The 55,363-nt window shown below is 61.8% G+C and carries 60 protein-coding genes (2 of these 60 running past the window's edge); 27 read left to right on the forward strand and 33 right to left on the reverse strand.

Annotated elements, in window-relative coordinates:
- The 3 genes from rph to hemW all read left to right on the forward strand — a co-directional run.
- Positions 1–172, forward strand: the 3' portion of a protein-coding gene (rph, locus tag ACPJXG_RS06115; protein WP_035821321.1) for a ribonuclease PH. 557 nt of this gene lie to the left of the window's left edge; 172 of the gene's 729 nt are visible here — the last part of the coding sequence; the start codon falls outside the window, past its left edge; its stop codon occupies positions 170–172.
- Positions 173–310: 138 nt separating this feature from the next.
- Positions 311–895, forward strand: a complete 585-nt coding sequence (gene rdgB, locus ACPJXG_RS06120) for an RdgB/HAM1 family non-canonical purine NTP pyrophosphatase (protein ID WP_425253697.1) — start codon at positions 311–313, stop codon at positions 893–895.
- Positions 892–2,166: a radical SAM family heme chaperone HemW gene (gene hemW, locus ACPJXG_RS06125; protein WP_425253698.1), complete on the forward strand. Its 1,275-nt coding sequence runs from the start codon at positions 892–894 to the stop codon at positions 2,164–2,166. Before rdgB ends, hemW begins: the two co-directional genes overlap by 4 nt.
- 14 nt (positions 2,167–2,180) lie before the next feature.
- Here hemW and ACPJXG_RS06130 read toward each other — a convergent pair whose 3' ends face one another.
- From ACPJXG_RS06130 to ACPJXG_RS06140, 3 genes are all read right to left on the reverse strand, one after another.
- Positions 2,181–3,368, reverse strand: coding sequence for a tetratricopeptide repeat protein (locus ACPJXG_RS06130; RefSeq protein ID WP_425253699.1), 1,188 nt, complete (start codon positions 3,366–3,368; stop codon positions 2,181–2,183).
- A 129-nt stretch (positions 3,369–3,497) separates the two neighbouring features.
- Positions 3,498–5,216, reverse strand: coding sequence for a methyl-accepting chemotaxis protein (locus ACPJXG_RS06135; protein ID WP_425253700.1), 1,719 nt, complete (start codon positions 5,214–5,216; stop codon positions 3,498–3,500).
- A 121-nt stretch (positions 5,217–5,337) separates the two neighbouring features.
- Positions 5,338–6,411, reverse strand: a complete 1,074-nt coding sequence (locus tag ACPJXG_RS06140) for a patatin-like phospholipase family protein (RefSeq protein ID WP_425253701.1) — start codon at positions 6,409–6,411, stop codon at positions 5,338–5,340.
- 203 nt (positions 6,412–6,614) lie between these two features.
- Here ACPJXG_RS06140 and ACPJXG_RS06145 point away from each other — a divergent pair, with 203 nt between their 5' ends.
- On the forward strand, positions 6,615–7,475 hold the full coding sequence (locus ACPJXG_RS06145; protein ID WP_225242317.1) for a hypothetical protein: 861 nt from the start codon (positions 6,615–6,617) through the stop codon (positions 7,473–7,475).
- A 72-nt stretch (positions 7,476–7,547) separates the two neighbouring features.
- Here ACPJXG_RS06145 and tal read toward each other — a convergent pair whose 3' ends face one another.
- Complete coding sequence (gene tal / locus ACPJXG_RS06150; RefSeq protein ID WP_035821310.1) at positions 7,548–8,483, reverse strand: transaldolase; 936 nt, start codon at positions 8,481–8,483, stop codon at positions 7,548–7,550.
- 207 nt (positions 8,484–8,690) lie between these two features.
- Here tal and ACPJXG_RS06155 point away from each other — a divergent pair, with 207 nt between their 5' ends.
- The 8 genes from ACPJXG_RS06155 to ACPJXG_RS06190 all read left to right on the forward strand — a co-directional run bounded on the left by ACPJXG_RS06155 (position 8,691) and on the right by ACPJXG_RS06190 (position 17,455).
- Complete coding sequence (locus ACPJXG_RS06155; RefSeq protein WP_425253702.1) at positions 8,691–11,555, forward strand: type VI secretion system Vgr family protein; 2,865 nt, start codon at positions 8,691–8,693, stop codon at positions 11,553–11,555.
- A 10-nt stretch (positions 11,556–11,565) separates the two neighbouring features.
- Positions 11,566–12,498: a DUF4123 domain-containing protein gene (locus ACPJXG_RS06160; RefSeq protein ID WP_425253703.1), complete on the forward strand. Its 933-nt coding sequence runs from the start codon at positions 11,566–11,568 to the stop codon at positions 12,496–12,498.
- A gap of 40 nt (positions 12,499–12,538) precedes the next feature.
- A complete protein-coding gene (locus tag ACPJXG_RS06165) occupies positions 12,539–12,991 on the forward strand; it encodes a DUF3304 domain-containing protein (protein ID WP_158300203.1) in 453 nt (150 codons plus the stop codon).
- Positions 12,992–13,291: 300 nt separating this feature from the next.
- Positions 13,292–13,591, forward strand: coding sequence for a DUF3304 domain-containing protein (locus ACPJXG_RS06170; RefSeq protein WP_425253704.1), 300 nt, complete (start codon positions 13,292–13,294; stop codon positions 13,589–13,591).
- A 6-nt stretch (positions 13,592–13,597) separates the two neighbouring features.
- Positions 13,598–15,763: a phospholipase effector Tle1 domain-containing protein gene (locus tag ACPJXG_RS06175; RefSeq protein ID WP_425253705.1), complete on the forward strand. Its 2,166-nt coding sequence runs from the start codon at positions 13,598–13,600 to the stop codon at positions 15,761–15,763.
- A 67-nt stretch (positions 15,764–15,830) separates the two neighbouring features.
- Positions 15,831–16,454 (forward strand): DUF3304 domain-containing protein, encoded by a 624-nt coding sequence (locus ACPJXG_RS06180; RefSeq protein ID WP_425253706.1) that lies wholly within the window; start codon positions 15,831–15,833, stop codon positions 16,452–16,454.
- Positions 16,451–16,651, forward strand: a complete 201-nt coding sequence (locus ACPJXG_RS06185; protein WP_425253707.1) for a hypothetical protein — start codon at positions 16,451–16,453, stop codon at positions 16,649–16,651. Before ACPJXG_RS06180 ends, ACPJXG_RS06185 begins: the two co-directional genes overlap by 4 nt.
- 180 nt (positions 16,652–16,831) lie before the next feature.
- Positions 16,832–17,455, forward strand: a complete 624-nt coding sequence (locus ACPJXG_RS06190) for a DUF3304 domain-containing protein (protein ID WP_425253708.1) — start codon at positions 16,832–16,834, stop codon at positions 17,453–17,455.
- Between the two features lie 51 nt (positions 17,456–17,506).
- Here the strand turns inward: ACPJXG_RS06190 and ACPJXG_RS06195 are convergent, their stop codons facing one another.
- Positions 17,507–17,707: a hypothetical protein gene (locus ACPJXG_RS06195; RefSeq protein WP_425253709.1), complete on the reverse strand. Its 201-nt coding sequence runs from the start codon at positions 17,705–17,707 to the stop codon at positions 17,507–17,509.
- A 125-nt stretch (positions 17,708–17,832) separates the two neighbouring features.
- Between ACPJXG_RS06195 and ACPJXG_RS06200 the strand changes: the two genes are divergently transcribed.
- From ACPJXG_RS06200 to ACPJXG_RS06250, 11 genes are all read left to right on the forward strand, one after another.
- The gene (locus tag ACPJXG_RS06200) at positions 17,833–18,453 is read left to right on the forward strand and encodes a DUF3304 domain-containing protein (RefSeq protein ID WP_425253710.1); all 621 of its coding nucleotides are present in this window, start codon (positions 17,833–17,835) and stop codon (positions 18,451–18,453) included.
- Positions 18,450–18,821 carry a hypothetical protein gene (locus ACPJXG_RS06205; RefSeq protein WP_035821294.1) on the forward strand — a complete coding sequence of 124 codons (372 nt, stop codon included), beginning with the start codon at positions 18,450–18,452 and terminating at the stop codon, positions 18,819–18,821. The genes ACPJXG_RS06200 and ACPJXG_RS06205 overlap by 4 nt, the downstream gene beginning before the upstream one ends.
- 9 nt (positions 18,822–18,830) lie before the next feature.
- Positions 18,831–19,451 (forward strand): DUF3304 domain-containing protein, encoded by a 621-nt coding sequence (locus ACPJXG_RS06210; protein WP_425253711.1) that lies wholly within the window; start codon positions 18,831–18,833, stop codon positions 19,449–19,451.
- Positions 19,448–19,819, forward strand: coding sequence for a hypothetical protein (locus tag ACPJXG_RS06215; RefSeq protein ID WP_176391085.1), 372 nt, complete (start codon positions 19,448–19,450; stop codon positions 19,817–19,819). The genes ACPJXG_RS06210 and ACPJXG_RS06215 overlap by 4 nt, the downstream gene beginning before the upstream one ends.
- A gap of 9 nt (positions 19,820–19,828) precedes the next feature.
- Complete coding sequence (locus ACPJXG_RS06220; RefSeq protein ID WP_176391087.1) at positions 19,829–20,452, forward strand: DUF3304 domain-containing protein; 624 nt, start codon at positions 19,829–19,831, stop codon at positions 20,450–20,452.
- Positions 20,449–22,551 carry a T6SS phospholipase effector Tle1-like catalytic domain-containing protein gene (locus ACPJXG_RS06225; protein WP_425253712.1) on the forward strand — a complete coding sequence of 701 codons (2,103 nt, stop codon included), beginning with the start codon at positions 20,449–20,451 and terminating at the stop codon, positions 22,549–22,551. Before ACPJXG_RS06220 ends, ACPJXG_RS06225 begins: the two co-directional genes overlap by 4 nt.
- Positions 22,552–22,749: 198 nt before the next feature.
- A complete protein-coding gene (locus ACPJXG_RS06230; protein WP_425253713.1) occupies positions 22,750–22,881 on the forward strand; it encodes a hypothetical protein in 132 nt (43 codons plus the stop codon).
- A gap of 103 nt (positions 22,882–22,984) precedes the next feature.
- Positions 22,985–23,437 carry a DUF3304 domain-containing protein gene (locus ACPJXG_RS06235; RefSeq protein WP_425253714.1) on the forward strand — a complete coding sequence of 151 codons (453 nt, stop codon included), beginning with the start codon at positions 22,985–22,987 and terminating at the stop codon, positions 23,435–23,437.
- 51 nt (positions 23,438–23,488) lie between these two features.
- Positions 23,489–24,037 carry a DUF3304 domain-containing protein gene (locus tag ACPJXG_RS06240; RefSeq protein WP_425253715.1) on the forward strand — a complete coding sequence of 183 codons (549 nt, stop codon included), beginning with the start codon at positions 23,489–23,491 and terminating at the stop codon, positions 24,035–24,037.
- A 51-nt stretch (positions 24,038–24,088) separates the two neighbouring features.
- The gene (locus ACPJXG_RS06245; protein ID WP_152598757.1) at positions 24,089–24,637 is read left to right on the forward strand and encodes a DUF3304 domain-containing protein; all 549 of its coding nucleotides are present in this window, start codon (positions 24,089–24,091) and stop codon (positions 24,635–24,637) included.
- Between the two features lie 146 nt (positions 24,638–24,783).
- A complete protein-coding gene (locus ACPJXG_RS06250; RefSeq protein WP_425253716.1) occupies positions 24,784–25,239 on the forward strand; it encodes a DUF3304 domain-containing protein in 456 nt (151 codons plus the stop codon).
- Between the two features lie 140 nt (positions 25,240–25,379).
- On the opposite strand, the gene ACPJXG_RS06255 is transcribed toward ACPJXG_RS06250, so the two are convergent.
- The 3 genes from ACPJXG_RS06255 to ACPJXG_RS06265 form a co-directional block, all read right to left on the reverse strand.
- On the reverse strand, positions 25,380–26,234 hold the full coding sequence (locus ACPJXG_RS06255; RefSeq protein WP_034750862.1) for an SIS domain-containing protein: 855 nt from the start codon (positions 26,232–26,234) through the stop codon (positions 25,380–25,382).
- An 86-nt stretch (positions 26,235–26,320) separates the two neighbouring features.
- A complete protein-coding gene (zwf, locus tag ACPJXG_RS06260) occupies positions 26,321–27,793 on the reverse strand; it encodes a glucose-6-phosphate dehydrogenase (RefSeq protein WP_034750861.1) in 1,473 nt (490 codons plus the stop codon).
- Between the two features lie 193 nt (positions 27,794–27,986).
- Positions 27,987–28,184 (reverse strand): hypothetical protein, encoded by a 198-nt coding sequence (locus ACPJXG_RS06265; RefSeq protein ID WP_158300248.1) that lies wholly within the window; start codon positions 28,182–28,184, stop codon positions 27,987–27,989.
- A 172-nt stretch (positions 28,185–28,356) separates the two neighbouring features.
- On the opposite strand from ACPJXG_RS06265, the gene ACPJXG_RS06270 reads away from it, so the two are divergent.
- On the forward strand, positions 28,357–29,310 hold the full coding sequence (locus ACPJXG_RS06270; protein WP_035821285.1) for a chemotaxis protein: 954 nt from the start codon (positions 28,357–28,359) through the stop codon (positions 29,308–29,310).
- Positions 29,311–29,490: 180 nt separating this feature from the next.
- On the opposite strand, the gene ACPJXG_RS06275 is transcribed toward ACPJXG_RS06270, so the two are convergent.
- Positions 29,491–30,387, reverse strand: a complete 897-nt coding sequence (locus tag ACPJXG_RS06275) for an SMP-30/gluconolactonase/LRE family protein (RefSeq protein WP_425253717.1) — start codon at positions 30,385–30,387, stop codon at positions 29,491–29,493.
- 10 nt (positions 30,388–30,397) lie between these two features.
- On the reverse strand, positions 30,398–32,062 hold the full coding sequence (pgi, locus tag ACPJXG_RS06280; RefSeq protein ID WP_425253718.1) for a glucose-6-phosphate isomerase: 1,665 nt from the start codon (positions 32,060–32,062) through the stop codon (positions 30,398–30,400).
- A 336-nt stretch (positions 32,063–32,398) separates the two neighbouring features.
- Here pgi and edd point away from each other — a divergent pair, with 336 nt between their 5' ends.
- From edd to ACPJXG_RS06295, 3 genes are all read left to right on the forward strand, one after another.
- Complete coding sequence (edd, locus tag ACPJXG_RS06285; RefSeq protein WP_425253719.1) at positions 32,399–34,312, forward strand: phosphogluconate dehydratase; 1,914 nt, start codon at positions 32,399–32,401, stop codon at positions 34,310–34,312.
- Positions 34,313–34,315: 3 nt separating this feature from the next.
- Positions 34,316–34,945, forward strand: coding sequence for a bifunctional 4-hydroxy-2-oxoglutarate aldolase/2-dehydro-3-deoxy-phosphogluconate aldolase (gene eda, locus ACPJXG_RS06290; RefSeq protein WP_035821279.1), 630 nt, complete (start codon positions 34,316–34,318; stop codon positions 34,943–34,945).
- A gap of 62 nt (positions 34,946–35,007) precedes the next feature.
- On the forward strand, positions 35,008–35,520 hold the full coding sequence (locus ACPJXG_RS06295; RefSeq protein ID WP_278316753.1) for a Rhs element Vgr protein: 513 nt from the start codon (positions 35,008–35,010) through the stop codon (positions 35,518–35,520).
- Between the two features lie 8 nt (positions 35,521–35,528).
- Here ACPJXG_RS06295 and ACPJXG_RS06300 read toward each other — a convergent pair whose 3' ends face one another.
- From ACPJXG_RS06300 to ACPJXG_RS06410, 23 genes are all read right to left on the reverse strand, one after another.
- On the reverse strand, positions 35,529–36,539 hold the full coding sequence (locus tag ACPJXG_RS06300) for a LytR C-terminal domain-containing protein (RefSeq protein ID WP_425253720.1): 1,011 nt from the start codon (positions 36,537–36,539) through the stop codon (positions 35,529–35,531).
- Between the two features lie 13 nt (positions 36,540–36,552).
- Positions 36,553–37,500, reverse strand: coding sequence for a type II secretion system F family protein (locus tag ACPJXG_RS06305; RefSeq protein ID WP_425253721.1), 948 nt, complete (start codon positions 37,498–37,500; stop codon positions 36,553–36,555).
- A 19-nt stretch (positions 37,501–37,519) separates the two neighbouring features.
- A complete protein-coding gene (locus tag ACPJXG_RS06310) occupies positions 37,520–38,494 on the reverse strand; it encodes a type II secretion system F family protein (protein ID WP_035821267.1) in 975 nt (324 codons plus the stop codon).
- Positions 38,495–38,504: 10 nt separating this feature from the next.
- Positions 38,505–39,872, reverse strand: coding sequence for a CpaF family protein (locus tag ACPJXG_RS06315; RefSeq protein WP_425253722.1), 1,368 nt, complete (start codon positions 39,870–39,872; stop codon positions 38,505–38,507).
- A gap of 46 nt (positions 39,873–39,918) precedes the next feature.
- Positions 39,919–41,070 (reverse strand): AAA family ATPase, encoded by a 1,152-nt coding sequence (locus ACPJXG_RS06320; protein ID WP_425253723.1) that lies wholly within the window; start codon positions 41,068–41,070, stop codon positions 39,919–39,921.
- A 36-nt stretch (positions 41,071–41,106) separates the two neighbouring features.
- Entirely contained in the window at positions 41,107–41,625 is a 519-nt protein-coding gene (locus tag ACPJXG_RS06325) for a TadE/TadG family type IV pilus assembly protein (RefSeq protein WP_099403579.1), read from the reverse strand.
- 10 nt (positions 41,626–41,635) lie between these two features.
- Positions 41,636–42,103, reverse strand: a complete 468-nt coding sequence (locus tag ACPJXG_RS06330; protein ID WP_425253724.1) for a TadE/TadG family type IV pilus assembly protein — start codon at positions 42,101–42,103, stop codon at positions 41,636–41,638.
- A gap of 7 nt (positions 42,104–42,110) precedes the next feature.
- On the reverse strand, positions 42,111–43,661 hold the full coding sequence (locus ACPJXG_RS06335) for a pilus assembly protein TadG-related protein (protein WP_425253725.1): 1,551 nt from the start codon (positions 43,659–43,661) through the stop codon (positions 42,111–42,113).
- A 46-nt stretch (positions 43,662–43,707) separates the two neighbouring features.
- Complete coding sequence (locus ACPJXG_RS06340) at positions 43,708–43,995, reverse strand: hypothetical protein (protein WP_035821256.1); 288 nt, start codon at positions 43,993–43,995, stop codon at positions 43,708–43,710.
- A gap of 9 nt (positions 43,996–44,004) precedes the next feature.
- The gene (locus ACPJXG_RS06345) at positions 44,005–45,615 is read right to left on the reverse strand and encodes a type II and III secretion system protein family protein (protein WP_425253726.1); all 1,611 of its coding nucleotides are present in this window, start codon (positions 45,613–45,615) and stop codon (positions 44,005–44,007) included.
- Positions 45,616–45,637: 22 nt separating this feature from the next.
- Positions 45,638–46,486 carry a Flp pilus assembly protein CpaB gene (gene cpaB, locus ACPJXG_RS06350; RefSeq protein WP_176390116.1) on the reverse strand — a complete coding sequence of 283 codons (849 nt, stop codon included), beginning with the start codon at positions 46,484–46,486 and terminating at the stop codon, positions 45,638–45,640.
- Entirely contained in the window at positions 46,483–47,829 is a 1,347-nt protein-coding gene (locus tag ACPJXG_RS06355) for an ATP-binding protein (protein ID WP_425253727.1), read from the reverse strand. Before ACPJXG_RS06355 ends, cpaB begins: the two co-directional genes overlap by 4 nt.
- Positions 47,830–47,860: 31 nt before the next feature.
- Positions 47,861–48,481 carry a methyltransferase family protein gene (locus ACPJXG_RS06360; protein ID WP_425253728.1) on the reverse strand — a complete coding sequence of 207 codons (621 nt, stop codon included), beginning with the start codon at positions 48,479–48,481 and terminating at the stop codon, positions 47,861–47,863.
- Positions 48,482–48,521: 40 nt separating this feature from the next.
- The gene (locus tag ACPJXG_RS06365; protein WP_402719172.1) at positions 48,522–49,109 is read right to left on the reverse strand and encodes a prepilin peptidase; all 588 of its coding nucleotides are present in this window, start codon (positions 49,107–49,109) and stop codon (positions 48,522–48,524) included.
- Entirely contained in the window at positions 49,106–50,176 is a 1,071-nt protein-coding gene (locus tag ACPJXG_RS06370) for a phosphatase PAP2 family protein (protein ID WP_402719171.1), read from the reverse strand. Before ACPJXG_RS06370 ends, ACPJXG_RS06365 begins: the two co-directional genes overlap by 4 nt.
- Positions 50,173–50,346 (reverse strand): Flp family type IVb pilin, encoded by a 174-nt coding sequence (locus ACPJXG_RS06375; protein ID WP_081922552.1) that lies wholly within the window; start codon positions 50,344–50,346, stop codon positions 50,173–50,175. Before ACPJXG_RS06375 ends, ACPJXG_RS06370 begins: the two co-directional genes overlap by 4 nt.
- Positions 50,347–50,439: 93 nt before the next feature.
- Complete coding sequence (locus tag ACPJXG_RS06380) at positions 50,440–50,622, reverse strand: Flp family type IVb pilin (RefSeq protein ID WP_035821247.1); 183 nt, start codon at positions 50,620–50,622, stop codon at positions 50,440–50,442.
- 73 nt (positions 50,623–50,695) lie between these two features.
- Entirely contained in the window at positions 50,696–50,842 is a 147-nt protein-coding gene (locus ACPJXG_RS06385) for a hypothetical protein (RefSeq protein ID WP_158300249.1), read from the reverse strand.
- Between the two features lie 248 nt (positions 50,843–51,090).
- A complete protein-coding gene (locus ACPJXG_RS06390) occupies positions 51,091–51,792 on the reverse strand; it encodes a response regulator (RefSeq protein WP_278316745.1) in 702 nt (233 codons plus the stop codon).
- Complete coding sequence (locus tag ACPJXG_RS06395; RefSeq protein WP_035821245.1) at positions 51,789–53,456, reverse strand: sensor histidine kinase; 1,668 nt, start codon at positions 53,454–53,456, stop codon at positions 51,789–51,791. Before ACPJXG_RS06395 ends, ACPJXG_RS06390 begins: the two co-directional genes overlap by 4 nt.
- Positions 53,457–53,606: 150 nt before the next feature.
- Positions 53,607–54,578, reverse strand: a complete 972-nt coding sequence (locus ACPJXG_RS06400; RefSeq protein WP_425254719.1) for a diguanylate cyclase — start codon at positions 54,576–54,578, stop codon at positions 53,607–53,609.
- Positions 54,579–54,583: 5 nt separating this feature from the next.
- Positions 54,584–55,210: a chemotaxis protein CheC gene (locus ACPJXG_RS06405; protein ID WP_034786994.1), complete on the reverse strand. Its 627-nt coding sequence runs from the start codon at positions 55,208–55,210 to the stop codon at positions 54,584–54,586.
- A gap of 2 nt (positions 55,211–55,212) precedes the next feature.
- Positions 55,213–55,363, reverse strand: partial view of a response regulator gene (locus ACPJXG_RS06410; protein ID WP_219307462.1) — the final stretch only. It continues 218 nt past the right edge of the window; the window shows 151 of its 369 coding nt (coding positions 219–369); its start codon lies beyond the right edge, outside the window — the gene reads right to left on this strand; it ends in the stop codon at positions 55,213–55,215.

Here is a 55,363-nt window from a genome sequence, read left to right on the forward strand (position 1 = left end):
CTGCGACACGGACATGAACGTGGTGATGACGGAAGCGGGCCACTTCATCGAAGTGCAGGGCACGGCCGAAGGCGCCGCTTTCGACCGCGCCGGCATGAACCGTTTGCTGGATCTGGCACAGGGCGGCATCGCCGACTTGATCGCCCTGCAGAAGCAGGCTTTGGGGATCTGATCTTTACATAGATTTACACATCGCTGCCCGCCGCGCCGGGCAAAAAGCCCACACTTGCCGCCGTTGAGCGCGGCGGCGGGCCAAGGTGAGGGGAGCGCAAAAGGTTTACAATGTCGGCACTTCAACCGGACTACTGACATGACCCAACGCCTCATCCTCGCCTCCAACAACGCCGGCAAGCTCAAGGAATTCAACGAGCTGCTCTCGACCATCGGTTTTTCCGTCCACGCCCAGGGCGAGTACGCCGTGCCGGAAAGCGACGAACCATTTCACACCTTCGTTGAAAACGCGTTGCAAAAGGCGCGCCACGCGTCGCGCCTGACCGGCTTGCCGGCGCTGGCCGACGATTCCGGCGTGTGCGTCAATGCGCTAGGCGGCGCGCCAGGCGTGTACTCGGCCCGCTATGCGGGCGAGCCGAAATCGGATGCCGCCAACAGCGCCAGGCTGATCGCCGACCTGGAAGCGCATGCCGACAAGTCCGCCTATTACTACTGCGTGCTGGTGTACGTGCGCCATGCGGATGACCCGCAGCCCGTGATCGCCGATGGCCGCTGGAATGGCGAGATGATCGCCACGCCGCGTGGCAACGGCGGCTTCGGCTACGATCCGCATTTCTTCATTCCCGCGCTGGGCAAATGCGCGGCCGAACTGACGTCCGATGAAAAGAACGCGCTGTCGCACCGTGGCCAGGCCCTGCGCGCGCTGGTGGAAAAGCTGCGATGATCCCGATCAAACTGGTGGGCGCCGTTGCCAGGTCGGCAGCCAAGCCGAATACCGCTCCCGCGCCGCAGGAAGGCATTTCCGGCGCGGCCGGAGCGGCCCTGAAATACCTGCAGCCGGGCGCGCTGAACCTGACGGCCCTGCCGCCGCTGTCGCTGTACATCCATTTCCCGTGGTGCGTTAAAAAATGCCCGTATTGCGACTTCAATTCGCACGAGGTGCGCGGCGACTTGCCGGAAGCCGAATACCTGGCGGCCCTGCGCCTGGACCTGGAAATGGCGCTGCCGCTGATCTGGGGCCGCAAGATCCACACGATTTTCATCGGCGGCGGCACGCCCAGCCTGATGTCGGCGGCGGGCCTGGACCGGTTGATGTCGGACGTGCGCACTCTGCTGCCACTGGAGCCCGATTGCGAAATCACCATGGAAGCCAATCCGGGCACCTTTGAAGCGGAAAAATTCAAGTCTTACCGTGCCAGCGGCATCAACCGGCTGTCGATCGGCATCCAGAGTTTCAATGGCCGCCATCTGCAGGCGCTGGGACGCATCCACGACGACAACGAGGCGCGCCGCGCGGTGGAGATGGCGCACGCCAACTTTGATAATTTCAATCTCGACCTGATGTACGCGCTGCCCACGCAAACGCTGGCCGAGGCGCGGCAGGACCTGGACACGGCGCTGTCGTTCGCGCCGCCGCATTTGTCGCTGTACCACCTGACGCTCGAACCGAACACCTTGTTCGCCAAGTATCCGCCGGTGCTGCCGGATGACGACGAGAGCGCCGACATCGCCGACATGGTGGCCGCGCGCGCGGCGCAGGCCGGTTATGGCCGTTATGAAGTGTCGGCCTATGCGCAGCCGGGCCGCCAGGCCAAGCACAACCGCAATTACTGGGAATTCGGCGACTACCTGGGCATCGGCGCGGGCGCCCATTCGAAGATTTCGTTCCCGCACCGCGTGCTGCGCCAGGCCCGCTACAAGCAGCCGCGCGCCTACATGGACGCGGTACTGGCTGGTAACCCGGTGCAGGAAGAGCGCGAACTGGCGCGCGAGGAAATGGGTTTTGAATTCATGCTCAATACCCTGCGCCTGACGCAGGGCTTTGCGCCGAACCTGTTCGCTGAGCGCACGGGCCTGGCCCTCAACGCCATCGAGCAGCCGCTGAATGCGGCCGAAGCGAAAGGCTTGCTGTACCGCGACCACCAGGTCATCCGCCCGACGGCGCTGGGATTGTCCTTCCTGAACGACCTGCAGCAGATGTTCCTGGAAGACTGACGCTGCCTGATGCGCTAATGCGCGCTGGCGGCGCGCAGGCGCTGCAGCTTGGCCGCGTATAGTCCGTGCTCGCCGCGCGTGGTGCTGTTGTCCATCGCCAGTTCCAGCTGGCGTCCGGCCTGCGCCAGCTGTCCCATGCGCGCATACGCCTGCGCCAGCCAGAAGTGGAATTCATGGTAGTAGGGGGCGCGCGCGATCTCGCGCTTGAACAGGCGCGCCGCTTCCTGGTAGTCGGCCGTTTCCATGGCGCGCTGGCCCTGGTTGAAAAAGTGGAACGGCGGCTCTGGCTGCAGGGCCAGCAATTTGCGCCGCAGCAGCTGGGCTTCGCCCGCGCGTCCCAGGCCGTCGAGCGCCTGCGCCAGGTTGGACAGCAGCACGGTGTTCGATGGCGAGCGTTCCAGTGCGTAAGCGAGCGTGCGCCGCGCCGGTTCGGTATCGCCGTGGCGCAGCTGGATGATACCCAGGGTATTGAAGGAACCCGCAAACGTGGGGTCTTGCAGGATGGCGGCGCGGGCATACCAGTAGGCTTGATCGAGTTCGCCGCTGGCCATGGCTTCGGCGGCGCGATTGTTGAGGTACATGGCCACGATGGTTGCCTCGCGCACTTCCTGCGTGCGCTGGCCGACGAGGTCTTCGCCGGGCAGGAAGTCGATGAGCAGGATGGCATCGGAATCGTAGCCGACCGCATTGCTGAGGGGGCGGCGTTCCAGCGCGAGATTGACGTGGCCGGCGACGAAATACATGTCACCGCTGCGGCTCCAGCTCTCTTCGCCCAGGACCACCTGGTAACGTACTTCCAGCCCCATCTCCTTGGCCAGTGCCGCCGTCATCAGCACCAGCGACAGGCAATTTCCGCTGCGCGCATCGAACGCCTGCGCCGCCGTGCGCGTCATGGCGGCATCATATTCCAGCTGCAGCCCGGCCCGGTTGCGCAGGGCATCGGCCAGCGCGCGGCGGGGATTCTTGCTGCGCGCCTCGCGCGCGATATCGACACGCACGTAAAGCCGCATGGCGTCGCTCATGGCAAACGCCTGCTGCGGGTCGACCGGCACGGCCGGCGCGGCAAAGCTGGCATCGTTGAACAGGTCGGGTGGAGGTGGCGTGGCGGGCGCCGTGGCGCAGCCGACAAGGGCTGCGCACAGCAGCAAGGGGGACAGGAAGCCCAGGCGCAGCTGTTCGCTGACGCGGCGGATACTTTTCATGTTCGTGCTCCCGCAGAACGATGTCAGGCGCAACACGTATCGCTGCCGGTGGAGCGCCCTGCCACCTGAAGCCAGTATCCTCGCGCGCCACGGCGCTGTCAAACCCTTTTGACGGGTCCTGTTGCCAGCCTAAAACTCTTCCCAATCCTGCTCGCCAGCCACCTGCGCCTGGGGCTTGCGCGCGGCAGGCGCGCTCCTGGTCGCGATGCCGGGCTGCCTGGCGGTGGCGCTCCTGGCCGCCGGCTTGGCCAGCCGGGTGGGCGCCGGCCGCGCGGTGCGCACCGGCGCCGCCGCGGCCGTGTGTTCGAGCTGGAAGCCGGCCGCCACTTGCGCCAGGCGCGCGGCCTGGTCCTGCATGCTTTCGGCCGCTGCCGCCGCTTCTTCCACCAGGGCCGCATTTTGCTGCGTCACCTGGTCCATCTGCGCGATGGCTTGGTTGACCTGGTCGATGCCCATGCTTTGCTCGGCGCTGGCGGCAGTGATTTCGGCCATGATGTCGGTGACCCGGCGCACGCTGTCGACCACTTCGCCCATGGTGTTGCCGGCCTGCTGCACCAGCCGCGTGCCGTTGTTGACCTGCTCCACCGAGTCGCCGATCAGGGTCTTGATTTCGCGCGCCGCCGCGGCCGAGCGCTGCGCCAGGCTGCGCACTTCCGTGGCGACGACGGCAAAGCCGCGCCCCTGCTCACCGGCGCGCGCCGCTTCGACGGCCGCGTTCAATGCCAGGATATTCGTCTGGAAGGCGATGCCGTCGATGACGCCGATGATGTCGACGATTTTCGTCGATGCCGTATCGATGGCGCCCATGGTGTCGACCACCTGGCTGACGATGCTGCCGCCCCGTTCGGCCACGCCGGAGGCGGCCACCGCCATCTGGTTGGCCTGGCGCGCATTGTCCGCATTCTGCTTGACGGTGCTGGTCAGTTCTTCCATCGACGACGCCGTCTCTTCCAGCGAACTGGCTTGCTGCTCCGTGCGCGCCGACAGATCCTGGTTGCCGGCGGCGATTTCGCCCGACGCCGTGGCGATCGCATTGGTGCCCGTCTGCACTTCCGACACCACCTTGCGCAGTGCCTCGTTCATGCCGTGCAGCGCGCGCATCAGGTCGCCGATTTCATCGCTGGCGGGCGCGCCGAAATGCGTGCGCAAGTCGCCATCGGCCACCGTTTCGGCGACCTTCACGGCGGCCTTCAACGGTTGCGTGATCGAGCGCGTGATCAGCCAGGCGCAGACGCTGCCCAGCGCCACCACCAGCACGCACAAGGTCAGCAGCAAGGTGAAGCTGCGCCCGTTGGCCGCCTCGATCGCGTGTGCCGTCGCGTCGATGGCCTGGCGCTGCTGCGACAGCAGGGCCTTGACGTTGTTCTGGTATTTGGCGGCGGCTGGCGCGAAGCTGTCGCGGTAGGTGCTTTCCGCCTGCGCCGCGTCGCCGGCCTTGCGCGCATTCATCACCAGGGTCTTGGCGTCCTGGTATTTGACGCGCTCGGCGATGGACGATTTGAAGATGGCTTTTTCCTCGTCGCTGTCGAGCAGCGCCTCGATTTTCTTCAGCAGTTCGCTGCCCTGTTTCGTGCTGTCGGCGATGGTGTCGGCAAACACGCTGGACAGGGTTTCATCCGTGCTTTTGGCGATCATCGAGGTGCGCGCGATGGCCGAATAAATCAGCACGTACCAGTCCGATACGAGGCGTTCCTTGGCCAGCGGTTTTTCCATCATTTGCCGCGTCGCTTCGGCATTCACGTGGGCGCTGTACAGCGCATACGAGGTGGAGATCACGGACAGCAGCAGCACCAGCGCGAAGCCTGCAGCCAGGCGCGTGCCGATACGAAGGTGGGAGAGGGCGTGCATGGTTGGAGCTCCTGTCGCAGAGGGGATTTAATTGCCTGTGCGACATAGTATGCACTGATAAGTGACCAATAGGCGAGGGAAAAGCGCGCTTGTTTTGGCGCCTGTTGCAGTCTCGCCCGTGCTACAGGTCGAGCGCCTGGCGCAGGTCGGGCTGCTCGGCCCAGCGGGCGAAGGCGGCCGCCATGCGTTCGCTTTCCGCGATGGCGCGGCGCCAGTCGCGCATGCGCGCCGCGTGGTCTTGCCCGTAATGGGGGAAGTCGCGCCGGTCCGGCAGTTTGCCGTTCGGCAGGCTGGCCACGAAGGCGGGCGAGGGCGAGACGAGGATCATGTTGTCGAGTGCGCTATCGCCGCTGCGCGCGCGGCGCCAGGGCATGGCCTTGTCCAGCCAGCCTGGCACGATATGGTCGGCAAAATGCGGGTACAGCACCAGATCCGGTTCGCGCTGGTAGGGCAGGTGCAAATGGTAGTCGACCAGGCCGCCGTCCCAGTAGCGCCCGGGCGGCGCACCGGCGATGTCCGTCACGGCATCGAGTACCAGCGGGATGGAACCGGAGGCCAGCAGCGCGTCGCGCAGGTTCTCTTGCGCCAGCGGCACGAAGTGGGAATGAAAGGCGTCGAAGCGCGAGCGCAGCCAGCTGGCGCCATCCGGCCCGGCATGGAACACGGCGCGTTCCAGCGAGGCGGCCAGGCGCGCGCGCGCCACGGCGTTGCCGGCGGCCGCCAGCAGAAAGCCGCGCCGGTCGCGCCATTTTCCCGGCTGCGCCAGCGCGCCGACGCCGCGCACGGCCAGCACCGACAGGCTGTGTTGCGCATGCCGCAGCAGCTGCGCATCCTGGCCATCGAGGACGGCGTCGAGCAGGGCGCGGCAGGTGCGGCTGACGTGCGCCGCCTCGGGCTTGTCGGGATAGCGCTGGCCCACGTATGCGCGCACCAGGCGGCGCTGCGCGGCCACCGGGTCGGGGAACACGGCGGCGGCCATGCGCCAGGCGCCGATCGAGGCGCCGACGAAGTGGCGCGGGCGCGGCGCCTGCGCCAGAAAATCACCGAACAGCCAGCAATCGAGCTGATGCAGGATCAAGCCTTTCGGCCCACCTGCGGCGGCAGGCACGATGGCGATGTCGCTGGCGCGCAAGCCGTTTTCGGCAATGCGGGCGCGGGCGCGGCGGCCCAGGCGGATGGTGATTGGTGATTGCATGAGTAGTCGTTGGCGGCCGGTAGCCTGGTATTTTACCGCCAGCGTGGCGCCACGACGCAGTCGCGCTCGTTATAGTCACATTGTTAGTATTAATAAATTTCTTTCAGGCAACCATTCTTTTGAGAAATGTTGCATAATATTGGACGTTGAATTTTTGGCATGAGCCAAGGATTCCTTATGTCTTGCTTTTTTATTGGAATCGTATGCAATTGAATCACGCTTTTGTTCTGACCCTGATCGCCGCTTCGCTCGCCGCTTGCGGTGGCGGCGGTTCGTCTTCCCCATCCGACACGTCGGTTGCCGTGAATACGGCCAAGCCTGCCGATCCGGTAGCGCCCGTCGTTCCAGTCGTTCCCGCCGTGCCGGCGGCCACTGGCGAAAACACGGGCACCGTCAGCGCACGTTTCGTCAATGGCGACAACAGCCGCTACGTCTTTACGTCGATCGGCTTGCAGGGTAATGGCAAGGCCGGTCTGCTGGTACAGGATGCCTCCGGCGCCTTGAGCACTATCGGCGGCATCGTCCTGACGGGCAATCCGGCCGTGACGCGTGAAATCAGCGGCGACGCCAGCTTTGCGCAGGGACGCTGGTTCAAGGGCTCATTCAGCAATAGCTCTGGCGCCACGACGTTGAGCGGCAACAATGCCAGTGCGCATTACGTCGCTTATAACGTGCTCGCCGCACTGCCAGCGACCGGCACGTTCTCCTGCGATGCAGGCACGTTCACGGCGCCAAGCTATACGGGTGGCAGCAGCGTCTCGTCGACAGCTCACTTTGGTACAGTCAGCGGTAATGCCAGCATGTCCTTCGATGCCTCCGGCGCCAAAATAGCGCTGACCATCGACGCCAGCGCAGGCGGCAGCACGGGCAAAGTAACGGCTTCGACGACCATGGCTTCGGCCGCGTCGAGCAGTTTCACCGGCGGCTACCTGTCGAATGGTTTGGGCGCGCAGCTGATGCTGGGCGACGGCGGCGCTGGCAGCTACCTGCTGATCGCCGCTTACAAGGCACAACTGGCAAATGGCGCCAATTACCAGGGCGTAGCTACCTTCCGCTGCTCCTGATCACGCGGGCATGAAAAAAGCGGCGCCGTGCATTGCACGGACGCCGCTTTTTTTTGCGGTGAGGATCAGCGATTAACGCAGTGCCGCGACCATCTGTTTCAGCTTGCCGGAATCGACGCAGAAGGCGCGGATGCCTTCGGCCAGTTTTTCCGTCGCCATCGCGTCTTCATTCATCATGAAGCGGAAGGCTTCTTCGTTCAGCGACATTTGCACGATGTTGGTCGACGGCGCCGCTTCGGCGCTCAGCTTGCGTTCCACCGGCGCATCGCTGTCGGCCAGCTTTTGCAGCAGGTCGGGGCTGATGGTGAGCAGGTCGCAGCCGGCCAGTTCGAGGATTTGCGACGTGTTGCGGAAGCTCGCGCCCATCACCTCGGTCTTGTAGCCGAACTTGCGGTAGTAATTGTAGATGCGGCGGACCGATTGCACGCCCGGATCTTCCGCGCCCATGTAGTCGATGCCCGTCGATTTCTTGTACCAGTCGTAGATGCGGCCGACGAACGGCGAAATCAGCTGCGCGCCCGCTTCGGCGCAGGCGATGGCCTGGGCCAGCGAGAACAGCAGGGTCATGTTGCAGCGGATGCCTTCCTTTTCCAGGATGGCGGCGGCGCGGATGCCTTCCCAGGTGGAGGCGATCTTGATCAGCACGCGCTCGCGGGCAATGCCCGCGTTCGAATACAGGGCGATCAGGTCGCGGCCCTTGGCGACAGTACCTTCCGTGTCGAACGACAGGCGCGCATCGACTTCGGTGGAGACGCGGCCGGGGATGGTTTGCAGGATTTCCACGCCAAAGGCGATCAGCAGGCGGTCGATGATTTCGGCGGTCGAGGCGTTCGGATGGTCGCGCACGGCCTTTTCCAGCAGCGGCTTGTATTCATCCTTTTGCACGGCCTTCAGGATCAGCGACGGATTCGTCGTCGCATCGCGCGGCGTGTAAGCCTGGATCGATTGGAAGTCGCCGGTGTCGGCCACCACGGTAGTAAATTGCTTCAGTTGTTCGAGTTGGTTCATGGCTGCACGGGAAAGAGTGAATGGGCTTGCCGGAGTATTGTACCGAATCCATTGCCCGAAGCACCGACTATTGTCTCCCCCGCGCACTACTTGTTCAATTGAATCTTGCTTTTTTGAGAACTCGCGCATAATTGCCTGGACTTGTTTATTTTGCACATTGTTTTGATAAGCAATGTGTGATGCCACTTTCCAGATGAAGAGCATCCTTTGACACAAGATATCGTTAGCGCGGTAGCCGCCTTCAATGGTGCGACGCGTCTGTATGCATTGTCCATCGGCGATGATGGACAGGACGGCGGCTTGCTGGTCGAAGCCTTCGCCGCCGATGAACGGCTGCAGGCGGTTGGCGCGCGCGAGATTATCGCCTTGTCCACGAATGCCCATGTTGCGCTGGCCTCCCTGCTGGGCCAGCCTGCCAGCCTGCATATCAGCCTGGCCGACGGCACGCGCACGCAGTTTCCCGGCTATATCAGCGCAGCGGCCATGCTGGGCAGCAATGGCGGCCTGGCGCGCTACCGCTTGCGCATCACGCCCTGGCTGTGGCTGCTGACGCAAGTGCGTAACAGCCGCGTATGGCAAGACCGTAGCGTGACGGCCATCGTCGACGAGGTATTGCAAGCCTATGCGCCGCATGCCCTGTGGCAATGGAGCGACGAGGTGGCGCAGTGCATGCGGCAGGCGGGCGAGCGCAGCTATTGTTGCCAGTACCGTGAATCGGACTACGATTTCGTGCGCCGGCTGCTGACGGAAGAGGGCATCGCCTGGCGCTTTGAGGCGCACACGCTGATTTTGTTCGCCGACAGCAGCCAGCCCTGCGCCACGCCCGAGGACGCCAGCAGCGCGCAAGATGGCGGCTTGCGCTTTCATGGCGCCAGGGCCGGCGAAGCGAGCGACAGCGTGCAAGCGCTGTGCGCGCGGCGCAGCCTGCACGTCGGGCTGAGTAGCGTACTGAGCTACGATTACAAGGCCAAGAAGGCGGTCGCCGCCAGCGTGCCGACGAATATGGCCATCGGCGGCAAGCATGCCCCCGTGCTGGAAAGTTACGATACGCCGGGCCAGTACTGGTATGCGAATGGTGCGCAGGCGCAGCACTATGCCGCGTTGCAGATGCAGTCGCGCGAAGCGCGCGCCCAGTTGTGGCAGGCGCGCTCGACGGTACGCACCCTGCGCGCCGGCACGCGGTTCACCCTGACGCAGGGGCCGTTGCCGCAGGCCGATGGTGCCGCGTCCGACTATGTCGTGCTCCGCGTGGCCAGCATCGGCATCAACAACCTGCCGGCGCCCGCGTCGCAGGCGCTGGCAGAACTGTTCGGCCCAGTGCCCGAACTGCTGCAAGAAGCCATGCCTGGCCTGGGCGACGGCTTTGCCGACTTTGCCGCCGCGATTGCCCAGGCGAAAGCCAGCGGTTACGCCAACTGCATCGAGATGCTTGCCGCGGCAACGCCATGGCGCCCCGTGCATGACGGCGGCGACGCGCGCCACCATCCGAAGCCGACGGCCTGCGGTAGCCAGAGCGCCATCGTCGTCGGCGCCGACGGCGGCACCAGCGCCAGCGGCGGCAGCGAAATCCATTGCGACAAGCTGGGCCGGGTGCGCATCCGTTTCCACTGGCAACTTGACGGCAGCGCCACCTGCTGGGTGCGCGTGGCGCAGCGCTCGGCCGGCGGCGGCATGGGCAGCCAGTTCCTGCCGCGCATCGGCCAGGAAGTGCTGGTGCAATTTCTGGAAAACGATATCGACCGGCCCATCATCGTCGGCGCCCTGTACAACGGGCAAGGCGAGGGCGGCGTCGCGCCCACGCCGGGCGGCATCACGGACAAGCCTGCGGACGCCAGCGTCTTCGAGCCAGCGCGCGACCATGCGCCATCGGCGCAGGGCAACGTGGCCGGCGGTAACAGCCCGCTCTGGCATGGCGCGGCTGGCGGCAGCGCGGGCCACCGCAACGGCGCGGCGCAATGGGGCATCCGCAGCAAGGAATTCGGCGTCGCCGGCTCCGGCTCTGGCTACAACCAGTTGCTGTTCGACGATACCGACCAGCAAGGGCGCATCCAGCTCAAGAGCAGCCATGCGGCAAGCGAACTCAATCTTGGCCACCTGATCCATGCGGCCGACAATTACCGGGGCAGCCTGCGCGGCACGGGCGCCGAGCTGCGCACGGACGCTTACGGCGCCGTGCGGGCCGGCGCCGGCCTGCTCATTTCCAGCTACCTCGTCAACCACGACGCACAGGCGCGCGATCCGGCCGGCGACAATGCACCGGGCATGGTCTTGCTCAAGCAGGCAGCCAAGCTGGGTGCAACCTTCAGCGCCGCCGCCGTCACGCACAAGACGGTCGCGTATGCCAGCCACCTGGGCCCGGCCAAGGCGAATGCCAGCGTGCTCGACGAAAAGGCGGCGCCCTTGCCGGCGTTCCTGACCAGCGTCTCCGGCATGCTGAGCCAGGAAAATACGGCCGCCGCCAGGCGCGACGCGGCGGGCAAGCCGACCAGCCCCGGCGACGACAAGCTGCCGCACAGCAGCGACGCCATCATCGCCATCGCCGCCCGCGCCGGCCTGGGCGTGCTGGCGGGCCAGGATATCCAGCTGGTCAATGGCGAAACCACCTCCCTGATGAGCGGCCAAGACACCCAGTTCGTCGGCGGCGGCCAGTTGCGCGTGCACAGCGGCCAGGCCATCGGCGCGCTGGCCGGCGTCGTCAAGGCGGGCGAGAACAATATCGGCCTGCAACTGATCGCCGCCAAACAAGCCATCGACCTGCAGGCGCAGGCCGACGTGCTCAACGTGCAGGCGCGCGAGGAAGTCAATATCGTCAGCGCCGCCGCGCACATCGACTGGGCGGCGGCGAAAAGCATCCGCCTGTCGACGGCGGGCGGCGCCAACATCAACATCGAGGGCGGCAACATCACCGTGCAGTGCCCGGGCAAGATCACGGTGCATGCCGGCAAGAAGAGTTTTATCGGGCCGGAGCGGCTCGCTTATCCATTGCCGGCGCTGCCTGCCAGCGTCTGCAAAGCGTGCCTGCTGGCGGCCTTGCGTAGCGGCAGCCCGTTTGTCGCGCCCACGGCAGCCTAGAAAAGGAGCCATGATGTACTTTGCCATCGATCTTCCTGACCCTGCAGTTCCAGCGCAGATCGCACAGCAACTGCAGGCCTTGTGCGCGGAAGCGGCGGTGGCGAATGGCGGCCAGCCCTTGCATTTGCTGGCGCTGCTCGACGGCGCCTGCGATGAGGAGTTTTTCACCAAGCGTTACCCGAGCCGTTTGCGGCGCCAGTCGCTGTATGCGTATACCTCGCTGCAAAACTTCAAGAGCGCCGCACCGCATTTAATGGCTGCGCCATCGGCAAGCCGCGAGCAGGCCGAGTGGCTGCAGCGCCTGTTTTCGCTGTGTGCAGGCAAGCCCATGCTCAGCATCATCGCCAGCACGCTCGATATCGACCAGCTGGAGCAGCATCTGCGCCCCTATTTGATTGCCATCACGCCAGATACCGTCGAATGGCCCGTGCGCTGGGCCGATAGCCGCACATTGCCGGCCTTGCTGGCAGCCTTGACTGAAACGCAGTCCGCGCATTTGCTGAGCCCCATCTACCACTGGTGGTCGCTGCAGCGCGATGGTTCGTTGATCAGTTGGCAGGGCGAGGCGCAGCCCAGTCCCGTCCCTGCGGAGTTTGATAAATTCCCCCTCGGCGACGCCGCCTTCGCCGCCCTGGTGGATAGCGCCGAAGCCGACGCCATCCTTGCCAATCTGCATGATGTGCAGCCGGACCTGTTTCACTCCGGCACTCCGGCCCAGTGCCACGCGCGCGTGGCGCGTCATTTACTTGTAGCAAACGCCAGCGGCATCGAGGCGGCGGGCCAGCGTCAGCATTTCAGCGCCCTGGCCTTGATGCTGGCCGATGATTTCACCTTGCATCCTGCGATGGCCAGCCTGTTGCGGCGCACGCGCCAGGGGGCGAATTACCTGTCCGAGCTCGACACGCTGCCCGACGATTTCTGGCAGGCGCGCTCGGCTGCCTAGCCTTGTTCATTCAACTGCTTACTTTGATAAAAGGAAAATCATGAAATGGATTATGTATCTTGGCACTGCCTTGCTGTTGAGCGGCTGCGCCCTCAAGGCCAGGCAGGTTGAGCAAGCTGGCCCAAGTCCTACCGCGACAGCGCAGGTGGGTATTGTGAATCATACCGGGAATTTCATTTACTCCGCGTCGGTGGATGGGGCTGGAGGTGCGGATATGGCCAGATGGGGGGCGGGGGGAGCAGAAATCTGTTGCGCCTCTATCCCGAGAGTGTGGTATCCGGGAATGATGGTTCGGGTGCGGTGGGATATGCCGGATGGACTAAAACATATTATTAAAGAAAAAATGGTGGAAGTGGAAAAATACGATGAGCCTGGCGATATCTATATGCATTTCTTCCCCAATGATAAGGTGAGGGTTGTCGTGTCAAATGCTGGAGGGGGGGCAAAAACTCATCCTATTCTTCACTCCGGAAAACCTGCCAATATTCCTTGATAGGATGATCGATAAAATTTCTATTTCTGGACCGCTTCCGAGCACTTTTTCTTGAAGCATCCACGTGTGGACAGTCCCCTATTTTCTATTGCCGTATATGGCAGTAAAGTAGAAAAACAACGTAGCATTTTTGCAAGGTGAAAACCATGAAATGGATTATGTATCTTGGCACTGTCTTGCTGCTGAGCGGTTGTGCCTTCAAGGCCAGGCAGGTTGAGCAAGCCGGCCCAAGCCCTACCGCGACGGCGCAGGTGGGTATTGTGAACCATACGGGGAATTTTATTTACTCCGCATCGGTGGATGGGGCAGGAGGGGGGGAATATGGATAAATGGGGGGCGGGAGGTGCGAATATTTGCTGTACATCAATCCCGAGAGTATGGCATCCAGGAATGAACGTCATGGTACGATGGGATATGCCTGAAGGGCATACGCATATTGTTAAAGAAAAAGTAGTGGGAGTTGAAAAATATGATAGACCCGGAGATATTTATATGCACTTTTTTGAGAATGATGAGGTGAGGGTTGTTGTATCGAATGATGCAGGGTATGGAAAAGATCACCCGATTCAACACACGGGTAAACCATCACTTAAAAAATGATTTATTATGATTAATGTTCCGCCTTTCAAAGCTCCCGTTCCTGTCGATATATTCTTAAAGCCAGGCACGAGTGAACAGTCAAAAATCGCTCAAGTTGTATGCAGCGCGGCATCAGACGCACCATGCAGCATAGCTGTACATGTGGGACTATTTTTTGACGGCACGAACAATAATTTGGAACGGGATCGCAACGGCTTGCGTACCGGTGTAATTGATGAAAAAACGAAAGTCCCCATTGCCATTGCGAAAATTCCACTCAAACCGGAAGATGCCAGTCACAGTAATGTGGCGCGCCTTTTTTTAACATATCCAAATGACAAGCAACAGAGTGGATATTTTTCAAACTATATTCCAGGCGTAGGGACTCCGTTCAAAGAAATCGGAGAGCTAACCGAATCGGATGAAGGCAAGGCATTTGCCAAAGGCGGGCAACCCCGGATTATATGGGGCTTGCTGCAAGTCGTGAATGCAGTTCATCGGACTATTAGCGGAAAGTTATTGTACGAATCAGATGAAGCTGGCCGACTTGCCCGCATCTATGATAATGCCGTAGGCCACAAAAAGGTGCCGCATCCCTCAACCGGCAGGGAGCGCTTCATGACTCACTCGGACTGGTTCGCTGAGCATATTGAAAAACTAAGGGAGGCGATGGCGGCACGGCCCAAGCCGCATATCCCATCGCTGACCCTGTCCGTGTTCGGTTTTTCGCGGGGCGCCGCCGAGGCGGTAGCGTTTTGCCAGCTGTTTGCCGATTTGCTCACGCCACGCGAAGGTGAGGTGCAGAAGTTTGCCGGGATCCCTGCCAGCATCGATTTTCTTGGCGTCTTTGATACGGTGGCAACCGTGGGCAGTTCGGGGTCGGTGGCGAAAACCACGATCGCGCCTGGTGCGATGTTCGATGGCCATTGGGCCTGGGCCAATGAATTGCTCAAGCCGCTACCTCGCTGCGTCCATGCAGGTCTGCATTACATTGCCACGCATGAGCAGCGCATGAATTTTCCCGTTACGCGCCTGGAAGGGAATATCAAGGAAATATATTTTCCTGGCGTGCACTCCGACGTGGGAGGTGGTTATGGTCCGGGGGAGCAGGGAAAGGGGCGCGGCGGACAAGCAGCCTTGTTGTCGCAGATTCCGCTGGCGCACATGTTCAAGGAGGCGCGCCTCAAAGGCGTGCCTTTGAAACCTTTCAGTGAATTGGATGTAACGGTACAAGATGACTTCCAGGTCAGTCAAGAGCTTGCCAGCGCCTGGGAAGCATACACCACCGAGCTGGCCAAGCAAGGTGATTTGCTGAGCAAGCACATGGAGCTGTATTACCGCTGGCGCGCCGTGCGCGTCAAGACCCTGGAGGCCACAGCCAGCTTCAAGGCGGCCAATGCGCAAGAGCGGGAGGATCTGGGTTCCTACAACCGCTTGCTGGCAGGCGATCTGGAAGCGCTGCGCGCGCGCAAAGCTTTCCTTCATGGCGATGAGGGGCAACCGTTCAGCGCCCGGGACATTGCGCGCATCAATCACTGGCAATACTATCGCGCCCAAAATCACATCTCCTTGGATGATTGGGAAGCATGGGCGCTCGACATATTCGATCACCCCAAACCGCTGCCGCCTGAAGTGATGCGTTTTTTTGACGACTATGTACACGATTCCCTGGCCGGCTTTTATATGGCAGGCGAAGTGACGGAATACGACAAGCGGGCCAGGATCGCCTCGTTCGCCGATAAACCGCCTAAAGACGGCTTTTATAAACGCGTATATGAGCTCAGCCGAAAGACGGAAGCCGCGCAACTGAAACAGAAGAATGGCGAAGCATTGACGCCGGAAGAGGAAGCACTGGTCAAGGAAGCGCAGTATGGCACTCCCTATCCGATCCGTACGGATGCCGACAGCGCCGACATGCGTAGCAGGCTGATCACCACGCAAACCTATACGCGGCGCGAGGGTGGCGGCTATATCTTGCGCCGAGGCTATTACCCGCAAAGCGGTTTCTTCCGGAAAAGCGTGCACGAGAAGGAGCTGCAACGCATGCCGACGGCCGGCATCGAGGCGAAAGAAGCACCCGAAGAATTTGTGTGGAGCGAAAACTTAACACAGGATATTGCGCAAGCCAAAGCCGATGAAGAGATTTACCTGGCGCAGCAGCGCTATGCAACGCGGATCGAGGCGCTCGCATAGAGCGTGATTTCAGCGCGGCTGGAGCCGGGTAGATTCATTTGGCGATTTTATAGATAGCGATGACATCATGACGACGTTGCTCAAGCACCATTGCTGGCGAGTCCTCTTGCTGGCCGCATGTTTACCCGGCGTCGCCATGGCCGCGAGCATTCAGGCGCTGAATTATTCTTCGCGCGAAGTCGATTACATCGCGGTTGAAAATCCTGGCAATATCAACAGCGGCGGCGGTGGCGATTCGATCCGTCCATACGGGCAGGGCGGATCGATATGCTGTTTCACCGTGCCGGAAAAGTGGCATGCGGATTTGAAGGTGGTGGTGGTCTATCAGTTGTCCCCGGACCCGACCTTTCATCGCGAGACGGTCAGTGTTCCACAGTATCCGGATGGGAAGTCGGGCGATATCTGGCTGATCGTCTATGAAGATGGCAGCGTGGGAGCCGTGGTGTCGCTTTACGGACCGAGCCGACCGGAGTGGCCGGGAAAAATCAAGGGGTATCCGGTGCCGACGAAGGAGTATCGGGATGAGCGTCGTAAAGATAAACTAAAGAGAGAGAGAAATACGCTCGATTTTTTGGAAAAAAGATTGCAGCGTGATTTTTATACTCTGTCAGATGAAAAGATAAAAGAAAAAAAAGAAATTATTGAATTTCAAAAAAAAGTTGTCCAAAGTTTAGATGGGAATGTGCGATGACAGATTTTTTGGCCGAAAGCTATTCTGTAGATAAAAATGATCCATCTGACAAGGAACGTTTTTTTGATGAAATTAATGAAATGGATGAAATTATAGGATTTATGAAGAAGCGTGAGTGCCCACTTCCCGGCTTCCCTCCCCCATGTGATGTCAATCTGTTTTTCGGCTTCTTCTTCGATGGCACCAACAATAAATGAAACGGGATGTGCCGTTTCATTCGCACAGCAACGTGGCGCGCTTGTATCGTGCATTTTCAGGTGATAAAGACACGCATGGCAGTGACGCCAAGCTATGCAAACTGGATACGCAACTGAACGTTAGTAAGGGCGTCAAGGCACGCGCTCTGAGTCTTGGCATTGATGCATAGGGATGAAACCATGAATACCTTACTCAAGAGCCAACTATGGCGAGGGCTTTTGCTGGCCGTATGCTTACCCGGCGTCGCCATGGCCGCGAGCATTCAGGCTCTGAATTATTCTTCGCGCGAAGTCGATTACATCGCGGTTGAAAATCCGGGCAATACCAACAGCGGCGGCGGTGGCGATTCGATCCGTCCATACGGGCAGGGCGGATCGATATGCTGTTTCACCGTGCCGGAAAAGTGGCATGCGGATTTGAAGGTGGTGGTGGTCTATCAGTTGTCCCCGGACCCAACCTTTCATCGCGAGACGGTCAGTGTTCCACCGTATCCGGATGGGAAGGGAGGTGATATCTGGCTGATCGTCTATGAAGATGGCAGCGTGGGAGCCGTGGTGTCGCTTTACGGACCGAGCCGACCGGAGTGGCCGGGGAAAATCAAGGGGTATCCGGTGCCGACGAAGGAGTATCGGGATGAACGCCGCAAGGAAAAAATAAAAAGAGAAAAGGCTGTTCTACATTCTATGGAGAATGCATTAGATGGCGATGTGAGTGACCTAACTCCTGTAGAGTTGATGAGATTGAAGGGGGCAATTGAATATAGTAAAAAGCTTATTAATATTCTTGAGGAAAATGATAAATGACTGCTTTTTTAGTTGATATTTGTCCAGCTATAAAAAATGATCCTCCTGATTTCATTGTTTTTTTTTGGCGCGAAAAATGAAAAACCAATTCTTGGTGATTTTGCAAAGGATCGTGAATGCCCATTTCCCGGCTTCCCTCCCCCATGTGATGTCAATCTGTTTTTCGGCTTCTTCTTCGATGGCACCAACAATAAATGAAACGGGATGTGCCGTTTCATTCGCACAGCAACGTGGCGCGCTTGTATCGTGCATTTTCAGGTGATAAAGACACGCATGGCAGTGACGCCAAGCTATGCAAACTGGATACGCAACTGAACGTTAGTAAGGGCGTCAAGGCACGCGCTCTGAGTCTTGGCATTGATACATAGGGGGAAACCATGAGTGCGTTACTCAAGAGCCAACTATGGCGAGGGCTTTTGTTGGCCGTATGCTTACCCGGCGTCGCCATGGCCGCGAGCATTCAGGCGCTGAATTATTCTTCGCGCGAAGTCGATTACATCGCGGTTGAAAATCCGGGCAATACCAACAGCGGCGGCGGTGGCGATTCGATCCGTCCATACGGGCAGGGCGGGTCGATATGCTGTTTCACCGTGCCGGAAAAGTGGCATGCGGATTTGAAGGTGGTGGTGGTCTATCAGTTGTCCCCGGACCCGACCTTTCATCGCGAGACGGTCAGTGTTCCACAGTATCCGGATGGGAAGGCGGGCGATATCTGGCTGATCGTCTATGAAGATGGCAGCGTGGGAGCCGTGGTGTCGCATTACGGACCGAGCCGACCGGAGTGGCCGGGGAAAATCAAGGGGTATCCGGTGCCGACGAAGGAGTATCGGGATGAGCGTCGTAAGCAGAAATTGAAGAGAGAAAAAGCTAGCTTACTTACGGTGGAAAGAGGACTGTTGCTTAGAGGGAATTCTTTGCCAGATGAGAAGGTAAAGGAGATTCAGGAAATCATTGAGTTTCAGAAAAAAGTCATCCAAAGCTTGGAAGGAAATCCATGATTGCTTTTTTAGCCAAAAGCTATTCTGTAGATAAAAATGATCCATCTGATAAAGACCGTTTTTTTGACGGAATAGATGAAATGGATAAAATTATAAAATTCATGAAGGCGCGTGAGTGTCCACTTCCAGGTTTCCCTCCGCCATGTGATGTCAATCTGTTTTTCGGTTTCTTCTTCGACGGTACCAACAATAATATGGAGCGGGATGTGGCGTTTCACTCGCACAGCAACGTGGCGCGCTTGTATCGTGCATTTTCCGGCGGTAAAGATACGCATGGCAGTGACGCCAGGCTATGCAAACTGGATACGCAACTGACCGTTAGCAATGGCGCCAAGGCACGCGCTCTGAGTCTTGGCATTGATACATAGGGGGAAACCATGAGTGCGTTACTCAAGAGACAACTATTGCGAGGTCTTTTGCTGGCCGCATGCTTACCCGGCGTCGCCATGGCCGCGAGCATTCAGGCGCTGAATTATTCTTCGCGAGAAGTCGATTACATCGCGGTTGAAAATCCTGGCAATACCAACAGCGGCGGCGGTGGCGATTCGATCCGTCCATACGGGCAGGGCGGATCGATATGCTGTTTCAGCGTGCCGGAAAAGTGGCATGCGGATTTGAAGGTGGTGGTGGTCTATCAGTTGTCCCCGGACCCAACCTTTCATCGCGAGACGGTCAGTGTTCCACCGTATCCGGATGGGAAGGGAGATGATATCTGGCTGATCGTCTATGAAGATGGCAGCGTGGGAGCCGTGGTGTCGCATTACGGACCGAGCCGACCGGAGTGGCCGGGGAAAATCAAGGGGTATCCGGTGCCGACGAAGGAGTATCGGGATGAGCGTCGCAGACAAAAATTGAAGAGGGAAAAAGCGACCTTACTTACGTTGGAAAGGGTGTTGTTACGTGACATCAATATTTTGTCAGTTGAAGATATAAAGGAGACTCAAGAAATTATTGAATTCCAAAGAAAACTCATCCAAAGTCTGGAAGGAAAACCATGACTGCTTTTTTAGCTGAAAGCTATTCTGTTGATAAAACTGATCCATCTGACAAAGACCGTTTTTTTGACGGAACTGGTGAGATGAAAGAAATTGTGAAATTTTTCAAAGCTCGTGAATGCCCACTTCCAGGCTTCCCTCCGCCATGTGATGTCAATCTATTTTTCGGTTTCTTCTTCGACGGCACCAACAATAATATGGAGCGGGATGTGGCGTTTCACTCGCACAGCAACGTGGCGCGCTTGTATCGTGCATTTTCCGGCGGTAAAGATACGCATGGCAGTGACGCCAGGCTATGCAAACTGGATACGCAACTTACCGTTAGCAATGGCGCCAAGGCACGCGCTCTGAGTCTTGGCATTGATACATAGGGGGAAACCATGAGTGCGTTACTCAAGAGGCAACTATTGCGAGGCCTTTTGCTGGCCGCATGCTTACCCGGCGTCGTCATGGCCGCGAGCATCCAGGTGCTGAATTATTCTTCGCGCGAAGTCAACTACATCGCGGTTGAAAATCCGGGCAATACCAACAGCGGCGGCGGTGGCGATTCGATCGATCCATATGGGCAGGGGGGCACGATATGCTGTTTCAGCGTGCCGGAAAAGTGGCATGCGGAGTTGAATGTGGTGGTGGCCTATCAGTTTTACCCGGACCCGACCCTGCATCGCGAGACGGTCAGCATCCCGCCGTATCCGAATGGGAAGGCCGGTGATATCTGGCTGATCGTCTACGAAGATGGCAGCGTGGGAGCCGTTGTGTCGCATTACGGACCGAGCTTGCCGGAGTGGCCGGGGAAAATCAAGGGGTATCCGGTAGCGACGAAGGAGTATCGGACACAGCGTCGTAAAGCAAAAATAGAATTGGAAAAAAAATGGTTAGATACTATGGAAAAAGGATTGGCACGTAATAGTAATAAGATGACGGTCACTGAAATTGATGAATTAAAGGATGTAATTGAGTATAAGAAGAAACTCATTCAGAGCCTTGAGGGAATGCATCCATGACTGCATTTTTGGCCACTATTTATTCTGCTGAGAAAAATGAACCAGCAGATTCAGCTAAATTTTTTGATGATGAGATAGAACTGAAAATATTGGGTGATTTAGTCAAAAAAAGGGAATGTCCGGCCCCAGGATTTCCCCCCTCATGCGATGCGAATCTGTTCTTTGGCTTCTTCTTCGACGGCACCAACAATAATATGAAGCGGGATGTACCGCTTCATTCGCACAGCAACGTGGCGCGCTTGTATCGTGCATTTCCCGGGGGCAAAGACACGCATGGCAGCGAGGCGTGGCCGGACTTGGAGACAAAATATCACAAGAGTTACTTTCGCACCTACGTTCCGGGAGTGGGCACGCGTTTCGACGAGGTTGGCGATACGGGAGAGGGATTTAGCGCTCTCACCAGCGACCGGGCGCGCGGCCTGGCCTTTGCCTACAAGGGAGAAAATCGCATCATCTGGGCATTGGTGGAAGCATTGAATAATGTGCACAGATATTATACCGATGCTCCCCTGGTGGATGACAAGACGTTTAAACAGGACTTCAATACGCTCAGTTTGCCCAGCAAAGTGCAGCCTTCACAGGCGCTGGTGAACGCTTTCACGCAGGCCTTGCAAAAGTTGCACAGCAATTTGCGGCCGTTTGTGCCAACCGATGCGCCGGCGAAAAGCGTCAATAAAGGCAAGGTGCTCAATATCTTCGTGTCGATGTTCGGTTTCTCGCGTGGCGCAGCCGAAGCGCGCTCGTTTGCCAACTGGTTCATCTGGTTATGCAAGCTCGATGCGCAACTGACCGTTAGCAAGGGCGTCAAGGCTCGCCAGTTAAGTATTGGCACTATCGAGGTGACCTTCGACTTCATGGGCCTGTTCGATACCGTCGCTTCGGTTGGCTTGGCGGCTTCAGTACCCCTCCCGAACAGGATGGTGGATGGACATGGTGGCTGGGCCGACGCCGAAGTGTCGCTCAGAATACCTACGTCACCGGGGCCAAGCAAGTGCCTGCATCTGGTGTCGGCGCATGAAGTGCGCCGGTCTTTTCCCTTGGACTCCGTTGCTCACTTGGGCAATATTCCCCCTAATTGTATGGAAATTGTTTTTCCTGGTGTTCATTCGGACATCGGAGGCGGCTATCTGCCGCAAGAACAAGGGCGCGGTACAGATCCAAGTGGCGGCGATTTGATGTCGCGCATTACGTTGGCCACGATGTACCGGGCTGCCCGCCTGGCCGGGGTGCCGCTGAAGCTGGAAGAGGCCAGTGAAGCGACGAAGCGGGCCTTTCGCATCAATCCGCGGACTATAACCACCTTCAATGCGTATATCGGCTTTTGCCATGCGCAGCAAGGCGCTGAACCCTCATTGCGGCTACATAGAATCATGGAATTCCAGCATATGCTGTACATACAGTGGCGCAAGAAAATGCTAGGCAAGATGGGAAATTTACCGAATGTCAAGAATTTGGCAACAAGCTATAAAAGCGGGAAATTTGATTTTACTGATCTCACGATGGCGGACAAAGAGCTGGAAGAAGAGGTTGCGAGCTTTGAAAAATGGCGCGCCGGTCAGCGGACGACCAGCAGCAGAGGGCGGCCCCGTAATCCCGAATGGGAACCTATCGCTGAATTTTGGGATAAGCCGGTACCACCCGTCGAAGTAAGCAACTTTTTTGAGCAGTTCGTGCATGACTCGCGCGCGTGGTTCAAACCGCTGGGGAAAGACATTCCCGACTTGTGGTACGCGCTGGAATTGCTTGTGGCGCAGGAAGAGCGAGCCCGTGACTGGGAGAGCGGTCCGGAGGCAGACCCTGGGAAGCTCAATCCCTATAATTTGAGCACGAAGGAAAAAGAGCAATTGCTGCGATACAAAGCTGTCAAAGGCACCGAAAATGAAATGGATGCGATCGAACCGGACAAGGGCGGACGCGAGAGTAAACTCATGGGAGGTGGCTATTTGCGTTTCCGGTCAATTTACATGGGATCGGATACCTTCAAGCCGTCGGGCGCTCAGTATGCGGGCATGCTACCTGTTTTGCACAAGGAACAGCGCGGTATCGCGATGGCCCATCACAGATCTGCCGATGCGGTGGAGCAGGCGAAGACGGCGTAAGTCAAGCTAGGTCATTGAGCTAGCCGTGCGCCCCCGGCGGAGTTTGATAAATTCCCCCTCAGCGACGCCGCCTTCGCCGCCCTGGTGGATAGCGCCGAAGCCGACGCCATCCTTGCCAATCTGCATGATGTGTAGTCGGACCTGTTTCATTCCGACACTCCGGCCGAGTGCCACGCGCGCGTGGCGCGTCATTTGCTTATGGCAAACGCCAGCGGCATCGAGGCGGCGGGCCAGCGTCAGCATTTCAGCGCCCTGGCCTTGATGCTGGCCGATGATTTCACCTTGCATCCTGCGATGGCCAGCCTGTTGCGGCGCACGCGCCAGGGGTGAATTACCTGTCCGAGCTCGACACGCTGCCCGACGATTTCTGGCAGGCGCAGCTCGGCTGCCTAGCCTTGTTCCTTCAACTGCCTATTTTTATAAAAGGAAAATCATGAAATGGATTATGTATCTTGGCACGGCCTTGCTGCTGAGCGGCTGCGCGTTTAAGGCCAGGCAGGCTGAGCAAGCTGGCCCAAGTCCTACCGCGACAGCGCAGGTGGGTATTGTGAATCATACCGGGAATTTCATTTACTCCGCGTCGGTGGATGGGGCCGGAGGTGCGGATATGGCCAGATGGGGGGCCGGGGGAGCAGAAATCTGTTGCGCCTCTATCCCGAGAGTGTGGTATCCGGGAATGATGGTTCGGGTGCGGTGGGATATGCCGGATGGACTAAAACATATTATTAAAGAAAAAATGGTGGAATTGGAGAAATATGATAGGCCAGGAGATATCTATATGCATTTTTTCCCCAATGACGAGGTGAGAGTGGTTGTGTCAAATGTGGACGGCCATAGTAAAAATCATCCTATTTTTCATTCCGGAAAACCTGCCCATCTTCCTTGATAGGATAATCGATAAAATTTCCATTTCTGGACCGCTTCCGAGCACTTTTTCTTGAAGCATCCACGTGTGGACAGTCCCCTATTTTCTATTGCCGTATATGGCAGTAAAGTAGAAAAACAACGTAGCATTTTTTATAAGGTGAAAACCATGAAATGGATTATGTATCTTGGCACCGTCTTGCTGCTGAGCGGCTGCGCCATCAAGGCCAGGCAGGTTGAGCAAGTCGGCCCAAGTCCGACCGCGACGGCGCAGGTGGGTATCGTGAATCATACGGGCGAATTTATTTACTCCGCGTCGGTGGATGGGGCCGGAGGAGGGAATATGGCCAGATGGGGGGCGGGGCTTGCCAATATTTGCTGCACATCCATTCCTCGAGTGTGGTATCCGGGAATGATGGTGCTGGTGCGGTGGGATATGCCGGATGGACTAAAACATATTATTAAAGAAAAAATGGTGGAAGTGGAAAAATACGATGAGCCTGGCGATATCTATATGCATTTCTTCCCCAATGATAAGGTGAGGGTTGTCGTGTCAAATGCTGGAGGGGGTGCAAAAACTCATCCTATTCTTCACTCCGGAAAACCTGCCAATCTTCCTTGATAAGATGATCGATAAAATTTCCATTTCTGGACCGCTTCCGAGCAATTTTTCTTGAAGCATCCACGTGTTGATAGTCCCTTATTTTCTATTGCCGTATATGGTAGTAAAGTAGAAAAACCACGTAGCATTTTTTGCAAGGTGAAAATCATGAAATGGATTATGTATCTTGGCACTGTCTTGCTGCTGAGCGGTTGCGCCCTCAAGGCCAGGCAGGTTGAGCAAGCCGGCCAAAGTCCTACCGCGACGGCGCAGGTGGGTATTGTCAATCATACGGGGAAGTATATTTATTCCGCATCGGTGGATGGGGCGGGAGGGGGGAATATGGCCAGATGGGGGGCGGGACTTGCCAATATTTGCTGCGCATCCATTCCTCGTGTGTGGCATCCGGGTATGAAAGTCCTGGTGCGGTGGAATATGCCTGAGGGGCATACCGACGTTGTCAAAGAAAAAATGGTGGAAGTGGAAAAATATGATAGACCAGGAGATATTTATATGCATTTTTTTGAGAATGACGAGGTGAGAGTGGTTGTGTCCAATGCTGGAGGGCCTAGCAAAATTCATCCTATTCTTCACTCCGAAAAACCTGCCAATCTTCCTTGATAAGATGATCGATAAAATTCCATTTCTGGACCGCTTCCGAGCACTTTTTCTTGAAGCATCCACGTGTGGATAGTCCCCTATTTTCTATTGCCGTATATGACAGTAAAGTAGAAAAACCACGTAGCATTTTTTGCAAGGTGAAAATCATGAAATGGATGATTTATCTTGGCACTGCCTTGCTGCTAAGCGGCTGTGCGTTCAAGGCCAGGCAGGTTGAGCAAGCCGGGCCAAGTCCTACCGCGACGGCGCAGGTGGGTATTGTCAATCATACGGGAAAATATATTTATTCCGCGTCGGTGGATGGGGCGGGAGGTGCCAATATGGCCAGATGGGGAGCGGGAGGACCTGAAGTTTGCTGTGCCTCCATTCCGAGAGCGTGGTATCCGGGAATGATGGTGCTGGTGCGGTGGGATATGCCGGAGGGACTAAAACATATTATTAAAGAAAAAATGGTGGAAGTGGAAAAATACGATGAAACGGGAAGTATCTTTATCCATTTTTTTCCAAACGATGAAGTTCGGGTTGTGGTTTCAATTTATCCCGGTTATAGCACTGCTCATCCGATACGCCACTATGGGAAACCAAAGGATCCCAATTCTTAGACACGGATGGTGGGCTGATCTTTCGATGCAAAGGCTGCGCGTGTATCGGTTCCTGATGTGAGATCAAGGAAGAGATATCCTGGTCCGATGGAGACGTTTGGATACGGAGCGGCACCAGCGAGGCTGGCGCCGATCGGGGATCAGCCGATGAAGGAATCGAACTGCATGTCGAATTCCTGCAGCGCCTTCTGTGCATTTTGCATTTTCTTGCGGAACTCGGGGCCCCGCTGCAGGGCCAGGCCCACGGCCAGCACGTCGATCACCACCAGATAGGCCAGACGGGCGGAAATCGGGGTGTAGGGGTCGGTGTTGAAGACCAGGTCGATCGGGATCAGCACGGTTGCCAGGTCGGCCAGCGGCGTGCCCGATGGGGCCAGCACGACGACGTCGGCGCCGCCGCGGCGCGCCAGTTTCACGGAGCGGACCAGGGCGGGGCTGTTGCCGCGCTGCGAGATGGCCACCAGGCAGTCGCCGCCGCGCAGCAGGGCCGCGGCGATGCTGTGGATGTTCGGATCGCTGTAGGCCACCGTCGGCACGCCCGAGCGGAAGAACTTGTGCTGCGCGTCGGCCGCCACGATGCCCGATGTGCCCTGGCCATAGAATTCGATCTTGCTGGCGCGCGACAGGATGTCGAGCGCGCGCTGGATCGCTTCCGGGTTCAGGTTGTTGCGCAGGTCGAGCAGGGTGTTGATCGAGCGGCTGCAGATTTTATTCACCAGGTCGGCCGCCAGGTCGTCCTGCGCCGGCTGCTCGTTCGCGCCCGGCATGGCCAGGGCCAGCCCCTGCGCCAGCTTCAGCTTGAATTCATGCCAGCCGTCATAGCCCAGGGTGCGGCAAAAGCGCACCACGGTCGGTTCCGACACCTGCGCGCTTTTCGCCAGTGCAGTGATGTTCTGGCTGACTGTCTGGTTAGGCTGGTCAAGCACGGCCAGCGCGACCTTCTTCTCCGACTTGGAGAGCGAATCGAGCTGGGTGCGGATGGAATCAAGCAGCATCAGGGTAGTCTTCTGGTAGGTGTTCAGGAGTGTAGGGATAATAGGTAAAAGGCCTGCCCATCTGCGGGCAGGCCCTGTTTTGCCTGTTAATCCTCGGGTAATGCCTCTTCACGCCACTGCAAGCCATCGCGGCCGATCAGGGCGCTGGCGGCCGCGGGGCCCCAGGTGCCGGCCGTGTATGGAATCGGCGCGCTGTCGTTCTGTTCCCAGTTGTCGAGAATCGGTTCGACCCATTCCCAGGCCGCTTCCAGTTCGTCGCCGCGCATGAACAGGGTCAGCTGGCCGCGCAGGACGTCGAGCAGCAAACGCTCGTAGGCGTCCATGCGCGGGGTCTTGAACGACTCGCGGAAGTCGAGTTCCAGTTCCGCCGGTTTCAGGCGCATGCCGTCGCCCGGGGTTTTCGCCATCAAATTCATGCGCAAGCCTTCGTCCGGCTGCAAACGGATCACCAGGCAGTTCGGCTGGAAGCTCGACGTGGGCTGGTTGAAGATCGAGTGCGGGATCTGCTTGAAGCGCACGACGATCTCGGCCAGGCTGTCGGCCATGCGCTTGCCCGTGCGCAGGTAGAACGGCACGCCGGCCCAGCGCCAGGTGTCGATTTCCGCCTTCAGGGCAACGAAGGTTTCGGTGCGCGAATGTTCCGGCGCATCCGGTTCGTCGCGGTAGCTCGGCACGGTGGCGCCGTCGACGTGGCCGGCGCGGTACTGGCCGCGCACGATGTTTTGCGCCAGGGTGGTGGGCGTGAATTTTTTCAGCGAGCGCAGCACTTGCAGCTTTTCATCGCGCACGGCGTCCGGCGCGATCGAGGTCGGCGGTTCCATGGCGACGATGCACAGCAGTTGCAGTAAGTGGTTTTGCAGCATGTCGCGCAGCGCGCCCGAGGTGTCGTAGTAACCCATGCGGTTGCCCACGCCCAGCTTTTCGGCGATGGTGATCTGCACGTCGGAAATCCATTCGCGGCGCCACAGCGGTTCGAACAGGATGTTGCCGAAGCGCAGGGCCAGCAAGTTCTGCACGGTTTCCTTGCCCAGGTAATGGTCGATACGGTAGATCTGCGATTCCTGGAAGACCTTGCCCACTTCGGCATTGATCTGCTTGGCGCTGGCCAGGTCGCGGCCCAACGGCTTTTCCAGCACCACGCGCGAATTCGGCGTCACCAGGCCGTTGTCTTCCAGGTTGTCGCAGATGAGGGCGAACAAATGCGGCGGCGTCGCCAGGTAGTACACGCGCGTCAGGTCGGCATCGCCGCGCAGCGCTTCGACCAGCGGCGCGTACGTGGCCGCATCGCTGGCGTTGAGCGACACATACACGATGCGCGCGCAGAATTTGCTCCAGGTGGCGGCATTCAGGGTGCTGGCCTTGATATGGGGACGCGAGTTGGTCTCTACCATTTTCAGGAAGGCATCCTGGCCGCTGTCCTGGCGGCCCACACAGATGATGCGCGCCGTCGGCGGCAAATCGTTCGCGACGTCGCGCGCATACATTGCAGGCAACAACTTGCGCATTGCTAAATCGCCGCTGCCGCCAAACAGGACCAGGTCAAAATCGGTAAGTGCCATAAGTGAGTGTCGTCGCAAAAGTAAAAGGGCCGGAGCGGGGAGAAAGCCGACCGGAAGTGCCAGTCTGTCGCTACTATAATCGATGGTGTAAATTTACTACGTAGAACAGGCAATTGCAAGAAATTTTACTACATTCCATCCGCTGCCGTCGCCATTTTGCCCGGTATGCCTGCCAGTGCTGCTAGCATGGCCATTATATGCCGTTCGCCGCTGCTGGCGCTGCGCCATGCTTTTCACCTGGCTTTTCAAAGCAACCATGGTTGCCAGGGAAATTTTCGATTCTCTCCGTCATCATTTGCGCTGTAGCAACAAGCAAATCAAGAAATGCTGTCAGGATCGCCGTTGGCAGCGTAAAGTAGCTTTGAAGAAAGTAAAAAACCGTATAATTCAAGCTGGAATCGATAGCAACTATTGGTTGTAAGAAATTGTACGATACACACTGCACCGCTAGCGCCGGCCATGCCCCGAACCCGCCATCCGACGTCCATGCGACGTGCAGTCCGCACTGTCCGCAGCATCAGGGGCAGGCGACTTAACTTTACAAGACGGCTCAAGGGGACACAATGAATTCAATGCAGCAAGATGTCGATGAACGCACCAGCCTGACAGGCAATAACAAATTCGAACTGTTCCTGTTCAAGCTGGGCACCAGTGATCACTCGACCAGCCGCGAACTCTTCGGCATCAATGTGTTCAAAGTCCGTGAAATCATGGAAATGCCGGCCATTACGGCCGTGGCCGGTTCGCACCCGCACATGCTGGGCGTGGTCAACATCCGTGGCCAGATCGTGCCCGTGATCGACTTGCCGATGGCGGTCGGCTGCAAGAGCAATGGTTTGAAGATCCTGATGGTGACCGAATTTGCCCGCTCGACACAGGCGTTTGCCGTGGAAGAGGTCGATGAAATCGTGCGCCTGGAGTGGAATCAGGTGCTGTCGGCCGAGTCGAGCGTCGGCGGCGGCCTCGTCACCAGTATCGCGCGCCTCGATGGCGACACGGACAAGACACGCCTGGCGCAAGTGCTGGACGTGGAGCAAATCCTGCGCAACGTGCTGCCGTCGGGCGACCCGGACGTGGACGAGAACAGCATCGGCCCGCAAGTGCGCTTGCCGGCCGGCGCCGTGATCCTCGCGGCCGACGATTCCTCGCTGGCCCGCTCGCTGATCGAAAAGGGCCTCGAAGCGATGGGCGTGCCTTTCATCATGACCAAGACGGGCAAGGAAGCGTGGGAACGCCTGCAGGCGATCTCGGCCCAGGCGGCGACGGAAGGCAAGACGGCGAAAGACAAGGTCGCGCTGGTGCTGACCGACCTGGAAATGCCGGAAATGGATGGTTTTACCTTGACGCGCAACATCAAGAACGATGGCCGTTTCTCCAACATCCCCGTGGTGATCCACTCGTCGCTGACGGGCTCGACCAACGAAGACCACGTCAAGGGTGTGGGCGCCGATGGTTATGTGGCGAAATTCGTGGCGGCTGAACTGGCCGAGACGATACGCAAGGTATTGTCGCGGTAATTACATGGAGCATCCGTAGGTCGGATTAGCGCAGCGAAGCTGCGCGTAATCCGACGCCACCATGGCCAACACATTGTCGGATTACGCGGGCCTTCGTCCCGCTAATCCGACCTACGCCATAGACATAAAAAAGCGCCGCTACCCGCGAGGGTCCGGCGCTTTTTCTATGCTGGCAAACGACTACGCCTGGTAAGCCGTCTCCGGCTGGCCCGCCACGTCCACGCGCACGGACAGCACGTGGCCCGTCAACGGGTAGTCGGCGATTTCGGCGGCGGAGCGGTTGTGGCTGGCGCTGGTGATGTACAGGGTGCGCAGGTCGGGGCCGCCGAACGTCACCATGGTGGGGCAGCGCACGGGCACGGTAATTTCACCGAGCAGATGGCCATCGGGGGCGAAGCGCAGGATCTTGCCGCCTTCAAACATGGCCGACCAGTAATTGCCTTCGCTGTCGACGGCCGCGCCATCGGGGCGCCCGCCGTAATCAAACGCTTTCTTGTCCATGGAAAAGCGCTGGAACGGTTGCGGCGCGGAAATGGCGCCCGTGGCCGCGTCGAAATCGAAGCGGTCGATGCGATGCGTGGTGGTATCCGAGTGGTACATGGTGCGCTTGTCCGGACTGAAACCCAGGCCGTTCGACACGGTCATGCCGCCCGACCAGACCTTGCGTACTTGTCCCTTTTCCAGCACGAACATCTCTGCCGCATCGGCGCTGCGCGGCTCGAAAATCGTGCCGACCCAGAAACGGCCTGCCGGGTCGACCTTGCCATCGTTGAAGCGCGTGGTGGCCATGTCGAACGGCGCCGGGGCGATTTCCGCCAGGCTGCCCGTTTTTGTATCGAGGTGGGCGAAGCCGCTGCGCAAGGCCACGATCAGGCCGCCGCCGGCGTTGATCGCCAGCGCCGACGGTTCCGTCGGCATGTTCCATTGCTCATGCTTGCCGCTGGCCGGGTGCAAGCGGTGCACGGCGCGGCCATCGATGTCGACCCAGTACAGGGCCGCTTCCTTGCCATGCCATAGCGGGCATTCGCCCACTTGCATGGGCTTGTCGCTGACTACTTTGATTTCGTAAATATTCATCTATCTCTTTTTAATATGCTGCTTTTGCTGCTTTAGCCAAGGCAATCAAGCCATTGGTCGAGCTGTCGTGGTGGTCGGGACGGGCTTCGCCCGTCAGTTCGGCCTGGATTTTCTTGGCCAGCACCTTGCCCAGTTCCACGCCCCACTGATCAAAACTGTTGACGTTCCACAAGACGCCCTGCACGAAGGTCTTGTGTTCGTACAGCGCGATCAGGGCGCCCAGGGTGGTCGGGGTCAACTGGTCCATCAGGATGGTGTTGCTGGGGCGGTTACCGGGGAAGGTCTTGTGCGGTACCACTGCTTCGATCTCGCTTTCCGGCAAGCCTTGCGCCTGCAAATCAAGGCGCACTTCCTCACCCGTCTTGCCCGTCATGAATGCTTCCGACTGGGCGAAGCAATTCGCCAGCAGGGCGTCGTGGTGGCCCGGCAAATCGTGCGTGGCGCGCAGGGCGGCGATGAAATCGATGGGCGTGATGTCCGTGCCCTGGTGCAGCAGCTGGAAATACGCATGCTGCGCATTCGTGCCGCAATCGCCCCAGATGACGGGACCGGTGGGCACATCGACGGGCACGCCGTCCTTGGTGACGCGCTTGCCGTTGCTTTCCATGTCCAGCTGTTGCAAGTAGGCGGCAAAGCGGCTCAAGTCCTGGTGATACGGTGCGATGGAAACGGAGCCGCAATCGAGGAACTGGCGGTTCCAGAAGCCGACCATGGCCAGCACGACGGGCATGTTCTGTTCCAGCGGCGCCTCGCGGAAATGCTGGTCCATCGCATGCGCGCCGGCGAGGAAATCGCTGAAGTATTCAAAGCCGACGGACAGGGCCACGGCCAGGCCGATCGACGACCAGACGGAGTAACGGCCACCGACCCAGTCCCAGAACGGGAACATATTGTCCGGCGAAATGCCGAAGTCGACGATGGCTTGCGTGTTGGTCGAAACGGCCACAAAATGTTGCGCCAGATCCTTTTCTTCGCCTTCGAGCAGGAACCAGGCGCGCGCCGTGTTGGCGTTGAGCATGGTTTCAGCCGTCACAAAAGTTTTCGACGCCACGATGAAGAGCGTTGTTTCCGGATCGACTTTCGACAGGGTCGCTTCCATGTCGTGGCCGTCAACGTTGGAAACGAAGTGCATTTCCAGGCCCGGGTTGGCATACGAGCGCAGCGCCAGGCACGCCATTTTCGGGCCCAGGTCCGAACCGCCGATGCCGATGTTGACGATGTCGCAAATCGGCTTGCCCGTGTAGCCGAGCCAGCTGCCATTGCGCACCTTGTCCGTAAACGCCTTGACGCGTTGCAGCACATCTTGCACGTCGGCATCGATATCCTGGCCATCGACGACCAGCCTGGTGCCGCGTGGCGCGCGCAAGGCCGTATGCAGAACGGCCCGATGTTCGGTAAGATTGATTTTCTCGCCAGTGAACATGGCTTCGCGCTGCGCTTCCACGCCGCGCTCGCGTGCCAGGTCCATCAGCAGCGCCATGGCGGTGGCGTCGACGCGGTTCTTCGAGTAATCGAGCAGCAGGCCGGCCGCATCGACCGTCATGGTCGAGAAACGTGCGGGGTCGGCCGCGAACAGCTGGCGCAGATGCACTTCGCGCAGGCTGGCGCTGTGCGCTTGCAGGGACTGGAAACTGGCGGTGGCGGTGATGGCAGGAGTAGGTGCTGGCTGGCGCATGGCGGTCGGCTTGGGTGCTTGTCTCGGTTGAAAGGAGCGCGGCGCGTTCGTGGTGGCGAACAGCGGATCCGGCATTGGTATGAGAATAATACATCAGAAAAACGTAATTTCACTACAGTTTGTGGTGTGAAGCGGATTTTGTTGTGCTTTTTTTAGCGATTGCCCTCGTGACATATAAGGGCCGTGTTGGCAGGTGCCGATACGCGATATAGCCCAGGTTTGCCTTGATACGCCGCAATCCGTCGCTTATTTGTGTTGTTGGCCCATGCAAGAGTGCTTCTTCTTCACCATTTTGTAGTAAAATTTCACGAAATACTCATTTTTAAGGAAATCCATATGGCGCTGCATCCAGTAGTCGAATCCGTAACAGCGCGCATCATCGCGCGCAGCCGGCCATCGCGCGGCGCCTATCTGGCGCACCTGGATGCGGCCCGCATCCAGGGCGTGCAGCGCGGCGCCCTGTCGTGCACCAACCTGGCGCACGGTTTTGCCGCCTTTCCCGCCAACGACAAGCTGTCGCTGAAGGAATACAAGAAGCCGTCCGTGGCCATCGTGTCGTCGTACAACGACATGCTGTCGGCGCACCAGCCTTTTGAAGGCTTCCCGCAGATCATCAAGCAAGCCGTGCGCGAAGTGGGCGCTGTCGCCCAGTTCGCCGGCGGCGTACCCGCCATGTGCGATGGCGTGACGCAAGGCCAGCCGGGCATGGAACTGTCGCTGTTTTCACGCGACACCATCGCCATGTCGACGGCCGTGGCGCTGTCGCACAATATGTTCGACTCGGCCCTGTACCTGGGCGTGTGCGACAAGATCGTGCCGGGCCTGCTGATCGGCGCGCTGCACTTCGGCCACTTGCCGGCCGTCTTCGTGCCGGCCGGTCCGATGACGTCGGGCCTGTCGAACCAGGAAAAAGCCAAGGTGCGCCAGCTGTATGCGCAAGGCAAGGCCACGCGCGAAGACTTGCTCGAAGGCGAATCGAAAGCCTACCACGGCGCCGGCACCTGTACCTTCTACGGTACGGCGAACAGCAACCAGATGCTGATGGAAGTGATGGGCCTGCACTTGCCGGGCGCCGCCTTCATCACGCCGAACACGCCGCTGCGCGATGCGCTGACCGCCGCCGCCGCCCAGCGCGCCGCCGGCATCACGGCGCAAAGCGCCAGCTACTTGCCAGTCGGCCATATCGTCGACGAGAAATGTATCGTCAACGCCGTCGTGGGCTTGCTGGCCACGGGCGGTTCGACCAACCATACCCTGCACCTCGTGGCGATCGCCAAGGCGGCCGGCATCGTCATCGACTGGAACGATTTCAATGAGTTGTCGGCCATCGTGCCGATGCTCACGCGCATCTACCCGAACGGCGACGCCGACGTGAACCATTTCCACGCGGCCGGCGGCACCGGTTATCTGATCCGCGAACTGCTGGACGCGGGCTTGCTGCACGAAGATGTCAACACCATCCTGGGCCACGGCTTGCGCGCGCATTGCATGGAACCGTTCCTCGGTGAAGATGGCAAGGTCTTCTGGAAAGATGCACCGGCCGCCAGCGCCGATGAGAACGTGCTGCGCCCCGCCTCGAATCCGTTCGCGCCGGACGGCGGCATGGTGCTGGTCGCCGGTAACCTGGGCCGCGCCGTGATGAAGGTCTCGGCCGTCAAGCCGCAGCACCGCACGGTGGAAGCGCCGGCGCTGGTGTTCAATTCACAGGAAGAATTCATGGCCGCCTACAAGGCGGGGTCCCTGGACCGCGACTTCGTTGCCGTGCTGCGCTTCCAGGGCCCGCGCGCCAACGGCATGCCGGAACTGCATGCGCTGACACCCGCGCTGGCCAACCTGCAGGATGCGGGCCGCCATGTGGCGCTGGTCACCGATGGCCGCATGTCGGGCGCGTCGGGCAAGGTGCCGGCCGCCATCCACGTCTCGCCAGAGATTCTCGCCGGCGGCCCGTTGGGCCTCGTGTGCGACGGCGACATCATCCGCCTCGACGCCTTTACCGGCGTACTGGAAGCGCTGGTGCCGGCCGACGTCTGGCATGCGCGTGCGCTGGTTACGGCCGACCTGTCGCCGAACCACGTCGGCATGGGCCGCGAGCTGTTTTCCATGTTCCGTTCCACCGTCAGCGCGGCGGAAGAGGGTGCCACCACCTTCGGCCTGCCGTCGCCGATTCCCACCACCGTCGCCTTGCACGACGCCGACAATGTCGGTGATACCGTGCCGGGTTCCGATGAAGACTTTTTGGCTAGGAAATAAGAGATGACCATGACACTACTGGAAATTATGCGCACCTCGAGCGTGATCCCCGTGATTGCGATCGACGATCCTGAACATGCCGTACCGCTGGCGCGCGCGCTGGTGGCGGGCGGCATCCGCGTGCTGGAAGTAACCCTGCGCACCAAGCACGGCCTGGAAGCGATCCGCGCCATGTCGGAAGTGCCGGGCGCCATCGTCGGCGTCGGCACCCTGACCCGTCCCGAGGAATTCGCGCAGGCACGCGATGCGGGCGCCGTCTTCGGCGTCTCGCCAGGCCTGACGTCGGCCCTGGTGGCGGCGGCGAAAAGCAGTGGCTTGCCCCTGCTGCCAGGCGTGATGACGCCAGGCGAAGTGATGGCGGCGCGTGAAAACGGCTTCCAGCAGCTGAAACTGTTCCCGGCCGTGCCGGCGGGCGGCATCGGCATGCTCAACGCGATTTACGGCCCGCTGCCGGACATCACGTTCTGCCCGACGGGCGGCATCTCGCAAGAGACGGCCTCGCAGTTCCTGGCGTGCAAGAACGTCGCCTGCGTGGGCGGCTCGTGGCTGACGCCGAAAGACGCGATCGCGGCCGGCAACTGGGACCGCATCACGGAAATCGCGAAAGCGGCCAGCGGCCTTCGTTCGGTTTAAGCGGTACCCGCGCGGCAGGCTCTACGCTTGCCGCGCTTTCTTCCTTATTCTTTATGCGAGTCTTGCGCCGCCCCCTCACCATCGGCGAAATCGCCATGGCCCGCAGCGTCTTCCAGGGCGCCATCGACTACGCGCGCGTGCGCGTCGTGCGCGGCTCCTTTCTACCGTTCGGCTTGCAGGACCAGAACACGGCGATGACGCCGCGTGGCAGCCTGTATTTCATGCCGGCCCAGTACCGTGACGATTTTTCCCGCGAAGGCAACAGCGGCAAGCTGTTCTTCATCCACGAGATGGTGCATGTGTGGCAGTACCAGCTTGGCTACAGCGTGCTGCTGCATGGCGTGCTGCTGGCGCTGTGCGGCGGCTACATCCGGCAGCGCGCCTACCGCTACGATGCGCAGGCCGGCGGCGTCCTGTCCGACTTCAACATGGAACAACAGGGCGACATCATCGCCCACTACTTCGGCGCGCGCCAGCTGGGCATTCCCGCCTACGTGGCGAAGCTGCCGCAGCTGCAGGACATCCTGCAAGGCTTCCTGATCAACCCATCCGACCGGCGCCTGCTGCCGCGCTGATTTCACCATTACGGCGCCAGGTTCGACGCCAGGCGCACGTCCGGCGCGCGCAGGCTGGCTGGCGCATCCTTGCCCAGCAAGATACGCAAGTCGGCGCCCGCGCCGATGCCGCTGTCGCCGGCCGCCTGCACTTGCGGCATGCCGCCCAAGGCCAGGGCCAGTGCGGCGGCCGCCTCGGCGTGGCCGGGGCGGTAGACGATGCTGCTGGCCTGCACCATGTACGGCCGCTGGTTGCCCAGCCGCAGTACGCTGATGCCCATGCCGCCCAGCATGCCGCGCATGCGCGCCGCCATCCCCGTTTCGCCATTGCCGTTGATGACTTCCAGCCGTGGCATGGCTGCCGCCGTCGCTGCCGGTTTTGCCGGGGCTGGCAAGGCGGCGCGTGCCGCCACGGGAGCGTCGCGCCAGCTCAGCGTGAAGATATTCGGCTGCGACTGCGTCAGCTGCAGGCGGCTGGCCGGCGCCGCTGGCGTGGGGGCCAGATCGGGCGCGATGGCGTCCGTGGTGGCATCGACTGTGACGATGCTGCGCGCCAGCGCCGCGATGGTGAGATCCAGGTTGGCGCGCGCCGGCTGCTGGCCGTTGTCGAGCTGCAGCGACTGGCGCAGCATGGCCGCCGCCTGGGCATAGTCTCCCTGCAGGTACAGCACGTAGCCGAGATTGTTGTAGGTCCTGGCCGTCGGCGTTTCTTGCGCCAGTGCCTGCAGCATGGCGCGCGCCGTTTCCAGCTGGCCCAGCTGCGCGTGCAGCACGGCGGCGCCGTTGCGCGCATCGGCCGAGCCGGGCGTCAATAGCAGGGCTTCGCGGTAGGCCGCCAGCGCCGCGCGCGGGTCGCCCACTTTCTGCAGGCGCTTGCCCAGCTTGCAGAACGCGGCGCTGCGGATGGCGGCGCTGTCCTCGATGCGCGCCTGCGGTGGAGGCTCCCGGTGACCCTGGCTGGCGGGGCCGGGCAGGTGGCCGCAGGCGGGCAGCAGGCCGGCGCAGGCCAGCATGAGCATCAGGGTGGTGTGCTGTGACATGGCGGTTCTCCGGTCAGTTGCCGCTGCCCATGCTGGGCAGGAGCACGCGGTAAATTTGCAGGAAGGCTGGTCCCATCAGGACGACCAGCAGCGACGGGAAGATGAAAAAGATCAGCGGGAACAGCAGCTTGAGGGCGATCTTCGCCGCTTCTTCCTCGGCCAGCTGGCGGCGCTTGGTGCGCAGCTGGTCCGACTGCACGCGCAGCGAGGCGGCGATGCTGGTGCCGAAGCGCTCGGCCTGGATCAGCATGGCCACCAGCGCGTCGACATCCTCGACGCCCGTGCGCAGGGCCAGGTTGCGCAGCGCCCGCTCCTTGGTGTTGCCGGCGCGCAGTTCCAGCATCACCAGATGCAATTCCTCGGCCAGCACGGCGCTTTTCAGGGCGATCTCGGCCGCCACCCTGGCCAGCGCCGCATCCATGGCCAGGCCCGCTTCCACGCACACCGTCATCAAGTCCAGCGCATCGGGAAAGCTTTCAAAGATATCGCGCTGGCGCCGCTTGATCATTTGTTGCAGGACAAAGTTGGGCAGGTAGTAGCCGATGGCGGCCACGATCAGCAGCCAGAACAGGAGAGCTTTGCCCGCCATCTGGCTGCCCGAGGCGCTCAGTCCCAGGAACAGCAGCAGGGGCAAGCCGATGGCCAGCATGGTCTTGGCGGAAAAGAACAGCACGGGCGCCGACGCGTGGCGCAGGCCGGCATTCATGAAGCGCCGGCGCATCACGGAGCCTTCCCAGCCCTGGTCGGGAATCGACAGTTTGGCCAGCGGGCCGCTCAGGCGCACCATGCGCGCCAGCCAGGGGCTGGGCGCGGAGGCGCCAGGCGCCGCCGCGTTCTTGCCGGTGGCGTTGTCCATGCGCTGGCGCAGTGGATCGGGGGCGAAGCTGCGCATGGCCACCAGCACGGTGCCGAAGACGGCGATGAAGAGCAGGGCGAGAAAGGCGTAATGGACGGGATTCATGAGGGTTCTCCTTGCGTGCTCAGACACGGATGCGGATGATGCTGCGCATGACCAGAACGCCGCACACCATCATCACCAGGGCGCCGACCAGCATCTTGCGTCCGCCCGGGTCGACGAACAGCATTTCCAGGAACTGCGGATTGGTCAGGTGGATCATGGCCGCCGCGCCGAAGGGCAGCAGCGACAGGATCCAGGCCGACAGCCGGCCTTCGGCCGACAGCACGCGCACCTGTCCCAGCAGCTTGATGCGCTCGCGGATGATGCGGCTGATGCTGTCGAGCAGTTCGGCCAGGTTGCCGCCCGTTTCGCGCTGGATCAGCACGGCGATGACGAAGTAGCGCAAGTCCGTGCTGGGCACGCGCGTGGCCAGGTTCATCAGCGCGTCCTGCATGGCGATGCCGAAATTGACTTCGTCGAAAGTGGCGCGAAATTCCACGGCCAGCGGCGCATTCATTTCATCACCGACCATTTTCAGGGCCGTCGGGAAGGCGTGGCCGGCGCGCAGGGCGCGCGCCATCAGGTCGAGCGCATCGGGCAATTGCTGCTCGATGCGCTGCAGGCGCTTGGCCTTGGCGCGCAAGACCACCAGCAGCGGCAGCAGGGCTGCGCCGGCCACCAGCGGCAGGCGCAGCAGCCACGGCACGCTGAAGTAGCTCAGCAGCAAAAACGCGGCGCCGGCCGAGGCCAGCATCACGCCGGCGAAGCTGGCCACGCTCCAGCTCAGGCCCGACTGTTCCAGCAGGCGGTCGAGCGCATGCACGCGGGGCACGCTGAGCAGCACGCGCTGCAGGGCCGGGGTGTCGCTCAGCAGGCGCTTCTTGATCATCGAGCTGCCCGCGTCGCCATGCGCGCCGGCCGACATGATGCGCAGGCGGCGCGCCACCCGTTCCGCTTCCGGCCCGCGCGAGGTGTTCCAGGCCAGGTACAGTCCCTCGATCAGCAGCACCACGGCGATGAAGGTGAGGATGGCGAATACGTAATAGAGATAGTCCATGATGCTCCCCTTAATGGTACTGGCGGGCGGGATCGAACAGGGTTTCCGGCAGGCTGATGCCGAAGGCGCGCAGGCGTTCCAGGAAATGCGGCCGCACGCCGCTGGCATGGAAATGCCCCTGCACCGTGCCGTCTTCGCCGATGCCCGTCTGGCGGAAGGTGAAGATTTCCTGCATGGTGATCATCTCGCCTTCCATGCCCGTGATTTCCTGGATCGAGATGATCTTGCGCTTGCCGTCCGTCAGGCGCGCCACCTGCACCACCACGCTGATGGCGGAACTGATCTGCTGGCGCATGGCTTTCACGGGCAGGCCCGCCGAGGCCATGCTGATCATGTTTTCCAGCCGCGTCAGCGCGTCGCGCGGGGTGTTCGCGTGGATGGTGGCCATCGAGCCTTCGTGGCCCGTGTTCATGGCGCCCAGCATGTCGAGCGCCTCGGCGCCGCGCACCTCGCCCAGGATGATGCGGTCGGGGCGCATGCGCAGCGCGTTGCGCACCAGCGCCCGCTGCGTCACTTCGCCCTTGCCCTCGATGTTCGGCGGGCGCGTTTCCAGGCGCACCACGTGCGGCTGCTGCATCTGCAGTTCGGCCGCGTCCTCGATGGTGACGATGCGTTCGGCCGTGCTGATGAAGCCGGAAATCGCATTGAGCATGGTGGTCTTGCCGCTGCCCGTGCCGCCCGAGATCAGGATGTTGACCTTGGCCTTGCCCAGCGCCTGCAGGGTGGTGCTCATTTCCTCCGTCAGGCTGTGCTTGAGCATCAGGTCGGCCAGGCGCAGGGGCTGGGCAGAGAAGCGGCGGATCGACATCACGGGGCCGTCGATGGCCAGCGGCGGGATGATGGCGTTGACGCGCGAACCGTCGGGCAGGCGCGCATCGACCATCGGGCTCGATTCGTCGATGCGCCGGCCCACGCGCGAGACGATTTTGTCGATGATTTTCATCAGGTGGGCGTCGTCCGTGAAGCAGACGTCGCTCAGCTCCAGGCGGCCATGGCGCTCGACATACACCTGGCGGTAGGTGTTGACGAGGATATCGGACACGCCGGGATCGGCCAGCAGCGGTTCGAGCGGGCCGAAGCCCAGTACCTCGTCCTGGATGTCGCGGATCAGCGAGCGCCGTTCCAGCTCGTTGATCACCACATTGTCTTCCGTGAGCACGTCGCTGACGAGGATTTTCAGCTCTTCGCGGATCTGCTCGCGCGACAGGCGCTGCATGCCTTCCAGATCGACGCGGTCGAGCAGCGCCTGGTGGGTGCGGTGCTTGAGCTGCTGGTAGCTGTGGCTGGCTGCGCCCTGGTGCGCGGCATCATCATTCAGGCTGGCGTCATCCTGGGCATAGCCCAGGCGGTCCCGCAGGGTGAGTTTTTCGGCAGTCATGGTCGGTCTCCGGTAGATGTAGGGGGATCAGGCGCGCTGTAGGGAATCAAGCGCGCGCCAGCAGCCGCGAAACCCAGCCTTGCGCGGCGGGCGGGGTTTCGCCGGCCAGGCTGGCGGCCAGTTCCTGCAGGGCGCGCGAGACGGCGTTGTGCGGCGCCAGCTTGAGGATGGGCACGCCCTGGCTGACGGAAGCCGCCACCGCCTCGTAGTGGTTGGGGATGGATTTGTAGACGTGTTTGCCATACGCCGCTTCCAGGTCGGCCACGCGGATGTTGTCGCTGCTGGCATAGCGGTTCAGGATCAGGCGGATCTTGTCTTCGCGGTAGCCGAGCCCGCGGAACACGTCGAGCAGGCGCTTGCCGTCGCGCACATACGGCAAGGTTGCCTGCAGCACGGGGAAGATCAGGTCGGCCCGGTCCAGCGCGCGCACGCTGACGGGGTCGAGGCCGCGTCCCACGTCGAGCAGGATGTAGTCGTACTGGCTGCGCGCCAGGGTCAGCAGGCGGTCGATATGGTCGGCTTCGACGTCGGCCGCGTGGGCCGGATCGTCGGCGGCGGCCAGCACGCTGTAGGCGGGCGTGATCTGGATCATGCTGGCGCTCAGCAGCGAAGCGTCGAGGCGCACGATCTGCTGCGACAGCTGCGACAGGGTGGTGGCCGGCTTGTGGTCCGAGACGAACAGCGCGGCGTCGCCGAACTGCAGGTTCAGGTCGAACAGCGCCACCTTGCGTTGCTCGCCGGCGGCCAGCGCGTAGCCGAGGTTGGCGGCGATGAAGGTGGCGCCGCTGCCGCCCTTGCACGAGACGAAGGCCAGCACCTGGCCCTTGCGCGTGACCTGCTTCTGCAGTTTTTCCTCGATGCGGCGCAACGCGGCGCACAGGCCGGCGTCGTCGTCCGGCAGCAGCACTTCGCGCACGCCGGCGCGCATCGAGCGCAGCAGGAATTGCGGACTTTGCTGCGGACACTGCACGATGATGGCCAGGTTCGGATGGCGCCCGCCCAGCAGCTCGAGCCGTTCCAGCTCCGCCTCGCCCGTCTGCTCCTGCTCCAGCAGCAGCAAGTCCGGCGTGACGCCGTTGTCGAAGACATCGGGTATGCTCGCGAGCAGCGCGACGCGGTCGGCCGCGCTGCGTTCGCGCAGCAGGCGCGTGAGCCGCTTGAGCTGGGCTTCATTTTTCGAGACGATGACGATATTCACGTGGCACTCCCTGGTAAAGGCGTTCGGTAAAGGCGTTCAGTTGATCTGGAAGCCCAGGCTCTCGGCGTGCATGACGACGACCGAGGCGGGCACGGCGATATTGAGAAAACCGAACAGGCTGACCATCGGCGTATAGCTGACGTTGTCGATCGATACGCGCACGCTGTCGATGCAGCTGGCCGTGCGCGTGATGTCGCCGCAGGCCGACAGGTTGTCGCCCGGGTCCAGCGGCGGCAAGGTCACTTCGGCGCCGCTCTTGTTCAGGTAGCGGATGGTGATGTTGGCGGCCGTCAGTTCCGGCGCGGCCGGCAGGGCCGTGCCGCCGAACAGGGCCAGGGTCTTGATGGCGTCGGTCTGGTCGATCCAGCGCACCACCGCTTCGCGCGCGGCGCGGCGGCTCACTTCCTGCACCGTGTTGTACAGGTACAGCATGCGGCCAAATTCGAGGATGCCGAACAGCAGGGTGAAAAACAGCAGCGCCACCAGGGCGAATTCGACGGCGGCGGCGCCGTGCTGGCGGCCAGTTCGGAGGGCAAGTGGAAGGCGGTGGCGCATGGCGTTCTCCTTACAGCATGTAGCGCATGGTGGTGCGCGGCGACAGCGGCGTGGCATAGCTGCTGGCCGCGCCGATCACGAAGGGCAGGTACTGGCCCACCGACAGCGTGTAGTTGACGACTTCGACGCGGATGCCGCCCGGCGCCGTGCCATCGGTGCAGCTGCTGTCGTTGAAGCTCGCGTCCAGGCAAGTCACTGTCACGTTGGCCGTGGTGAAGTCGCTGATGCCGGCGCTGAGGGCCGCATCGACCACCGTCTGCCTGGCCGCCGGCACACCCTGCGAGGCGATGCCGGCCTTGGCCTTGACGGACATGTTGCGCGCCGCGTCACGCGTCGCCTTGGTCAGCGCGTCGTAGTACCAGAAGGCGCGGCCGAAGCCGAAGATACCGGCCAGCAGGGTGATCAGCAGGGCCAGCACGATGCCGAATTCGACGGCGGCGCCGCCGCGCTGGCTGACGTGGGAATGGTGGGTGCGCATGGCCGCCTCACTTGTAGAGTTTGATTTCGGAATTCGGCACGGGCTCGATCAGGCCCGCGAACTCGACGTCGAGGCGCTTGGTGCCGCCGCTGAAATCGGCCTTCATCGTCATGAAGAATTTGCCGATGCCCACCGCGGTCATGGTGCCGCACGAAGCCGGCCCCACGGGCGCCGTGCGGCAGTCGACCAGCACCACGTTGAGAATGCGCCGGTTGCGCTGGCCCGGATGGGCCGCCGACGGCGCCTGGAACGTGGGGCCGCTGGTCTGGTTGTAGGGCGAAGGCGGCGTACTGGCGGGAAAACCCGCGCCGGGGCTGACGGGGTAGCTGGCCGTGTCGAAGTAATTCGCCTTGGCCGTGCTGTACATGGGGTTGGCGTTGCCGTCCGCGACGCTATACGCCGTGCCGGCCTTGGCCGGGGTGGCGCCATTGCTTTGGTAGGCGGGACCATAGGACCACAGCACGCCGTAGCCGGCGAACTGGGCGAACGTGGCCGAGGGGGCGGGGACGGCGCCGGCCGACGGCAGCTGGTAATTCGGCTTGTTGCCGGCCAGGCTGACGGGCTGCTGGCTGGGCAGGGTGCTGGCGCCCGGTTGCATCCAGCTGGCGGGCGGCGAGCTGGCGGCAGCGGCGGCGCAGGGCGACGCGGCGCCCACGCAAGGATATTCCTTGATGTTGGTGTCGGGCGGCGCCGTGGCGGGGTCGCACACGGAGGGGCCGCCGTAATCGTCGAAGCGCGAATTGAGCGAGGCGGCCAGCGATGCGGACAGGCCCGTGTTCGTGTAGACCTGGCCCGTGCCGCTGGTGATGACGGCGCTGCTGCCCGTGCACATGAACGGCGCGGTGGAGGCGGCGCTCGAATGCGAGGCGCTGCAACTGCCGGGCGGGGCGTCGACGGGGTTGATCAGGTAGGGATCGGACGGGCCGCCCAGCGGATTGAGGCCGAACAGGTTGTAGGTGACGCCGCGGCGAAAACCGAATTCCAGCAGCTCCGTCAGGCCCGTGCCGGCTGGCGCGGCCGGATAGGTGTATTGCGCCGTCTTGTTGGCCGGATCGACGGCGCACACGCCGATCGGCGTGACGTCGTTGACGAAGCGGCCCGCCACGGCCACGCCCGAGGTGCTGGTGCTGGCGATGCCGGCGATGCCCATCAGGTAGGTGGCAAAGGTCTTGCTGCCCGTGTCGACGCGAATGAAGGTCTGGCCCGCGGGGCTGGTGCGGGCGCTGGCGCCGGACGACCAAGGACCGTCGGGGCCGGGACCGAAGCTGATGTTGGCGGCCGTCAGGGTCAGTGCGGTGGAAAAATCGTAGCGGTTCTTTTGTGCGATGGCGATGGCCTTGGCCTGCGCATTGTCGATGCCGGCGGCGCTTTGATTGAGCTCCACGGCGCCAGCCAGCGCGGCGCTGTCGGCGCCGTTTTGCAGCTCCGTCTTGGCGATGTACAGGTGGCCCAGGTCCAGCACCAGGCCGCCCATGGCAAACAGCACCACCAGGGTCAGCCCCAGCACGATGGCGATCGCGCCCTGCTGCTTGTCGTGCCTGCGAAATGCGGTGTTCATGGCTGTCTCCTGGTGGCCTGGGGGGAGTGCATCGCGGGACTGGCGCCTACTGGCGTCCGCCCACGCCGATGGTGAAGACATTCGGTTGCGGTTCCGGCGCCGCGAACGATTTTTGGTAGCGCTGGTAGGCGCTGGCGCCGGCCTTGCCGTCGATGCCGCTGACGGGGTTGGCATTGCGGTAGGCGTCCGGATACATGATCTGCTGGGCCTTGAGCAGGGCCACCGATTCGCCGAAGTGCGAATCGAGCACGGGCGTGGTGGTGGCGGTGCAGCCGGCCAGCAGCGACAGCAAAGACAACAGGGCGGCGCAAGGCAGGCGATGTGCGGTTTTCATGGTGTTCTCCTATTTGAGGTCGAAGCCGGCGGCAGGCTGGGGCGCGGCCGCTTGCGGCGGCATGGGGGCCGCTGGTGCTGCTTCCTGTGCCGCTGCGGGCGCCGGCGCGCTGCCTTCCATTTTTCCCTGCATGAACATGTCGCCGCGCGTCGGCTGGATGTAGCCGTCGGTGGGCAGCTTGTAGTCGGGCGGCAGCGGCTTGACCAAGTGCGGCGTGATGATGAAGACCAGTTCCGAACGGTCCGTCTGGAAGTCCGTGCTGCGGAACAGGGCGCCCAGCACGGGCACTTCGCCCAGGCCTGGCAAGGCCTTGATATTGCTGGTCACGTTGTTCTTGATCAAGCCGCCGATGGCGAAGCTCTGGCCGTCGAACAGCTGCACCGTGGTGGTGGCGCGCCGTGTCGTAAACGAAGGCAGGATGGCCGTGGCCGAGATGCCGGTGGCGGTGATGCCGATGCCGTCCTTGTTCAGGTCCGACACTTCCGGCGCCACCTTCAGGTTGATGCGTCCCCCTTCGAGCACGGTGGGCGTGAATTTCACGGCCACGCCGAACTCCTTCTCTTCCAGCGTGATGGTGGGCACGCCGTTATTGTTGGTCTGGCTGACGGGGATGAAGATCTTGCCACCGGCCAGGAAGCTCGCTTCCTGGCCGCTGATGGCCATGATGTTCGGTTCGGCCAGCACCTTGATCAGGCCATCGCGTTTTTGCGCGTCGAGGTTGAAGAAGTTGTTCTTGCTGGCGCCGCTCAAGCCGCTGGGATTGTTGCTGAGCAGGCTGGACAGCAGCGAATACGACCAGCTGCCGATGGTCTTGTTGATGCCCAGGCTGGCGCCCAGCTGATCCACCAGCACTTTCGACACTTCGGCCACCTTCACTTCCAGCATCACCTGTTGCGGCGCGGCGATCGACAGCAGGTTGATCACGCGCGGCATGTTCGCATCGGGCGCGGCGGCGGGAGCGGCGGCTGCGGCGCCTGCGGCTGGCGCGGCGCCGGAGGCGGCACCACCACTGCGGCTGCTGCGCTGCACATAGGCGTTGGCCAGCGACAGGGCCTGGTCGGCCTTGACGACGTCGCTGACCATGCCCGACAGGATCAAGGTGTCGCCCGCTACCGTGACGTGGATCTTTTCGTTCGGCAGCAGCTCGGCCATGCGTGCCTGCAGGCTGCTGCTGTCGATGCCGACGGCCAGGTCGATGATGGTGGCGTCATTGCTCTTGTTCCACAGGATCAGGTTGGTGGTGCCGACGGAGCGTCCCAGCAGGTAGACCTCGTTGGGGTTGAGCAGGATGACGTCGGCGATGCGCGGGTCGCCGACGGACATGCGGCTGGCGGCAAACGGCAGACGCATCAGGGTCGACTTGCCTTCGGCCAGGCTCATTTGCGGCGCCATCTCGGTGCGCCCGGCGCGCGATTCGCTTTGCGGCGGCGTGGACTTGGGACGGACGGCGGTGCGGCTGCTCCTGGCGCTGCCCGTTTCGGCGGCAACGGCCGTGGCGGCCGTGGCGGCGGCTGCGGCTGCGGCTTCGGCGTGCGCCCGGGGCGCCAGGGCGCCGATGGCGGCGATGGCAAGCGCCAGGTGCAGGCCCCGGATGCCGCTTGCTGTGCGATATGTACTCATGGCGTGGCTCCTCTGGTGCAGGTTAGAATTGTTGGGAGCTGCGTTCCAGCCCCTTGATGACATCGACGCGGGGACCGGCCTGTGGCGCTGCTGCGGCGGCAGGACGGCGGCGGGGCAGCGGCTTGGCTTGCACCATGGCGGCGGGGGCCGCCATGGCGACTTTTTCATCGAGCAGGGTGCTCTTGGTGGCGCCTTCCGTGTTGACGGGCTTGTCCTCGACCTGGTTGCGCAGCACCAGCGACAGGGTGCCCACGCTGCGTGCCAGGTCGAGTTTTTCCGCCTGCTCCGGCGTCAGCTCCAGGGTCACGGCGTTGACGACTTTCGGCTTGGTGTCGTCGCGGCTCGATTCCTGGGCGATGGCCAGCACGAGTATGCGTTCGAGCACGATCTTGGAAATGTTCGGATCGCGGTCCGGCGTCTTGCGCGCCCCTTCGCCCTGGGTGTTGACGAGAATGTCGACGAAGTTGCCGGGCAGGGCGAAGCCAGCCACGCCCACCACATCGTTGACGCGCACGGTCATGGCGCGCTTGCCCTCGGCGACGACGGCTGACAGGCCGCCTTGCGTGCCGGGAGGCGCCAGCTTGCCTTCCATGATAGGTTCGCCGTGCTGGATGCTGGTGCGCGTGACGCGCGTTTCCAGCAGTTTCGGATCGTTGATGGCGCCTGGCGGCAGCGCGTTCGATGGCCAGTCCACCATGCGCACCATGTCGGGCGTGAGGCGCGCGCCCAGGCTGATGTCGACCTGGGCCACGGCCACCTTGTTGATGTTGCCCGAGGCTTGGGCATTGATCCAGCGCGCGGCCACGATGACCGCGGCGAACGCCAGGATGACCGCAATGGCCATCATCGTCAGTGCGCGTGCGTTTCTCATTTTGCTTCCCCTTTGTGCTGGACCGCTGCCGGTCCGTTATGTGTGCTTGCAAGGTCGTCATCGCTGCCGAAATAGTTTTTCCATGCCCACAGCAGCACTTCCGGATTCAGTTGCGCCGCGTGGTCTTCATAGCGCGCCTGGTCGCACACCTGCGCCAGGATGTCGCGCGGATAGCAGGCCAGCAAGGGCCGCTGGTACTGGCTGTGCAGGTGCAGCAGGTAGGCGTAGGCGGCTTCGTCAAAATTGATGCCCAGCTGGGCGCAGGTGCTGCGGAACACGGCCAGGTAGTGGTAGGCGCTCAGGGGGCCCACGTGGATCTTGTAGCCGATGCGGCGCAGGAAGGAGTCGTCGGCCAGGTGCTGCGGCGCCAGGTTCGACGAGAACACGACGATGACGTCGAAGGGCACGGGGAATTTGTAGCCCGTGTGCAGCGACAGGTAATCGATGTGCCGCGCCATCGGCACGATCCAGCGGTTCATCAGTTCCACGGGCGAGCAGCGCTGGCGTCCCAGGTCGTCGATGATGAAGATGCCGTTGTTGGCCTTCAGGTGCGGCGGCGCCTGGTACAAGCGGGTGCCCTGGTCGAATTGCAGGTCCAGCATGTCGAGCGTCAGCTCGCCGCCCGTCAGCACGGCGGGGCGCTCGGCGCGCACCCAGCGCGGGTCGGACGGCACGGGGCCGCCGCGCGACAGGGTGTGCAGCATGGGGTCGAGGAAGGGCAGCACTTCGCCGTCGACCATCACGGCATGGGGCAGGGCGATGGCGCCGCTGAGCAGGCCGTTCAGGCGCTCGGCCAGGTAGCTCTTGCCGCTGCCGGCGGGACCGTGAAAGAACAGGGCGCGCCCGGAATTCATGGCCGCGCCCAGCTGGTCGAGCACGGACGAACTGGCCACCACGTCGCGAAATTCGCGCTGCACGTCGTCGCGCGTGACCTGCATGTCCGCCACGCTTTGCGCCAGCACCTGGTTGCTGTAGTCGGCCAGGGTGACGGGGGCGGGGCCGCTGTAGGCATTGCGGCGCATGTACTCGGCGGCGCGCAGGCGGCCCTGGTCGCCCAGCAGGTAATACAGGTCGGCGTCGGTGCCGCTGCCGCCGTTGCGGCGCGCTTCGCACAGCTTTTCGGCGCGCATGAAGGTGAGCAGAGGTTCGAGCACGCCGGCGCCCAGTTTCACGTGCGTCGACAGGGCGGGCAGGCCGATCTGGCCGCGCAGGAAGAGTATCTTGACCAGCAGTTCGACCAGGAACAGGAAGGGCAATCCCGTTTCCTCGACCGTGCGTGGCGCGCGTCTGGCCGCCGGCTCGATGCCGCCGCCGTCGCTGCGTTCTGGATAGGTGTCAGGCATGATGGATACTCCTCGCTCGGGTGGCCGGTGATCAGAAAATGAAGGGCAGCAGGCGGTACTTCACCTGGCGCATGTAGACGCGGTAGCGCACGTCGGTGGACAGGAAACGCTCTTCGCGCAGCAGGCGCATCACCATCATGCTCATCGTCGCGACATAGATGATGCTGTTGGCGGGCGAGGTGTTGGTCAGCAGGTAAGCGCTCAGGGAAATCAGGTAGCTGGCGTACAGCGGATGGCGCACCACGCGGTAGACGCCGCCCGTCTTGATCTCGCGCTGCGCCGCCACCAGGCCGAAGCTGCGGTTCAGCGACAGCAGGCCGGCGATCTGCAGCAGGCTGCCGACGGCCAGCAGGTAGCGCGCGCCGGGCCAGATGGCCATGTCGGCGGGCGAGAGCAGGAAGGGCGCGAAGGTGGCGCCGATGGCCAGCAGCCAGTCGCCCGCATCGGTCGAGACGCTGACGGGGGCCGAGCGCACGATGAAGAACAGGGCGGCCAGGGTTTCGGCGGCGCAGAACAGCACATAGCTCCAGTCGCCGCTGTGCAGGAATCCCACCACGTGGGCGCTGGCGAAGAAGGCCCACAGGCAAGCCATGGCGATGCTGGTGAACAGGCTGGCGTGGCGCGAGTGGCAGAGGGTGGCGAGGGTGTGCATGGTTGGATCCCGTGGTGGCTGGTGGTCGGCGCGGCGCGTTTCAGCGCAGGCTCCACAGATGGTGGTATTGCAGGAACACCTGCAGCGCGGTGCCGCTGGCAATGGCGAAGGCGTAGGCCAGCTTGCCGGTAGCTGGCGGCGGTTCGGCGATCGTGGCGGCGCCGCCGGCAAGGCTGTGCAGCAGCGCGCCCAGCATCATGTGGTAGGTGTTGCGCAGCACCAGGCGCAGGCGGCGTCCTGCCAGCGCGGCGGCCAGGGCCAGCACGCCGCCGCACAGGAAGGTCAGCAGGACCGCTTCGAGCACCGCATCGGGGCCGAGGAAGGCGCCGCACATGGCCATCAGTTTGACGTCGCCGGCGCCCAGGGCGCGCAGCAGGTACATGGGCAGCAGCAGGGCCAGTCCGGCAGCGGCGCCGGCCAGCGCCTGCGGCAGTCCCAGGCCGCCGAAGGAGGCATCGAACAGGCCGGCGCCGGACGGCGTGAAGCTGTTCAGCGTCAGGCCGGCCAAGGTGCCCCACAGCACCAGCTGGTTCGGGATGCGGCGCGTGCGCAGGTCGTGCCACAGGGCGGCAGCGAGCAGGCTGGCCAGCACGGCCAGGCACAGCAGCATGGGCAGGCGGGCGTTCATGATGTCAGTCCTCCCTTGCCCATGCAGGGCGCGGTGGCCATGTGCATGACGGGGGCTGCGGCCTGGCTGCCCAGCAGCCGTCCCACCAGCTGCCACACGAGCGCCGCGCCGGCCGCGCCCACATAGCCGTCGAGCGCATAGTGCCAGCCCAGGTGGATGGAGCCGAGCAGGATCAGCACGGCGAAGGCGGTCAGCGAGATGCCTGCGGCGCGGCTTACTTTCCAGCCCATGATCGCCATCAGCACGGCGGTGGCCACATGCATGCTGGGCATGGCGGAGATGCCCAGTTCGCCGTTCGCGCCCTTGCTTTGATAGCCTTGCCACAGCATCTCCTGCACCTGCAGGGCCCAGACGGGCACGTGCTGGTTGGCGTCATGCAGGTAGGCCATCAGCGGCGCATACGGGTCGCTGGCGTGCAGGTGGCCGTAGTAGCAGGGGCCGACCGAGGCAAACAGTACCGCCATGACACTGCCCAGGATGATCCAGGTCAGCGCAAAGCTGAGCAGGAACTGCATGCGCAGCAGCGGGCGGCGCGTGTCGAGGATGAGCCAGTACAGGATGGCGTAGAACAGGAAGAACCAGAAGTGGTAGCTGAAGTTGAGCAGGCCCGTGACGAGCGGGTGGCCCAGCAGCGGCTGCAGCCTTTCCCATGGGGCCTTGCCGCCATGCAGCGCGATGTCCCAGGCGGACAGGCTGGCATCCCAGGTGTACGGATGCAGGCGCGGGATGGCGGCCTTGAAGACGGTGAAGCTGGAGGCGAAGACGGGGATCAGCAGCATGGCCGGCAGCGCGTGCAGCAGGCGCTCGTTGCTCAGGTAGCTGCGCAGATCGTGGTACAGATAGTGGCACAGGCGGTGCGGGCGTTTCACCACCATGACGTGGATGGTGTAGCCGCACAGGATGAAGACGGGGCCCGTGAGGATGGCCACGAGGAAACCGGCCAGCACGTTGAGGGTGTCCGAGGCGCTGGGCAGGCCGCCGGCCAGCAGGGCCGCGGCGGCGGCATACAGCAGCACGATCAGCAGCAGGGCGCGGTGGGTGCGCAGCGAGGCGCGCAGGGTATTCATGACAGGGCCAGGACCACCTGGTCCTTGACGTAGACAAACAGCAGCCGGACCTGGTCACCGAGCAGGGTGATCGTGATCACCAGCACTGCCGCGATCAGGCTCGCCAGCAGCGCGTACTCGATCGCCGTGACGGCGGACTCGTCGGATAAACGGCTGAAGAGAGATTTCACGATGGGCCTCTGATAGGTAAGCACGAGAAACTGGCTGGTGGCGTTGACCTGGCGGTAACCGGGCTGGCGCCGTGCCAGCCCGGAGCACCGTGTTCAGGCGGCAGCCGTATTGGCGGAAGTGAGCTTGGTGCCGATGGTGCTGAAAGTCTTTTTCAGCTGCGTGCCGACGATGGTGACGGCGGCGATGATCACCACGGCAATCAGGGCAGCGATCAGGCCGTATTCGATTGCGGTGACGCCATCTTCTTCGCGGATAAAGTTTTTGATGAGGTTCATGACAACTCCTGGTGGTGGTTAAGGTACAGCGGTGGGTAAAACGGCATGGCAGCGTTGCTACGACCTGGTGCTCTCACGGGCTTTCGCCCAGTGCCAGCAGTCCGATGATGCAGACCACCGCCATGAGGGCCGCCACCAGGGCATAGCGGTAGAACGCAGCCTTTTCCTTGCCCTGCAAATAGGTGATCAGGGCTGTCGGAAGAAACTTGTCAAAGCGCATGCTGTGCTCCGTGTCGTGGTGGGCCGCGCGGTGATTTGCACTCCGGTAAATCCACTATAGAAGTCGGCACCTTGATCTACATCAGAAGAACATCCTTTTATTGCGGGGAGGAACTGCTTGTTTTTTTCGTGACAATTGTCATGCTTGCGTCTGGCGCGCAGACGCAATGGCCGTGCCGGTGGTGGGCGCAGGGGGAGGCGGGGAGGGTGGGCGCGGCCGTGCGGTGGCCGCGCAGGGGGACTGTGGCGTCAGGCGCCGGGCGGCAATTGGCCCAGCTGGTGCTTGGTGGCGTAGGCGTACAGTTCCAGGCGGTTGTACACGCCCAGCTTGCGGTAGATCGACGTCAGGTGGTTGCGCAAGGTGTGTTCGGAGATGAACAGCTGGTCGGCCAGCAGCTTGGCCGGCGTGCCGCTGCCGTGCACCAGCGCGGCGATGATCTTTCTTTCCTTGAGGGTCAGGCTGGCGACGGCGATGGCTTGCGCCGAGCCGCCGCCGGGCTGGGTCAGCTGCGTCAGCATGCGTCCCAGCATCGCGTGTTCCAGCCACAGTTCGCCCTGGTACACCTTTTCGATGGCCTTCAGGACCATCTCCGCCGGGGCGTCCTTGCTGACGATGCCGCGCGCGCCTTTCAGTACCGTCTGGTCGAGGACGGCCTGGTCGTGGCTGGCCGTCAGCACCAGCACGCGCGTGCCGCCGCACTGCGCCAGCGCGGGCAGGATGGCCAGCGAGCTGATGCCGCCCAGGTCCAGGTCCAGCACGATCACATCCGGTTGCAGCGCCTTCGCCTGCTCCAGCGCCTCGGTGCTGTCGGACGCCGTGGCGACCACGCGCATGCCCGAGTGCTCGCCGCCGATCAGCCGCTCCAGGCCCCACAGCATGGTCTTGTGGTCATCCACCAGCATGACGCTGATGACATGGCTGGCCGGTGGCATGTGGCGTAAGTCATTCATATGGGGATCTCGATCTGTACGGAGGTGTTGCCCAGCATGCCATGCGTGACGCGTGCCGTGCCACCGAGGGCGGCGGCGCGCTCGGCCAGCGAGTCGGGCAAGAAGTCGGGGACGTGCGCGGCGGCGCATTCGTTGTCGATGCTGATGTGCAGCGCACCCTGCACGCAGGTCAGCTTGACGGCGCCATGGCGCGCCGACGTATGCTTGCGGATATTGCTCATGCCTTCGTTGACGATCTGGAACACCTCGGCCGCCAGGCGGTCGTTGATGTGCAGGTCGCCTTCGATGTGCAGGGCGATGTCGATGCCATAGAATTCGCGGATCTGCGTGGCCTGGCGGCGCAGCGCGACCAGCAGTTCCGGCTCGCTTTGTACCTGGCCGTTCTTGAACGTGCGTGCATAGCTGCGCAGGTCGGTGATCACCTGGCCCGACATGATGATCAGCTTTTCCAGTTCGGGCAGCAGCGGGTTGCCCGGCGTGGCTTCGTTGCGCAAGGCGGCCAGGCCGTGGCGCAGGCCGATATACGGCTGCACGGCCGTGTCATGCAGGTCGCGCGCGATCTTTTCGCGCTCGCGCGAGGCCGCCTGCGACGCCAGGCGGTCGAGCAGGTCGATGTTTTCAATGACGGGAAACGCCTGCGCGCCTATATGGCTGAGAAACAGGGCGTCCGTCTTGCTCATGCTGGTGGCGGACACGACAAAGATGCGGCCTTTGCCATTGCGCAAGGGCAGCGGCGCGCTGATGAAGGCGTGCGCTTCGAGCAGTTCGGCCAGGCGGGCGCCTGCCGCGTCGTCATGCCGCAGCCAGCGCCCGCTGTCGGGTTCGAGCATGCGCGCGCCGCCGGTCCACGGCAGCCAGCGCCCTGCGGGCTGGTTGTACAAGGCGATCTTGTCGTACGGAAAGGCGAGCAGGGGGCTGGCCGCGTCGTCGCTGAGGAGCGAACTCGTATGCACGACGCCCGTGCCCGTATGGATCACGCTGCGCAGCGACCAGACCCGCGTGCCCTTGTCCTGCATGATCAGCAGGCAACTGCGGCCGTTGAAGTAACTGCGGGTTTTTTCCAGCACCGAGGTGATGGTCTGGTCGACGCCGAAGCGGGGATTGGACAGCTGGCTGACATCGCGCAGCAGCGCCAGGTGGCTGCGCTGGGTGATGGCCGAGCCACCCCAGTAGGCGATCATGTAGCCGAGCGCCAGCAGGAAGGTGGTGCGCAGCAGCAGGCGCGACAGTTCCGCATCCGTTTCGCCGAACAGGGCGGTGGCGGCGAACAGGCCGGCCGAGGCCAGGGTGACGCGCGCGCCTTCCTCGAAACCCCGCTGGAACGACGAGGTGAGGATGGCAAAGAAAAAGAACAGGAAGAATAAATTGTTGTGGCTGCTGGTGGAAAACACGATCAGCGCATACCAGGCCACGTCCAGCCAGTACAGCAGGATGTCCTGCGGCAAGCTGAGGCCCAGCAGGGCCAGCACGTAGAGCAGCAGGCTGTGCATGGTGTAGGCGGAAAAGATCAGCCAGGTGATTTTGCTCAGCTTGCCGGCGCTTTCGGGGTCGATGAACAGGGTCAGCAAGGTGGCGCTCGACAGCAGCAGGCGCATACCGTTCACCATGGTCGTATCCATGCCGGCGCCCGGCAAGCCGGATCTGAGGGGAGGATCGAGATTCACAAGCGCTCCTGGCCATGTCCCGCATGGGTGGGCCATGCGCAGGGATAGATACCACAGATAAATTCTTGTTGTTGTTGCTGCAATCAGTAACGAGTCTACGCACACGCCGTAAAGATGTCTACAGGAATCCTTTGCCTTGCGTTGTATTTCCTACAATGGCTGCACCATCACGCGGTTGCGCCCGGCGCCCTTGGCCAGATACAGGGCGCGGTCGGCGGCGCCGATCAGGGCGGAGATGGCCAGCGGCTGCTGCGGCTGTTGCGTGGCGATGCCGATGCTGACCGTGACGTGCCTGACCTCATTGCCCGTCTTGGCATGCGGAATGCGCAGGTCGGCCGCATGCTGGCGGATCGCCTCGGCCATGCGCAGCGCCTGCGCCGCGTCCGTATCGGGCAGGATGGCGGCAAACTCTTCGCCGCCATAGCGGGCCAGCAAGTCGGTCGGGCGCTGCAGCATGGCGGCCAGTTCGGCCGCCACTCTTATCAGGCAATCATCGCCCTGCTGGTGGCCGTAATGGTCGTTGTAGTCCTTGAAATGGTCGATGTCGATCATCAGCAGCGACAGCGGGCTGCTGGTGCGCATGGCGCGCCGCATTTCCTTTTCGATCGCCACGTCGAAGTGGCGGCGGTTGGCGATGCCCGTCAAGCCGTCGGAAAAGGTTTGCGAGCGCAAGACCATCGTTTGTTCGCGCAGCAGCTTTTCGCGCCCCACGGCGATGGTGACGTCATTGATCTGGATCAGGCAGTGGCGCGGCGAACCGGGCAGGTTGATCGGCGTGACGGCAATGGCTTGCTGCATGCGTTCCTCGCCGTCGCTGCCGCCCATGGCCGCGCCATGCGTGTACAGCGCAAACGGCGCCTTGTGCAGGGTTTGCGACAGCAGCGACTGGAAATTGTCGCGCAGGGCCTGGGTGATGGCCGAATCGATGCGCTTGTGCCGCATTTCCGGGAAGACGGCGAAGAAATCCTGGCCCAGCACGGCGTCGGCCGGGCGGGCCGAGTGGCGCGCCATCCAGCGGTTCCACAGCACGATGCGGTGCTGCTCGTCGAGCACGATGGCGCCCAGGTTCACGGCGCCGAGTATGCTCTCGAGCAGGGCGAGTCGGTGCAAGGCATCCGGCATGATCGTCACGCCTGTCCCAGCACCTTGGCCAGGTAGCGGCTCACTTGCTGCTTCAGGTCGTGCAGGGCGGACAGGTCGAGCACGAATGCCACATAACCGTGGATCTGGTGCTTGGACAGCACGAAGTCGATATGCAGCATCAGCACGACGGCCTCATCATCCTGACCGCCGAACGAGGACAGGATTTCCGCGCTGGTGCCCACATGGTACAGGGGCAGCGAGCCATGCAGTTCGCTGTCGAACAGGTTGGCCAGGGTGCCCACGCAGGAGTTGAGGATGATGTTGCCGATCTCGCTCATCGCCTCCTGTTCCATCTCCGTCAGTTCCTGCAGCGGCATGGCGTCGCCCACCATCAGGCGCACGATTTCCAGGCTTTTATCTTCGGGAAACATCAGGATGGCTTCGGTGGCGAAAGCGCCGTCGTAATGCTGGCTGACGCCGCAGATGCGTTCGCCATCCTTCTTGCTGCCCAGTAAGGCGGCCGCGTCGGCACGGTTCAGGAAGGTGATCGAGGGCACCGACATGGTGACTTCTTCATTCACGATCTCGCTCATGGCCGCCGCCGCATGGCCCACCCCGATGTTGAATATCTCTACCAGGGCGTCGTTCTCGAGTTCGGAAAGATTGACCATGCTCACAGTCCCAGTGATTCGATCAGCTGGTGGATGCGTGTTTCCGTGATCGGTTTTTCCATGAAGCCCACACCCAGTTCGCTGGCGCGGTTGCGCGTGGCGTTCTGCACATTGGCCGTGACGAGAATGATGTGCGTCTGCGGGCACAGCGCG

This window comes from Janthinobacterium sp. NFX145 (genome assembly GCF_049810325.1).
Classification (GTDB): Bacteria; Pseudomonadota; Gammaproteobacteria; order Burkholderiales; family Burkholderiaceae_D; genus Janthinobacterium; species Janthinobacterium rivuli.

Bases quoted from the DNA above. Each gene is read 5' to 3' on its own strand.
- ACPJXG_RS06225 (WP_425253712.1), top strand. From the start codon at position 20,449: ATGACTGCATTTTTGGCCACTATTTATTCTGCTGAGAAAAATGAACCA.
- tal (WP_035821310.1), bottom strand. From the start codon at position 8,483: ATGAACCAACTCGAACAACTGAAGCAATTTACTACCGTGGTGGCCGAC.
- ACPJXG_RS06340 (WP_035821256.1), bottom strand. From the start codon at position 43,995: ATGAAAACCGCACATCGCCTGCCTTGCGCCGCCCTGTTGTCTTTGCTG.
- ACPJXG_RS06205 (WP_035821294.1), top strand. From the start codon at position 18,450: ATGATTGCTTTTTTAGCCAAAAGCTATTCTGTAGATAAAAATGATCCA.
- pgi (WP_425253718.1), bottom strand. From the start codon at position 32,062: ATGCGCCAGCCAGCACCTACTCCTGCCATCACCGCCACCGCCAGTTTC.
- ACPJXG_RS06250 (WP_425253716.1), top strand. From the start codon at position 24,784: ATGAAATGGATGATTTATCTTGGCACTGCCTTGCTGCTAAGCGGCTGT.
- ACPJXG_RS06380 (WP_035821247.1), bottom strand. From the start codon at position 50,622: ATGAACCTCATCAAAAACTTTATCCGCGAAGAAGATGGCGTCACCGCA.
- ACPJXG_RS06145 (WP_225242317.1), top strand. From the start codon at position 6,615: ATGCAATTGAATCACGCTTTTGTTCTGACCCTGATCGCCGCTTCGCTC.
- ACPJXG_RS06210 (WP_425253711.1), top strand. From the start codon at position 18,831: ATGAGTGCGTTACTCAAGAGACAACTATTGCGAGGTCTTTTGCTGGCC.
- ACPJXG_RS06130 (WP_425253699.1), bottom strand. From the start codon at position 3,368: ATGAAAAGTATCCGCCGCGTCAGCGAACAGCTGCGCCTGGGCTTCCTG.
- cpaB (WP_176390116.1), bottom strand. From the start codon at position 46,486: ATGAGAAACGCACGCGCACTGACGATGATGGCCATTGCGGTCATCCTG.
- ACPJXG_RS06215 (WP_176391085.1), top strand. From the start codon at position 19,448: ATGACTGCTTTTTTAGCTGAAAGCTATTCTGTTGATAAAACTGATCCA.
- rdgB (WP_425253697.1), top strand. From the start codon at position 311: ATGACCCAACGCCTCATCCTCGCCTCCAACAACGCCGGCAAGCTCAAG.
- ACPJXG_RS06405 (WP_034786994.1), bottom strand. From the start codon at position 55,210: ATGGTCAATCTTTCCGAACTCGAGAACGACGCCCTGGTAGAGATATTC.
- zwf (WP_034750861.1), bottom strand. From the start codon at position 27,793: ATGGCACTTACCGATTTTGACCTGGTCCTGTTTGGCGGCAGCGGCGAT.
- ACPJXG_RS06400 (WP_425254719.1), bottom strand. From the start codon at position 54,578: ATGCCGGATGCCTTGCACCGACTCGCCCTGCTCGAGAGCATACTCGGC.
- ACPJXG_RS06135 (WP_425253700.1), bottom strand. From the start codon at position 5,216: ATGCACGCCCTCTCCCACCTTCGTATCGGCACGCGCCTGGCTGCAGGC.
- ACPJXG_RS06255 (WP_034750862.1), bottom strand. From the start codon at position 26,234: ATGCTGCTTGATTCCATCCGCACCCAGCTCGATTCGCTCTCCAAGTCG.
- ACPJXG_RS06330 (WP_425253724.1), bottom strand. From the start codon at position 42,103: ATGCGCACCCACCATTCCCACGTCAGCCAGCGCGGCGGCGCCGCCGTC.
- ACPJXG_RS06200 (WP_425253710.1), top strand. From the start codon at position 17,833: ATGAGTGCGTTACTCAAGAGCCAACTATGGCGAGGGCTTTTGTTGGCC.
- ACPJXG_RS06370 (WP_402719171.1), bottom strand. From the start codon at position 50,176: ATGAATACCCTGCGCGCCTCGCTGCGCACCCACCGCGCCCTGCTGCTG.
- eda (WP_035821279.1), top strand. From the start codon at position 34,316: ATGACCATGACACTACTGGAAATTATGCGCACCTCGAGCGTGATCCCC.
- ACPJXG_RS06175 (WP_425253705.1), top strand. From the start codon at position 13,598: ATGATTAATGTTCCGCCTTTCAAAGCTCCCGTTCCTGTCGATATATTC.
- ACPJXG_RS06385 (WP_158300249.1), bottom strand. From the start codon at position 50,842: ATGCGCTTTGACAAGTTTCTTCCGACAGCCCTGATCACCTATTTGCAG.
- ACPJXG_RS06190 (WP_425253708.1), top strand. From the start codon at position 16,832: ATGAATACCTTACTCAAGAGCCAACTATGGCGAGGGCTTTTGCTGGCC.
- ACPJXG_RS06315 (WP_425253722.1), bottom strand. From the start codon at position 39,872: ATGACTGCCGAAAAACTCACCCTGCGGGACCGCCTGGGCTATGCCCAG.
- ACPJXG_RS06270 (WP_035821285.1), top strand. From the start codon at position 28,357: ATGAATTCAATGCAGCAAGATGTCGATGAACGCACCAGCCTGACAGGC.
- ACPJXG_RS06390 (WP_278316745.1), bottom strand. From the start codon at position 51,792: ATGAATGACTTACGCCACATGCCACCGGCCAGCCATGTCATCAGCGTC.
- ACPJXG_RS06160 (WP_425253703.1), top strand. From the start codon at position 11,566: ATGATGTACTTTGCCATCGATCTTCCTGACCCTGCAGTTCCAGCGCAG.
- ACPJXG_RS06305 (WP_425253721.1), bottom strand. From the start codon at position 37,500: ATGAATCCCGTCCATTACGCCTTTCTCGCCCTGCTCTTCATCGCCGTC.
- ACPJXG_RS06140 (WP_425253701.1), bottom strand. From the start codon at position 6,411: ATGCAATCACCAATCACCATCCGCCTGGGCCGCCGCGCCCGCGCCCGC.
- ACPJXG_RS06355 (WP_425253727.1), bottom strand. From the start codon at position 47,829: ATGCCTGACACCTATCCAGAACGCAGCGACGGCGGCGGCATCGAGCCG.
- ACPJXG_RS06300 (WP_425253720.1), bottom strand. From the start codon at position 36,539: ATGTCACAGCACACCACCCTGATGCTCATGCTGGCCTGCGCCGGCCTG.
- ACPJXG_RS06165 (WP_158300203.1), top strand. From the start codon at position 12,539: ATGAAATGGATTATGTATCTTGGCACTGCCTTGCTGTTGAGCGGCTGC.
- ACPJXG_RS06180 (WP_425253706.1), top strand. From the start codon at position 15,831: ATGACGACGTTGCTCAAGCACCATTGCTGGCGAGTCCTCTTGCTGGCC.
- ACPJXG_RS06220 (WP_176391087.1), top strand. From the start codon at position 19,829: ATGAGTGCGTTACTCAAGAGGCAACTATTGCGAGGCCTTTTGCTGGCC.
- hemW (WP_425253698.1), top strand. From the start codon at position 892: ATGATCCCGATCAAACTGGTGGGCGCCGTTGCCAGGTCGGCAGCCAAG.
- ACPJXG_RS06360 (WP_425253728.1), bottom strand. From the start codon at position 48,481: ATGCACACCCTCGCCACCCTCTGCCACTCGCGCCACGCCAGCCTGTTC.
- ACPJXG_RS06275 (WP_425253717.1), bottom strand. From the start codon at position 30,387: ATGAATATTTACGAAATCAAAGTAGTCAGCGACAAGCCCATGCAAGTG.
- ACPJXG_RS06325 (WP_099403579.1), bottom strand. From the start codon at position 41,625: ATGCGCCACCGCCTTCCACTTGCCCTCCGAACTGGCCGCCAGCACGGC.
- edd (WP_425253719.1), top strand. From the start codon at position 32,399: ATGGCGCTGCATCCAGTAGTCGAATCCGTAACAGCGCGCATCATCGCG.
- ACPJXG_RS06170 (WP_425253704.1), top strand. From the start codon at position 13,292: ATGGGGCAGGAGGGGGGGAATATGGATAAATGGGGGGCGGGAGGTGCG.
- ACPJXG_RS06345 (WP_425253726.1), bottom strand. From the start codon at position 45,615: ATGAGTACATATCGCACAGCAAGCGGCATCCGGGGCCTGCACCTGGCG.
- ACPJXG_RS06230 (WP_425253713.1), top strand. From the start codon at position 22,750: ATGGCAAACGCCAGCGGCATCGAGGCGGCGGGCCAGCGTCAGCATTTC.
- ACPJXG_RS06310 (WP_035821267.1), bottom strand. From the start codon at position 38,494: ATGGACTATCTCTATTACGTATTCGCCATCCTCACCTTCATCGCCGTG.
- ACPJXG_RS06335 (WP_425253725.1), bottom strand. From the start codon at position 43,661: ATGAACACCGCATTTCGCAGGCACGACAAGCAGCAGGGCGCGATCGCC.
- ACPJXG_RS06195 (WP_425253709.1), bottom strand. From the start codon at position 17,707: ATGCACGATACAAGCGCGCCACGTTGCTGTGCGAATGAAACGGCACAT.
- ACPJXG_RS06235 (WP_425253714.1), top strand. From the start codon at position 22,985: ATGAAATGGATTATGTATCTTGGCACGGCCTTGCTGCTGAGCGGCTGC.
- ACPJXG_RS06365 (WP_402719172.1), bottom strand. From the start codon at position 49,109: ATGAACGCCCGCCTGCCCATGCTGCTGTGCCTGGCCGTGCTGGCCAGC.
- ACPJXG_RS06185 (WP_425253707.1), top strand. From the start codon at position 16,451: ATGACAGATTTTTTGGCCGAAAGCTATTCTGTAGATAAAAATGATCCA.